Annotated in this window: 40 protein-coding genes and 1 pseudogene (2 of these 41 cut by a window edge); 16 read left to right on the forward strand and 25 right to left on the reverse strand. The window is 68.0% G+C overall.

The window, feature by feature from the left end; genetic code table 11:
• The 4 genes from LZC94_38675 to LZC94_38690 all read right to left on the reverse strand — a co-directional run.
• On the reverse strand, positions 1-2169 hold the 5' portion of the coding sequence (locus LZC94_38675; protein WXB13748.1) for a PD-(D/E)XK nuclease family protein. Its footprint begins 936 nt before the window's first position; the window shows 2169 of its 3105 coding nt (coding positions 1-2169); it begins with the start codon at positions 2167-2169; its stop codon lies beyond the left edge, outside the window.
• A complete protein-coding gene (locus LZC94_38680; protein WXB13749.1) occupies positions 2166-4562 on the reverse strand; it encodes a lytic transglycosylase domain-containing protein in 2397 nt (798 codons plus the stop codon). Before LZC94_38680 ends, LZC94_38675 begins: the two co-directional genes overlap by 4 nt.
• Complete coding sequence (locus LZC94_38685) at positions 4559-5032, reverse strand: hypothetical protein (protein ID WXB13750.1); 474 nt, start codon at positions 5030-5032, stop codon at positions 4559-4561. Before LZC94_38685 ends, LZC94_38680 begins: the two co-directional genes overlap by 4 nt.
• Before the next feature lie 115 nt (positions 5033-5147).
• Positions 5148-5903, reverse strand: coding sequence for an FHA domain-containing protein (locus LZC94_38690; GenBank protein WXB13751.1), 756 nt, complete (start codon positions 5901-5903; stop codon positions 5148-5150).
• Positions 5904-6121: 218 nt separating this feature from the next.
• On the opposite strand from LZC94_38690, the gene LZC94_38695 reads away from it, so the two are divergent.
• Positions 6122-7630 carry a hypothetical protein gene (locus LZC94_38695; GenBank protein WXB13752.1) on the forward strand — a complete coding sequence of 503 codons (1509 nt, stop codon included), beginning with the start codon at positions 6122-6124 and terminating at the stop codon, positions 7628-7630.
• On the opposite strand, the gene LZC94_38700 is transcribed toward LZC94_38695, so the two are convergent.
• Positions 7605-8681: a hypothetical protein gene (locus tag LZC94_38700; GenBank protein WXB13753.1), complete on the reverse strand. Its 1077-nt coding sequence runs from the start codon at positions 8679-8681 to the stop codon at positions 7605-7607. The genes LZC94_38695 and LZC94_38700 overlap by 26 nt on opposite strands.
• Positions 8682-8684: 3 nt before the next feature.
• On the reverse strand, positions 8685-10286 hold the full coding sequence (locus LZC94_38705; GenBank protein ID WXB13754.1) for a protein kinase: 1602 nt from the start codon (positions 10284-10286) through the stop codon (positions 8685-8687).
• A 156-nt stretch (positions 10287-10442) separates the two neighbouring features.
• Between LZC94_38705 and LZC94_38710 the strand changes: the two genes are divergently transcribed.
• Both LZC94_38710 and LZC94_38715 read left to right on the forward strand, forming a co-directional pair.
• Complete coding sequence (locus tag LZC94_38710) at positions 10443-11168, forward strand: hypothetical protein (protein WXB13755.1); 726 nt, start codon at positions 10443-10445, stop codon at positions 11166-11168.
• Between the two features lie 153 nt (positions 11169-11321).
• Positions 11322-11579 carry a hypothetical protein gene (locus LZC94_38715; GenBank protein WXB13756.1) on the forward strand — a complete coding sequence of 86 codons (258 nt, stop codon included), beginning with the start codon at positions 11322-11324 and terminating at the stop codon, positions 11577-11579.
• Here the strand turns inward: LZC94_38715 and LZC94_38720 are convergent, their stop codons facing one another.
• Complete coding sequence (locus LZC94_38720) at positions 11580-12023, reverse strand: hypothetical protein (protein WXB13757.1); 444 nt, start codon at positions 12021-12023, stop codon at positions 11580-11582.
• A gap of 280 nt (positions 12024-12303) precedes the next feature.
• Here LZC94_38720 and LZC94_38725 point away from each other — a divergent pair, with 280 nt between their 5' ends.
• From LZC94_38725 to LZC94_38735, 3 genes are read left to right on the forward strand one after another with little or no spacing between them, the layout of a single operon-like run.
• Positions 12304-18444 (forward strand): acyltransferase domain-containing protein, encoded by a 6141-nt coding sequence (locus LZC94_38725; protein ID WXB13758.1) that lies wholly within the window; start codon positions 12304-12306, stop codon positions 18442-18444.
• Between the two features lie 23 nt (positions 18445-18467).
• Entirely contained in the window at positions 18468-19097 is a 630-nt protein-coding gene (locus LZC94_38730; GenBank protein ID WXB13759.1) for an iron-containing redox enzyme family protein, read from the forward strand.
• Positions 19094-19774, forward strand: a complete 681-nt coding sequence (locus tag LZC94_38735) for a GNAT family N-acetyltransferase (protein ID WXB13760.1) — start codon at positions 19094-19096, stop codon at positions 19772-19774. The genes LZC94_38730 and LZC94_38735 overlap by 4 nt, the downstream gene beginning before the upstream one ends.
• Positions 19775-19889: 115 nt before the next feature.
• Here the strand turns inward: LZC94_38735 and carB are convergent, their stop codons facing one another.
• The 4 genes from carB to LZC94_38755 form a co-directional block, all read right to left on the reverse strand.
• Complete coding sequence (gene carB / locus LZC94_38740) at positions 19890-23228, reverse strand: carbamoyl-phosphate synthase large subunit (protein WXB13761.1); 3339 nt, start codon at positions 23226-23228, stop codon at positions 19890-19892.
• Between the two features lie 20 nt (positions 23229-23248).
• On the reverse strand, positions 23249-25987 hold the full coding sequence (locus LZC94_38745; protein ID WXB13762.1) for a protein kinase: 2739 nt from the start codon (positions 25985-25987) through the stop codon (positions 23249-23251).
• A gap of 87 nt (positions 25988-26074) precedes the next feature.
• Positions 26075-26947 carry a tetratricopeptide repeat protein gene (locus LZC94_38750; protein ID WXB13763.1) on the reverse strand — a complete coding sequence of 291 codons (873 nt, stop codon included), beginning with the start codon at positions 26945-26947 and terminating at the stop codon, positions 26075-26077.
• Entirely contained in the window at positions 26910-27626 is a 717-nt protein-coding gene (locus LZC94_38755) for an OmpA family protein (GenBank protein WXB13764.1), read from the reverse strand. Before LZC94_38755 ends, LZC94_38750 begins: the two co-directional genes overlap by 38 nt.
• 229 nt (positions 27627-27855) lie before the next feature.
• On the opposite strand from LZC94_38755, the gene LZC94_38760 reads away from it, so the two are divergent.
• Positions 27856-29277 carry an MATE family efflux transporter gene (locus LZC94_38760; protein WXB13765.1) on the forward strand — a complete coding sequence of 474 codons (1422 nt, stop codon included), beginning with the start codon at positions 27856-27858 and terminating at the stop codon, positions 29275-29277.
• 25 nt (positions 29278-29302) lie between these two features.
• Here LZC94_38760 and LZC94_38765 read toward each other — a convergent pair whose 3' ends face one another.
• Together LZC94_38765 and LZC94_38770 are read right to left on the reverse strand one after the other, a co-directional pair.
• Positions 29303-30175 (reverse strand): hypothetical protein, encoded by an 873-nt coding sequence (locus LZC94_38765; protein WXB13766.1) that lies wholly within the window; start codon positions 30173-30175, stop codon positions 29303-29305.
• An 87-nt stretch (positions 30176-30262) separates the two neighbouring features.
• Positions 30263-31855, reverse strand: coding sequence for a TRAP transporter large permease (locus LZC94_38770; GenBank protein WXB20302.1), 1593 nt, complete (start codon positions 31853-31855; stop codon positions 30263-30265).
• 41 nt (positions 31856-31896) lie between these two features.
• Here LZC94_38770 and LZC94_38775 point away from each other — a divergent pair.
• Positions 31897-31992, forward strand: a pseudogene (locus LZC94_38775) (polymer-forming cytoskeletal protein).
• A 24-nt stretch (positions 31993-32016) separates the two neighbouring features.
• Here LZC94_38775 and LZC94_38780 read toward each other — a convergent pair.
• The 4 genes from LZC94_38780 to LZC94_38795 form a co-directional block, all read right to left on the reverse strand.
• Entirely contained in the window at positions 32017-33357 is a 1341-nt protein-coding gene (locus tag LZC94_38780) for a TRAP transporter small permease (protein WXB13767.1), read from the reverse strand.
• Between the two features lie 100 nt (positions 33358-33457).
• Positions 33458-34489 carry a TRAP transporter substrate-binding protein DctP gene (gene dctP / locus LZC94_38785; protein WXB13768.1) on the reverse strand — a complete coding sequence of 344 codons (1032 nt, stop codon included), beginning with the start codon at positions 34487-34489 and terminating at the stop codon, positions 33458-33460.
• A gap of 114 nt (positions 34490-34603) precedes the next feature.
• Positions 34604-35611, reverse strand: coding sequence for a TRAP transporter TatT component family protein (locus tag LZC94_38790; protein ID WXB13769.1), 1008 nt, complete (start codon positions 35609-35611; stop codon positions 34604-34606).
• 31 nt (positions 35612-35642) lie between these two features.
• A complete protein-coding gene (locus LZC94_38795; protein ID WXB13770.1) occupies positions 35643-36980 on the reverse strand; it encodes a HEAT repeat domain-containing protein in 1338 nt (445 codons plus the stop codon).
• 81 nt (positions 36981-37061) lie between these two features.
• On the opposite strand from LZC94_38795, the gene LZC94_38800 reads away from it, so the two are divergent.
• Entirely contained in the window at positions 37062-38030 is a 969-nt protein-coding gene (locus LZC94_38800) for a hypothetical protein (GenBank protein WXB20303.1), read from the forward strand.
• Here the strand turns inward: LZC94_38800 and LZC94_38805 are convergent.
• Together LZC94_38805 and LZC94_38810 are read right to left on the reverse strand one after the other, a co-directional pair.
• Complete coding sequence (locus LZC94_38805) at positions 37987-39285, reverse strand: ABC transporter ATP-binding protein/permease (protein WXB13771.1); 1299 nt, start codon at positions 39283-39285, stop codon at positions 37987-37989. The two genes, LZC94_38800 and LZC94_38805, sit on opposite strands and share 44 nt — an antisense overlap.
• Before the next feature lie 1019 nt (positions 39286-40304).
• The gene (locus LZC94_38810; GenBank protein ID WXB13772.1) at positions 40305-40553 is read right to left on the reverse strand and encodes a hypothetical protein; all 249 of its coding nucleotides are present in this window, start codon (positions 40551-40553) and stop codon (positions 40305-40307) included.
• A 200-nt stretch (positions 40554-40753) separates the two neighbouring features.
• Between LZC94_38810 and LZC94_38815 the strand changes: the two genes are divergently transcribed.
• The gene (locus LZC94_38815) at positions 40754-42307 is read left to right on the forward strand and encodes a sigma-70 family RNA polymerase sigma factor (GenBank protein ID WXB13773.1); all 1554 of its coding nucleotides are present in this window, start codon (positions 40754-40756) and stop codon (positions 42305-42307) included.
• Between the two features lie 230 nt (positions 42308-42537).
• Here LZC94_38815 and dacB read toward each other — a convergent pair whose 3' ends face one another.
• Positions 42538-44064, reverse strand: a complete 1527-nt coding sequence (dacB, locus tag LZC94_38820) for a D-alanyl-D-alanine carboxypeptidase/D-alanyl-D-alanine-endopeptidase (GenBank protein WXB13774.1) — start codon at positions 44062-44064, stop codon at positions 42538-42540.
• Between dacB and LZC94_38825 the strand changes: the two genes are divergently transcribed.
• Positions 44059-45579, forward strand: coding sequence for an ABC transporter substrate-binding protein (locus LZC94_38825; protein ID WXB13775.1), 1521 nt, complete (start codon positions 44059-44061; stop codon positions 45577-45579). The two genes, dacB and LZC94_38825, sit on opposite strands and share 6 nt — an antisense overlap.
• Positions 45580-45591: 12 nt before the next feature.
• Here the strand turns inward: LZC94_38825 and LZC94_38830 are convergent, their stop codons facing one another.
• The 3 genes from LZC94_38830 to LZC94_38840 all read right to left on the reverse strand — a co-directional run bounded on the left by LZC94_38830 (position 45592) and on the right by LZC94_38840 (position 48773).
• Complete coding sequence (locus tag LZC94_38830) at positions 45592-46233, reverse strand: Uma2 family endonuclease (protein ID WXB13776.1); 642 nt, start codon at positions 46231-46233, stop codon at positions 45592-45594.
• A gap of 123 nt (positions 46234-46356) precedes the next feature.
• A complete protein-coding gene (locus tag LZC94_38835) occupies positions 46357-47532 on the reverse strand; it encodes a homogentisate 1,2-dioxygenase (protein WXB13777.1) in 1176 nt (391 codons plus the stop codon).
• The gene (locus LZC94_38840; protein ID WXB13778.1) at positions 47529-48773 is read right to left on the reverse strand and encodes a VOC family protein; all 1245 of its coding nucleotides are present in this window, start codon (positions 48771-48773) and stop codon (positions 47529-47531) included. Before LZC94_38840 ends, LZC94_38835 begins: the two co-directional genes overlap by 4 nt.
• A gap of 163 nt (positions 48774-48936) precedes the next feature.
• Between LZC94_38840 and LZC94_38845 the strand changes: the two genes are divergently transcribed.
• Positions 48937-50607 (forward strand): CTP synthase, encoded by a 1671-nt coding sequence (locus tag LZC94_38845; GenBank protein WXB13779.1) that lies wholly within the window; start codon positions 48937-48939, stop codon positions 50605-50607.
• Between the two features lie 40 nt (positions 50608-50647).
• Entirely contained in the window at positions 50648-51289 is a 642-nt protein-coding gene (locus LZC94_38850; GenBank protein WXB13780.1) for a YkgJ family cysteine cluster protein, read from the forward strand.
• Positions 51290-51327: 38 nt separating this feature from the next.
• Here LZC94_38850 and LZC94_38855 read toward each other — a convergent pair whose 3' ends face one another.
• On the reverse strand, positions 51328-53133 hold the full coding sequence (locus tag LZC94_38855) for a hypothetical protein (GenBank protein ID WXB13781.1): 1806 nt from the start codon (positions 53131-53133) through the stop codon (positions 51328-51330).
• 341 nt (positions 53134-53474) lie between these two features.
• Positions 53475-54305: a HEAT repeat domain-containing protein gene (locus LZC94_38860; GenBank protein WXB13782.1), complete on the reverse strand. Its 831-nt coding sequence runs from the start codon at positions 54303-54305 to the stop codon at positions 53475-53477.
• A 186-nt stretch (positions 54306-54491) separates the two neighbouring features.
• Here LZC94_38860 and LZC94_38865 point away from each other — a divergent pair, with 186 nt between their 5' ends.
• The 3 genes in view from LZC94_38865 to miaA are tightly spaced (each overlapping or abutting the next) and all read left to right on the forward strand, a layout consistent with a single transcriptional unit that may run on beyond the window.
• On the forward strand, positions 54492-55085 hold the full coding sequence (locus LZC94_38865) for a hypothetical protein (GenBank protein WXB13783.1): 594 nt from the start codon (positions 54492-54494) through the stop codon (positions 55083-55085).
• Positions 55082-57016, forward strand: coding sequence for a DNA mismatch repair endonuclease MutL (mutL, locus tag LZC94_38870; GenBank protein WXB13784.1), 1935 nt, complete (start codon positions 55082-55084; stop codon positions 57014-57016). The genes LZC94_38865 and mutL overlap by 4 nt, the downstream gene beginning before the upstream one ends.
• Positions 57006-57671, forward strand: partial view of a tRNA (adenosine(37)-N6)-dimethylallyltransferase MiaA gene (miaA, locus tag LZC94_38875; GenBank protein ID WXB13785.1) — the 5' portion only. 246 nt of this gene lie beyond the right edge of the window; 666 of the gene's 912 nt are visible here — the first part of the coding sequence; its start codon is at positions 57006-57008; the stop codon falls past the right edge of the window. The genes mutL and miaA overlap by 11 nt, the downstream gene beginning before the upstream one ends.

Raw genomic sequence — 57671 nt, forward strand, 5'->3', positions numbered from 1 at the left:
GATGGCGCGCGCGACGTTCGTGTCCAGCTCGAGGAACCCCGTGAGCGGCCCGCGGTAGTGCGCCGACTTGGTCCCGTGAAAGCTCTCGCGCGCGAGCTCGATCCGAGCGCGCCGCGCGGCGTCCGGGACCACGCTGACGCCGCGCGCGGGATCCCGGGCCAAGAGCCGGAGGCGCGCGTCGCGGGCCGTCAGCGGGCGAGCGCGAAGCGGCGTCACCGGCCAGCTCTTCTCCGCCGCGCCGCCGCGCGCGAGCCAGGCGACCAACGGGGCCGGCGAGAGCGCCGCGCCCTCGGCATCGCTTGTACAATACACAAATACGAGCTTCTTCGCGCCGGCGGCGGCGAGCGCCAGCTGCGCCATGCCGCGCGCGGCGATGGATGCCTGCGGCGCCGGGGAGCGGGCCGGATCGATCTCGCGGAGCCCCGCGACGAACGACTCGAACAGGAGCGCCGGGTGCGCGTTCAGCACCGGCAGGTTGCCTTCGTTGGCCGAGGCGATCACCAGGCACGCGAGCGACTCGTGGGCCAAGTCGGCCACCCGCGCGATACGGAGCGCGCCGATGCGCCGCGCCCCGGGCGGCGGATCGCCCGCCTCCAGCGCGCGCACGAGCTCGTGCCGAAACGCATCCATGCCGATGCTCACGCCGCCGTCGTTCAAGCGGTGCACGGCCGCCTCGTAGCGGTCGAGCGTTTCCATGAGCACCCGCCATGCGTGCGCGTCGCGCGCCAGCGCGTGCAGCTCGGCGCGCGCGAGGCCTGTGGGCACCTCGTCGCGCGCCAGGGTGGCGCGCGCGTCGAAGCCCACCCGCGCCGGGAAGCCGAGCGCGCTCCAGAGCTCGCGCGCCGCGCGAATGTGCTCGAGGCGGGTCTGCGCGCGCGACGCCTTCCAGAGGATCTCGCCGACCCTGCGGGCGAGCGGCCCGAGGGTGTCCGACGGCGCGCGGGCGTCGAACCGTGCCTTCGACGCGCCTGCGCGCGCGGTCGCCTCCAGCTCCTCCACCGGATCGGCGCCCCGGGCCGTGGGGGTCTGCTCGAGCACGGCCGCGAGCCGGAGGAGCTCTTGGCGCGCAGGTATGGGCTCGCCCTCGCCCGTCAGCGAGACGGCATCGACGTACCGCGAGCGGAGGAGCCGCGCCACGTCGTGGCGAGGCAGGCCGCGCGATGCCAGCGCGTGCGCGTCGAGCGCGCGCGCCACGATGGCCGACGCGGTGGGCGCCGGGCCGCGCGGATCGTGCACGGGGATGCCGAGATCGCCTACCGCGCGGCGCAGCGGCTCGAGGGCGTGCTCGTCGAGCTGGGGCAGCGCCACGGCCAGGGACTCGATGGGGGTCCCCGCCGCGAGCTCGCCGTCGATGGCGTCGGCCACCGCGCGCGCTTGCACCTCGACGTCGGCCGCTTGCCGGATGGAGATGCGCTCCGGCTGCGGAACGGGCCCCGAGAGGCGCAGATCGCCGAGCACGGGCTCGATGCGAAACGTCTCCGGCGGCGCATCGAACGCGCGCGCCATGTCATCGAAGAGGATCTCCAGCGGATCGCGATCGCGGGTCGCGTCGAGCGGCGACTCGAAGCTCGGCAGCTCGAGCTTCGCCGACCCGCCTGCGCGCTCAAGGGCCCGATCGAGCGCGCGCCACCACGCGAGATCGGAGGGCTCCCACACCACGATCCAGCGCGCCACCAGGTGCGCGCTCCCCACGAGGTCCACGAGCGCGCTCGGATCGGCCGCCCCCAGCGCCGCGGCGAGGGCGGCGCCCGCCGAGCGACCGTCGACCAACCCCATCGCGCCGAGCGCCCGATCCAGGGCGACCAGCGCCGAGCGGAGCATGCGGGCGCGCCGGCCCAAGGTGCCCCCTTTGGCCTCCATGCGCTCGAGCGCCTGCACTTGGGCATCGCACGCGCGCAAGGCGGCGATGGCTGCGTCGACCGAGTCCACCGTCTTGAGCCACACGTGCGATCCGCCGCGCGCGATGGGCCCGAGCAGCGGATCGTCGGGCGCGACCGCCGCTAGCGCATCGGCGAGCGCCAGGCGGGTCACCTCGGGCGACGCGAGGGTCACGTCCGGGGCGAGGGCCTCCAGCAGCCGGTGTTTCAGCGCGGTCCGTGTTTCGCTCGGCACCCCCTCCCGCGACAACCGCTCGACGTGGCGCTCGGTCGGCACGATGAGGCGCGTCATGGGACGACCCGCAACGGAACCGCGAATACCTCCTTCAGGGCCGGTCGGTCATAAAGGAAGGCATAGGCGGCATACGACGAGAGCACGCTCTTGATGTACCTGCGCGTCTCCTCGTACGGAATGTTCTCCACGAAGAGGTCGAAGTCGGTGACCGTGCGCTTCGCCAGCCAGCGGTTGACGGCGGTCGGGCCCGAGTTGTAGGCCGAGACGGCTAGCATCTTGTTTTGCGCGTACGACGTGCGCAGCTGGGCGAGGAGCTTGGTGCCGAACGCGATGTTCACGTCGGGTCGCTTGAGGGACATTTCATCCCAGGGCAACGTGCTCCCGCGGGCCAGGCCGCGCGCCGTGGGGACCACCAGCTGCATCAGCCCGATGGCGCTGGCGCCGCTGCGGGCGTCGGTCACGAAGGTGGACTCTTCGCGCATGATGCCCCACGTGAGCGAGAGCGGAATGCCATTGGCCTCGCTCTCCTTCTTCACGAGGGCGTCGAACGCCCGCGGATAGGCCGCTTCCCACGCATAGCGCCAGGTCCCCACCGGGTAGTGCGCGAGGTGCTCCGTCAGGCGCGAGCGGCTGAACATGTGCCCGAGATCGGGCGCGCCGCCGCGGTCGTACACGTCGGCGATGATCCATAGAAGCTCGTGATCGGCTTCGTCCCCCAGGAAGCCGGCGCGGGTGAGCTCCTTCTTCGCCGCCTCGGACTCGCCCACCTCGAGCAGGCGCACGGCGCGATCGAACGCAGGGGTGGCCAGCTCCGGATGGTCGCGCGTGATGAAGGGCCCCGTGGGCTCGCGGGCCGAGGCTGCTTCCAAGGTTCGCGCCGCCATGCCTTCGTCGAGGGCCGAGAGCCGCACATAGGCTTGCGTCATGTAGAACGTGAGCGGGAAGTCGTCGATGATCTTGGCGTAGCGGGTCTTCGCGTCCTCCGTGTCGCCCTTCATTTCGGAGACGCGGGCGCGGAAGTACGGGGCGCGCCCCGACGCTATCCACGAGCGCTCCAAGGGGTCGAGCACGATGGCGCGGTCGAGCGGATCCTTGGCGCCGCTCCAGTCGCCGCGGGTCATGCGGTGAAGGGCGACGCGAAAGAGCGCCTCCGTCCGCATGTCGCCCTCGGGGTAATCGTCGGGCAAGCCGAGCAGCATGCTCGTAAAGCGCGACTCGTCGCCCGACTCGCCCAAGAGCAGCCCCGCCAAGAGCCGCGCATCGTCGGCCAGCCGGTGCCTCGGAAATTGCTGCTCCACCTTGCCGAAGCGCTCCACCGCCTCCTGCGTGCGGTTCGCCGAGCGGCTCGACTTTCCGCCTTGGAAGAGCGCATTCACGAGCTGCTCGTCCCCCGTGCACATGCGGATGGCGTCGCCCCACGCGTCGGCCGCGGGCTGCTTGGTGCGCGCGATGGCCTGCGCGCGCAAGGTGCCGAGCTTACACGCCGTGCTGCCCGTCTTGCCCGCGGGCCACGAGGCGATGATGGCGTTGGCCGCCGTGAGCGCCTTCGTGGCCTCGCCGCCGTCGAGCCACCCTTGGACCTGGCGAACCTGATCGGCCTCGGAGAGCCCCTCCCGAAACTGCGGATCGGCCTTGCGCAGGGCCAGGGCCGCGCGCTTCTGCGAGGCTTGGGCGCCGGAGCTCTCGGCGATCTTTGGAATTTCGATCAGCACGCGCGTGCTCAGATCGAGCGCCTCGCGCGGGTTGGCATCGGGGCCGGCCGCGCCATCGAGGATGGCGTTGGCCAAGCGCACCGAGAGCTCGACCCAGCGCGGCGTGTGCCCGTTCTCCGCGAGGATCTCGCGCCAAAGCTTGGCCGCCGCGGGGCGCTCGCCGCGGGCGGAGAGCGCGTCGGCCAGCACGATCTTCGCCTCGTCGTAGGCCGGCAAGGTGGTGGGCACCGCGTGCGCGTGCTGAAACGCCTCTTCCCAGCGCGCGGTCTTGCCCAGGGCTTGGCCGGCGCGCAGCCTGGCGTACGGCGCCAGCGGGCACTCGTCCTTCACCGCGTCGAAGGCGTTCACCGCCTCGGGCTGCTCGCCGGCGAGCACGTGCAAGCGGCCCGACACATAGGACCACCCGCAAATGGACGCGATCTCCGCCGGGTAGGCGCGCCGCGCCTCGTCGACTTGGCGGGCGGCGTTCGCGTAGTCCTTGGCCCGCTCGAGATCGCGCACGCCCGCGAGCCGCGGATCGTCGTAGACGCTCTCCACCTTCGGCGGCTCCCGCGTGGAGCGCACGGCGGGCGGCGGAATTTTGGGCGCGCTCGCCTTGACCTCGCCGCCCCGGGCCAGCGGCTCCGGTTCTCGCCCGCTCGGGCGGCATCCCACGGCCGCGACGAGCGCGGCGATCCCCAAAAGCACGCCTGCGCGGCCGGGTACCCCGCCGCCTACCCTGCTTCTTTCACGCTTCATCGCTTTCGCCACGCTTCGCTCGCCGATTCCTCTTCGATGGCTACGATGCGCTTTCGCACCCGCTCGAGGTAGCGCGAGCGGTCCTTGTCGACGACGTCGGCGTCGGCCTTCCTCCCGGCCAGCGCATCGCGCGCACGCGCCTCGTGATTGGCCGCGCCTTGCTCGACGAGGGCGGCGCCTTCCACCTTTTGCTCGAGGGTGCGCTGCTCGTTCTGCACGAGCCGCTCCCACGCGCCCCCGCGTTGCAAATCGGCCACGCGCAGCTCCCCGCGCGCAAGCGCCTCGCGCTCGGCATCGCGAACGATGGTCGCCTCCGCCGCCGCCCGGGCGCGCAGGGTCTCGAGCTCCTGCCGCAACTCGGTGGCCACCTCCCGCTCGCGGATGGCCGAAGCAAGCTCCACCGTTGCTTCCTTGACGCGGCCTACCCGCAGACCCAGCAGAACCTCGAGTGGATACTTCTTGCGCCGCATCGGTCGACCGAGTCTAGCGCGCACGCGCACGAAGCGGAGGAGCTCTTTGCCTTTTTGCGGCACGAACGAGGAGCGATCGCGGAGAAAACCAACCGCGAACGTGGCAAGAACGAGGCTACAGCTCTCCGCGCGCGTGCCCCAAGGCAAGGCGCGATGCGCAGATGCGACCGGCGACCACCAGGAGACGGCGCAGCGAGTCGGTGACCTTGTCGGGTGAGCGCGTGATGAACGCGAGCCAAGGCGCCGAGGTGCCATGCATGGGCACCGCGATTTTGGTGCGCCCGTTGGGGAGCACGCTCTCGAGGACCATGGTGCCGCCAAAGGAGGCCGGCTTTTCGCCGCTTGCGGCGGCGGTCGCTAACGGGGTGACGTCGCACTTGGCGTACGTCTTGGCCCAACTTCCGAGCGCCGCCTCGATGGATGCCAGATCGGTCGCGGCACAAAGCGCTTCGTCGAGCGCAAAAACGGCGCCCAGCCCGCGCACATCGGCCGCGAGGCCCGTAAACAAGGTGTGCACACCGGTGGTGACCGAACCACGGTAGGCGGGGCTGTCGTCGATTTCATCGGCGTCGGCCGCGTCGGAGACCACCAGGTACGTGTCGCCCACCACGATGGAGTCGCCCACCTTGACGATGGCCTCCCGCACCTCGCGCCCCGCGTGCAAGAGCGGCGCGGCCCCGTGACAGACATGGATGCGCGCCCCCTGCTCGGTCGCGACCACATGGAAGTGATGCCGGGAGACCGATCGGTCGTCCAACGTGAGATTGGCATCGCGGGCGCGACCCACCATCTTCACGTCGTGGTTGATGATGAGTTGGGCGCCCACGTTCAAGCCGCGTGCAACGATGAGGCGCCTCGTGGGTTGGGCCATCGTAGAAGCAGCATAACAAATCGAGAAGGCAGGCAAGGGCAGGTGCGCTTTTTCCGCACCGATCGGGCATGCGGCGCAACGTTTTCGCCGGGGACGGAAGCTGCCACGTTTGCGCGAAGGCACCCTTGGCGGCCAACGATGTGCCGGAAGCTACTCGTTGGTCGGGCGAATGTGGATTAGGCTTGGCCGCGTGCGGGCGCCGCCGGGGATCGCGATCCATGCGTAAAATGGCCTTTCGGCTCGCCGCGCTCGTGACGCTGTCAGGCTTGGCCGGCTTGGGTGGCGCGATCGCTCCATTCGGCATGGTGGGCTGCGCATCCATCCTCGGGCTGGAAAATACGACGTTGGGCTCCGACCCCGATGTCTCCGGCGACGGCTTCGTGGTTCGTCAAACCACGGGCTGGATCGCGGCCGACGGCGGCTATGTGACGTGGCCGAGCAAGCTCGCGTCGCAAGACATCACGGTTTCGGTGCGGAACGGGACGGAGTTCGTGGCCAGCGAGCTGCGGTCGCAGCACATCGTCGACGGCACCACCGTCGGGCTGAACTTTGGCTCACCCGCGCCGGGCGAACGCTATGTGGCCGTGCAGGAGGGCGGGATCCGCACCATCTATGTGGTGAAGGGCAACCACCTCGACCTGGGCTTCGACGCGGTGGGGCGCCACGATGCCGTGCAGGCCGCGGCAGGGCTTCGTCTGACGGCCAAAGGCGTGTCGGCGACCGACGGAGGTGAGAACGAGCCGGAGAGTTTTCTCGGCGGGAGCCTGACCCTTCCCCTGGGGAAGCTCGCCGGCACACCGCCCGCGTGGACCATCGCCCAAGGCAGCAGCGCGGGTCCGCTGCGGCTCCTCGATCGGGCGAAGGGCGATGTGGCTTGGGTGAAGCGGGAAGGCCCCGTCGCGCCATCGTTCCTGGCCACGGTCGAAGGGTGCACCTTCCCCGAGCAGTTCCAAATGCTCCCGGGCTCCGAGGCCCACGTCGAGGTGACGTGCGGCACGGCGCCGAAACGAAGCGTGTCGCTCCGCACCTCGCTCGAGGCGTTCCGAAACCTGGTCGCCAGCGCCCCCGAGCCGGACAGCGCCGTGGTGACCTTGGTGCAGATCCCACCGGGGCATCGGGTCCTGCGCGAACAGCCCGCGACGCGCGTGATGGGCGATCTGGTCGGCCACGGCCCCGTGCCCCTCGATGCCGCGCCGCTCGATTTCGACTTCGTCGATCCCGCGCTCCCCGATTGGCCCTTGGTGGCCACCGCGCGGATCGAGTTCGAGTCCGGCGGCGCGGCGCCCTTCCAAACCTCCTTCAAGGTGTCGCGCGCGCTGCGCGATGGGCCGCTCGCGCCGCTCGTGGGGCCCGTGCGCGGGGTGAGCATTGGAACGTCCGATCTTCTGCAGCCCGGCGCCAAGATCGTGGGCGTCGGATACACCCCCACCATCGTCCTCGTGCCGCCCGACACCACGCCGCCGCTGCGCGCGCCGACCAGCTACCGTCTGGGCATCATGGCCTTCGATGATCGCGACGGCGGCCCCGCCGGCGGCTTCGAGTTCGTGACCGAGATCGTCACCCGCGGCACCGAGGTGGTCCTACCTCCGGGCGTGGTCCAAGCCGGGAAAACGCACCTGTTGACGGTGACCGCCCAGTACACCGAGTCCTATTCGGAGGAGGAGCCGCTTCGCGGGCGGCTCCCCTCGGGCGAGACCACCATCACCACGAATGTGTTCGCACCGTGATCCCCACCTCGCCCGTCCTCCCCACGTCGATGCGAGGCAGCACCTGCAGGGCCCCCACGGTCGATGTGCCCTTCGGCCGCCGCGGCGCCGTAAAGAACAGCACCGCCCCGGCCGCGGCCAGCACGGCGCCCGTGCCGAAGAGGATGGTCGCGGCGCGCGCTTGATCGTGCGCGCTCTCGGTATCCCGCTGACCGGCGGCGTTGCATATGTACGTCTGCGCGTTGCAATTCGAATCGAAGGCGCCGTCGTAGGTCGATTTGGCGGACAGTCCAAAGTAGCCGCCGATCAGCACCGTCACCAGCCCAACGCCGCCCGCCGCGATCCCCGCCGTGCGCTGCCATCCGAGCCCGCCGAGCCCTTCGCGCGACTGTGCGCCCTCGGCGGCCGGCGACGCGGGCGTTGCCTCGGGCGCATCCACCCCAGGAGCATGGGCGACCGCCGCCGGTGCAGATTCCGGCTCGAGGGGCGGCACCTCCACGCGCACGGTGCTCGACTCGGCGATGCGCGCGTGGGTGCTCCACGGCTTTCGGCCGGGCGCCAACGCCTCGACGAGGACCTCGCCCGAGTCGACGAGGCGCGCAGAGCCGATCTGCCCGCGGGGCATCACCTCACCGTCGACCTTGACGACCAGCGCCTCCGCGTTGGTCCCATTCGCGGCCGACACCGTGACGACCAGCCGCGAGAGCCTCGGCTCCAGCGCCGCGGCCCGTGACGATGCAACTTGCGCCCGTGTGCCCTGCCCCGCCAGCGCGAGGATCTCCTGGTACAAGCCCCACGCGCGGGCGATGCGCCCGATCTTCTCGTAGCACTCCGCGAGCTTCCCCCGCGTCCCCACGCCGGGAAAGAGCGCCAAGCTCGCCTCGAGCTTCGCGCACGCCGCCGCGTACTTCCCCTGATCCATGAGCTGCACGCCTTCGTAAAAGAGGCTGCGCCCCGCCGCTTGCGACTCCGACGCGGACCCTTGCGACTGCGCCCGCGCCTGCGGAACGTGCGCCGCCGCGCTCAACGCGCCGATGGCCCCCAGAACGAACATGCGCGCGCGCGGGTGCATGGCTCAATCCGGGGTGGCAAACACGTCGGGTTTCGCGGGGCGCGCGCTCGGAAGTGGGGTGGGCCCCGTCGGCTGCTTCCTCTTTGGGGGCCCCGAGGCGTCCAGCTCGTTGATGAAAAAGATCGCAGCCGGCATATCGCGCACCGTCGGCGATGGCGCGGCCGACGGCGGCGCGGATGATGATGATGAGGCGGATGCGGATGTCGACGCCGATGGCGCGGCCGGCGCAGGCTCGATGACCGGCCCCAAGCGCATTTCGGGCGCGGGCGCGACCGGCGACGCAGTCGAAGGCAACGCGGTCGAAGGCAACGCGGTCGAAGGCAACGCGGTCGCAGAGCCGCCCGACGGAGATACGCCCGATGGCGATACGGACGACGGCGATGCGGACGACGGCAAAACGCCCGCGGGTGCCCCCAACGACGGCGCCGCCGCGCCCGACTCTTTCGCCGCGGGCGCGGGCGTCTCCGGCGGCGACGGTTTGCGAACGAGGAGCCCGCCCACCAGCGCGATGCCCAACGCGCCTGCAATCGCAATGGCGCCGATGGGCACCGTGAACACCCAGTTGGACCGCCCCACCACACGGCGCGCCGACACGGAGGCGCGCCCGAGGGTCGAGTTGCCGGTGCGCGCGACCGAAGGGCCAGGTCCGAGCCCATCGAGCGACGTCGCGTTCACCCCCGTATCCATCGACGGATCGGGGGCGGGCGGCGGCATGGACTCCCACGCCGTGCCGACCAGGGTGACCTCCGCCGCGGAGCGAAGGCTGGCCATCAGCTCGCGAACATTGGCGAAGCGCGCCTTCGGATCCTTCTTCAAGCAGCGCGCGACGAGCCTCTCCAGCTCGACCGGAACGTGCGGCGCATGCTCCCGGATCGAGGGCGCCTCTTTGTACAGGACGGAGGCGTAAACCTCGCCCACCGACTCCCCGTCGAACGGATTGAGCCCGGTGATGAGCCGGAACGCGATGGCGCCGAGGGCATAGATATCGGCGCGGCCGTCGACGTGCTTCGCGCTCCGAACTTGCTCGGGCGCCATGAAGGCCGGCGAGCCCATGGCGTTGCCGGTCTCCGTGGTTTCGCCGGCGGGCGCGTCGTCCGGGTCGGCGAACTTGGATATTCCAAAGTCGAGCACCTTGATGAGCGCCGTCCCGTCGTGGCGGTGCGTGAGGAACAAGTTTCGCGGCTTCAGATCCCGATGCACGATGCCCGCGGCGTGCGCCTCGTCCATCGCCTTGCAAACGTCGAGCAGGTACGCAATCGCCTCGTGGGGCGGGATCCGCCCGCGCGCCTCGAGCACCGCGTCGAGATCCGCGCCCTCGAGGAACTCCATGACAATGTAGGCCACCCCGGTGTCGAGCACCCCAAAGTCGCTCACCCGCGCCACGTGCTCGCTGCGCAATCGCGCGGCCGCCCGCGCCTCGCGCACGAAACGAGCGGCCACCTCCGGATCGTGGCTCCATTGCGGGAGCAAAAACTTCAGCGCCACCAGCGATCCGAGCTGCACATGCCGGGCAGCCACGACGATTCCCATGCCGCCCTTGCCGAGCACACGCTCGACCCGATACTTCGACGCGAGTACCTGGCCGATCTCGACGGGCGATCTCACGGTCGTTCGATCATACATGACGAACGTTTCCGCATGAAACCTGGACACTGTGCGTTCCAGTGAACGGATGTGCTTTAGACCACGGACCTGGATTTGTTTTCACATCGGGCAGCCCGGCCCCCGGAACCAGGAACGCGAACGCACGTACCCCGGAAAGTGAGAGCCGCTGCATCCTTTCTCCTCGCAATTCTTGCGTCGTTCGTCCTCTTGCTGCCGCGAACCAGCCGCGCGTGCGGCCTCACCCCACCCATTGGCCCCAATGGCTTCCCCACCGTATGCCACGGTGAAGCCACCTCGATCCGCTTTCACGCCGGCCTCTCCGTCGGCGGAACGTCCACCACGATCGACTTCGGCGATCGCCGCGCCGACTTGCTGCAGGCCGCGAGCGTCGCCTCGCTCGACGTGATGCCGCTCGATGCGCTCACCCTCAGCGTGTCGGCCGGCGCATCGTTGGGTGGCAGGGTCGACTATCTCGGCGCGCGCTACGATCTGCGTCCGGGTTGGCTCGGGGGCGTCGGCATCTCCTATCGTCTCTTCGGGCGCGGCGGGTTGCCGTTCGTGCAGCCATCGCTCTCGTATTCCTTTGCGCGCGCCACCAGCGTGGCGCCCGGTGGGGCCGAGACGGACTTCACGGCCAACGACTGGCGCGCCGGGTTGGTGGTGGGAAAGGCCATTGGAGGCTTTGCCGCGCCTTATGTGCTCGCGCGTTATTTTGGCGCCGGCACGGATTGGTCCGTCGGCGGTGGACACGGCGGCGATCACTTCCGCTACCACGCGGGCATCGGCAGCGCCTTCGCGTTTTCCGAGCACGTCGATGCCATTGCGGAGCTCGCGGTCCTCGGCGAGCGCCGCGCGACCCTCGGCGTCGGCTACATGTTCTAGCGGCGCGCGCTCGTGCCGTGCGCGCTCGTGCCGTGCGCGCTTGTGTCCTGGGGACTGAGCGCGCACGAGCTCATGCGTCTCGGCAAAAGACGGCAGGTACAACCTTCTGATACTTTCGTGGGTTCATCGCTCGAGCAAGGAGGGAGCTCGCTCATGCAAAAACGAAATATGCTCGCCGTATCCGCGGTACTGGGGATCCTCGCCGCCTGTGCAAAACAGACACCCGAGGCCAATGCCCCCTCGGGCACCGAGTCGACGACCACCGCGGAAAAGGCATCGTGCGGCGGCCCGGATCACACCGACAAGAACCACTGCCAGGCCAAGGCAAAGTGCTCGGGCGCAGACCACACCGAAAAGGGCCACTGTGCCGCGGCCGCCCCCGCGCCGGGCACGTCCACGCCGGCCAAGTAATCATCCGAGCCTTCGATCGAGGCGCTCGAGCGCCATTCGGGTCACGTTCACCAGCTCCGAGTCCGGGAGACCGCCCAGCTTCTCCCGGGCTTTGAGCACATGAAACCGCGCGAGCTCGAGATCGCCCAGCTTCTCGTAATCGGCCGCGAGGTTCAGGTGCAGTTCGGGAAAGAAGCTCGCCAAGGTGACCCCCTCGAACGCGCGGGTCGATTGCGCTTCGGTCGCGAACGACGCGGCGTGCAGCGCGAGCTGATCCCAATGCAGCTCCTTTTCCACCTCGTCTTGTGCGTCTGCCATGTAGTGGCAAAGCACGCATCGATGAAACGCGTCGCCATGCTGTACGCGCAGCCATAGATCGGCGAAGCGAATGCGGGCGCCCGTTCGATCACCGCCCCGCAGCACGCCGACCACATCGATGATTTCGGCGGTTATGGGATCCATCATCGGCACACGCCGTGCGCATAGCACGCTCCCATGCGCGATGGAGTGGATTGTCCACTATTCCAATTTCGTTCCATGGCGCGCCATTCGCGTGAGCGACAATGGAGTTGCCCTGGCACATTGGCGCTGAAAAATTCGCCGTGCCGGATCGCGACCGATCCGCCGATCGGTTCGCTTTCTGCAGCGCGCGATTTGCACAACGACATAGGAAAACACGCGCCAAAAATGAGAATCGTCGCCGGACGATGTCGAAATCGGGACTGCTCGATCGTCCAGATATCGAATGAGCAACATCACGTTCGAGGGTGCGCGAAGCGCGCCAATCGCCATCGTTGGAATCGGGTGCCGATTGCCCGGCGGCATCGTGGACCCCACGTCCTTTCTACGTTTCCTTGCATCGCGCGGCGACGGCATCGTGCCGGTGCCCGCGGACCGCTGGAGCCTCGACCGCTACTGGGATCCCGATCCCAACGTGCCCGGCCGCACCTACGCATCGCGCGGAGGTTTTTTGCGGCAGAACGTCTTTGCGTTCGAGCCCGAGCCCTTTGGAATCTCGCCGCGCGAGGCGGCCTCGCTCGATCCGCAGCAGGCGCTGCTCCTCGAAACGGCGTGGGAGGCGCTGGAGGACGCGGGAATTCCCCTCGAGCGCATCACGGGCAGCGCGACGGGCGTTTATATCGGCTCCTTTGGAGTCGACAATCATCCGCACCGCTTGTGGGGCGCCGGGCGGCGCGGCATCGATCTGCACGTCAGCACCGCGGTCACCCCCACGATGTTGTCCGCGCGCTTGGCCTACACCTTCGATCTGCGCGGCCCTACGCTCACGCTCGACACAGCGTGCTCGTCGTCCTTGGTGGCCATTCACCTCGCTTGCCGCGCGCTCCGCGATGGCGATTGCGACGCGGCGCTGGCCGGCGGCGTGAACGTGATGGTCCTGCCCAGCATGATGATCGCCCTCGCCAAGAGCCGCTTTGCCGCGACCGACGGCCGCTCGAAATCCTTCGATGCCACGGGCGATGGCTATGGCCGCGGCGAGGGCGCGGCGGTGGTGGTCCTCAAGCGGCTGCACACCGCGCTGGCCGACGGCGATCGCATTTATGGGGTGGTGCTGGGTTCGGCCATCAATCAAGACGGGCGCACCGAGGGCATCACCGTACCGAGCGGCGCCGCGCAAGAAGAGCTGATTCGAAAGGCCTGCGCCGCCGCGGCCATTTCCCCCGCAGACGTGGGCTATGTCGAGGCCCATGGCACGGGCACCAAGGTGGGCGATCCCATCGAGGCGCGCGCGCTGGGCCGCGTTTATGGGCACGAAGGGCGCGCGGCGGCGCTCTGCTCGATCGGGTCGGTCAAGAGCAACATCGGGCACCTCGAGGCGGCGGCCGGGGTCGTCGGCATGGTGAAGGCGTGCCTGATGCAACGCGAAGGTCGGGTGCTGCCGCAGCTCGGCCCCAATGAGGTGAACCCCGACTTGGAGCTGGAGGCGAGCGGCTTGCGCATCGCGACCGACGAGCACGCATGGCCGGCGGATCGGCCCCTGGCCGCGGTCAACTCGTTCGGCTACGGCGGCACCAATGCTCACGTGATCCTTGCGCCTCCACCGGCCGATGCACGGCGAGCGCGACCAGAACATGGCGAACGCAGAGAAGAGGAGGTGCATGTGCGATCCTCGGGGTTGGCCGAGCAGACGCCGGTGCCGCTCTCCGCGTACTCCGAGGCGGCGCTCCGCGCGCGCGCCGGCGATCTGCACCGCTGGCTCGAGGAGCACGGGGACGGCGATTTGGGCGATCTGCTGCACACCCTCGCGCGCCGGCGATCGCATCTTCCAGCGCGCGCGTGCGTGCTCGCGGGATCGCGCGACGAGCTGCTCAGCGGGCTCGAAGCGCTGCGCGAGGGTCGCGCGGTGCCCGAGGTGGTTTTGGGCACCGCGGCGGGCGGTCCTGCCCCCAAGGTGGCGTGGGTGTTCACGGGCATGGGGCCCCAGCGGGCGGGTATGGCGCGCGAGCTCTTGGCCGAGGAGCCGGTCTTCCGGCGCGAGGTCGAGGCGTGCGATGCCTTGTTCCGCGAGCTCTCCGGCTGGTCGATCCTCGAGGCGCTGATCGACCCGGCGCAGGCGGAGCGGCTTCGTCGCAACGACGTGGCGCAAGTGGCCAACTTCGTGGTTCAAGCCGGGCTGACGGCGCTCTTGCGGAGCCTGGGCGCGGCGCCCGATGGGGTGATCGGGCACAGCGTGGGAGAGCTCGGCGCCGCGTACGCCGCCGGGATGCTGTCGCGGCGCGATGCGATCGTGCTGGTGCACCATCGCGCGCGGGCGTCGCAGTCGGCGGCGGGGCACGGCACCATGCTGGCGGCGGGCATCTCGGCCGAGGACGCGGCGGCGTTGATCGAGCCCGGCGACGACGCGTGCGTGGCGGCCATCAACGGCCCGCGCTCCGTGACCTTCGCGGGCGACCGGGCGGCGCTCGCGAAGATCGCGCGCGTGCTCGACGATTTGGGCGTCTTCCAGCGGTCGCTGTCCGTCGAGGTGGCCTACCACAGCGCGCACCTCGATCCGGTGCGCGAGGCGCTGTTGCAGTGCTGGAACGCCGTGCACCCCCAGCCGTCGCAGGTCGAGATCTATTCCACGGTCACGGGCGAGCGCGTCGGGGGCGAGCCGCACGGGGCCGCGTACTGGTGGCGCAACCTGCGGGAGCCGGTTCGATTCGCCCAGGCGGCGCGCGCGATGATCGCCGACGGCTACCGCGTTTTTCTGGAGGTGGGGCCGCACCCGGTGCTGGCCACGTATTTGCGCGAGCTCTTGGCGGAGGCAGACGCCCAGGGCCACACGTTGCACACCTTGGAGCGCGACATGCCGGAGCGGCTCTCGACCCGGCGCGCGATCGCGGCGCTTCATGGCACCGGGGCGCGCATCGATTGGTCCGCGATCGCGCATGAGGGGCACCCGATCGCGCTGCCCCCGTACCCGTGGCAGCGCGCGGTGCACTGGGCCGAGAGCGCGGCCATGCGCGCGGAGCGGCTGGGTTCGGACTACGCGCATCCCTTTTTGCAGACGCGCCTCGAGGCGCCCCACCCGACGTGGACGTCGTGGCTGGAGGGGTCCGCGGCGGCGTATCTGCAGGATCACCGCGTTCAAGGTGTGTCGATCGCGCCCGCGGCCTTCTATGTGGAGGCCGGCCTCGCGATGGCGCGCGCGCTCGAGCCCGAGGCCGCGGGGCTGGTGCTCGGGCGCCTGCGGTTTCACGAGCCGCTCTTGCTCGCGGGCGAGACGCAGGTGTCGGTGTGCGCGATGGATGGCGGGCGCTTCGAGGTGCACGGGCAGATCGGGGAGCGCGCCGCTTGGACGCGCCACGCCAGCGGAGAGTGGGCGACCACGCGCACATGGCCGGGCTACGAGGCCGAATCGCTCGACGCGGTGCGGGGGCGCCTCTCGGAACGGATCGAGATCGGCGCGGCCTACGATGCGATGGCGCGCCGGCAGCTCGACTACGGGCCTCGGTTTCGCAGCCTGCGCGATCTTCACCGAAACGCCGGCGAGGTGCTGGCGCGGCTCGAGCTGCCGGAGCTTCCGCCGCAAGCGCGCTTCGGCGCCATCCTCCTTCCGCCTTTGTTGGATGGCGTCTTTCAAAGCCTGGTGGAGTTCCTCGGGGGCGGCGCCATCGTGGTGCATGGCGTGGAGGAGCTATCGCTTCGCGTGCCGGGCGACGAGGGCGCATGGACGCGGCTCTGGTCGCACGCCACGATCGTCGCGCGCGACGAGCGCAGCTTGATCGCACGGGTCACGCTCTACGATGGCGATGGCGCCATCGTGGGTCGCCTGTCCGGCGTTCGATGCCAGATGGTCGATGCCGGCGCTTCGCGTGCGTCTCGCGCATCGTTTGCTGCGCCCGGTGCACCGGCGGCGCCGGAGAAGCGCTGGCTCTATGCGCAGCGGTGGGAGCTGCGGCCCTCCGGCGCAGACGAGCTGCCCGGCGGCAGTTGGGCGTTTTATGGCGGTTCGATGCTGGCGCGGCGCCTGGTCGAGCATTGGCGCCAGCGGGATCGCGACGCCTCGTCGCGCCCGGCGCCGGAGGGCGCAAACGCCTTGCCCGATCCGCGCGCAGCGCATCACGTCGTGGTCCTCGATACGCTCGAGGACATGTTCGGCACGCTCGCCGGCATCGGTGCGCTGGCGGGCCGTCTGGTCGCGGGCGGGTGGTCCGAGCTGACCGTGCTCACCACCGGCGCCGTGCAAGCCCGCGCGAACGACACCGTCTCCCCCGCGATGCACGCGTGCTGGGGCTATGCGCGGGCGCTCGAACGCGAGCTCGCCCCCTTGCGGCTGCGCCTCATCGACACGGCGCCCGGCGCCGATCCGGAGACGCTCGCCTCGGTGTTCAGCGCCGAGGGCGAAGACGAGGTCGCAATTCGCGGCACGAACCTCTATGTCGCCCGCCTCGAGCACCTGGACCTCGCATCCCTGCGCACCACGGTCGATCCCACGGCCGCGTGCGTGACCTGGTCGCCCGAACGAGGATGGACCGCACTCCCTCCTCCACGGCAAGAGGAGGGACCCGGCGAAGGGGGTGCACGAAAACGCCCTCCCCCCCGCAGCGTACGCATCCAGCGCTTCACGACATTTCCCATGGCCCACGTGACCGAATCGAGGTCGTCGATGCTCGCCATCTCGACCGCCCTCGATCCAACGACGAACGAACGTGGCGTCGTGGTAACGGATGGCCCACCCGCGACCGAGCTACGTCTCGCCCCCTCGGCGTTCTTCCGCACCGAAACGGCACCAAGCGCGAACCAGCTCGCAGCCGCCTTGGGCAGGTACGTCGCACACGCGCTGCTGCGCCTCCCGAACACGCCTGGCGCAGGCGTGGTCTGGGTCGCGCCGTCGCTACCATGGCTCGCGGCGTGGCTCGATCGCGCCGGCGTACCGCGCGTGCGCGACGTGACGTCGGACGACTCGCGCATCGCCGCCATCGCTCTGTCCACGCGCAGCGAGCTCGGACCCGAGGTGCTCCGGCGCGTCGCCGAGCAAGGCGTCGTGGGCGTCGTGTCGCCACCCGGCGAGAACGCCTCGTTGTGGGACGCGCTGCCAAATGGCTGGGCGCTGACCCGCCTCGACGTGCGCGAAAGCCTGGTGGACGCTCCGCACAAGCTCGCAGCGTGGCTCCCGGAGCCCGCGCACACGCGCACCGAAACGCCGTCGCTACCGCTGACCATGCTCGACCGCGCGACGACCTCCGAGCCGCAGACGTTCGACGTCTCCGCGCACCCGCACCTGGAGGCGCTCGACGCGCGCACCTTGCGTGTGACGGCAGACGACACATGGTGGATCACCGGAGGCACCCGCGGTTTAGGCCTGGTCATCGCCGAATGGCTGCTGGAGCAAGGCGCCAAACGCCTGATCCTGACGAGCCGCACCGGCCAAATCGACGACCTCGACCGCGCGCGCCTCGAAGCGCGCGCGGCACGAGCAACGGAAGCAGCACGAGCAACCCAAGCCGCAGGAGCCGCACCCGCTGCACCCCGCGAGGCGGCCGCCACCATCGAAATTGCCACCCTCGATATCGCCGACGGCAACGCCGTACACGCCTTCGTGTCCGCGTTGCAGAGGCGAAACCTCACGCCGACCGCCATCGTCCACGCCGCCGCCCGCTACGAGGACGCGCCCGTGGCGCACGTCGACCGAGACATGTTCGAGCGCGTCTTTCAGGCGAAGGCGCTGGGCGCTTGGCACCTTCACCAGGCCACGCGCGCGCTCCGCATCGACCATTTCATCCTCTGCTCCTCGGTGACGGCGCTCCTCGGCAACGCCCTTCAAACCGCCTACGCCGCCGCCAACGCGTACCTCGACGGGCTATCCGCCCTGCGGCAATCGCAAGGGCTCCCTGCGCGCAGCATCGCCTGGGGCGCGCTCCTCGACGCGGGCATCCTGGCCCGGGAAGAGGCCATCGCCCGCGACGTGGAGGCCTCCGGCCTGCGCCGGATGAAGGCCCGCGACGCGTGGGAGGTGCTCGCCGCCCTGCCCCCCAGCGCCCCCGCCCACGTGGCCATCTTCGACGGCGATTGGCCGAAGCTCTTTCGCGGGCTGCGCTTGCCGGCGCGGGCTCGTTGGGGCGCCCTCCAGCCCGCGGCCCGCGAAACGGCAGAAGGCGGGGTCGCCTCCATCTTGCGCGGCGTCGACCCCGGCCGGCACCTCGACGTGCTCGGCGCCGCCATCCGCGATCGCGCCGCCGCCGTGCTTCGAACGGCGGCCGATCGCATCGATCCGGACCGCCCGCTGCGCGACTATGGCTTCGACTCGCTGCTCGCCATCGAGCTGCGCATCGCGCTCGACGCACAGCTTGGCGCGGGCCTCACCACCATGGAAATCCTCACGGGCGCCAGCGCCCGCACCCTCGCGCGCGCCGTGTTGCGCGATCGCGCGCTCTCCCACTGACCCGCATCCAGCCCACGAGCATCATGACCCCCATCGAACCCTGGTACCTCGATCTGGCCGCCCCGCTGAACGCGGAGCTGCTCGCCTTTCCCATCCACCAACGCCGCGCCTACGGCGACTTCATGGCCCAAGCCTATTACTGGGTCTCCCACTCCACGCGCCTGCTCGCCCTGGCCGCCTCCCGGCTGGGTACCGGGAACGAGCCCCAGCACCGAAGGCTCCTCGAGCACGCGCGCGAGGAGAACGGCCATCACCTCTACGCCGAGCGCGATCTCCGCCACCTGGGTATGCGCGTCGAGGATTTTTCGGAGCTGGCCCCCACCGCCGCGCTCTATCAGACGCAATATTACCTGATCGAGCACGTCCACCCCACGGCGCTCTTCGGCTACATCATTTTGCTCGAGGGCGTCAGCGTACTATGCGGACGCGAAGGCCTGGAGCGCGCGAGCGCCGCCTTTGGCGAGCACGCCGTCTCCTTCCTCAAGATGCACTCGAACGCCGACGAGGATCACCTGCCCAAGGCCTTCGCCACCCTGGCCACCTTGCCCGCCGAGCTGCAAAGTCTGGTGCAAACCAATTGCAAAAACTCCGCCGAGCTGCTCCGCGCCACCTTGCGGGCCATCCTCGCGCGCTCCGCACAGGATCCATCGTGAACCTCGCCCTCGCCACGCAGGCGCCATCCTTCGTCACCCCCGAGGCGCTCACCATCCCCCGCACCGTCGGCACCTTCCACGTCCGCTGCGTGGTGGATCCGGCGGAACGAGACGCCCTCTTCCGCGTCCGCCACGACGTTTACCGCGTGGACATGGGCCTCGGCGCCGACTCCGACGACACCTTGCCGGTGGAGCAAGACAGCTACGATCTGCGCTCGGCGCACATCGCCTGCTTCCACGAATCCGGCCGGATCGCGGGCTATGTGCGCCTCATTTACGGCTCCCCGGACCTCCCGACCCTGCTCCTCTACGATCTCCGCCGCCGCTACCGCGAACCCTCCGCCGAGGTGTCCCGCCTCATCGTCGCGCCGGAGTTCCGGCGCAGCGAGCTCGTATCGCGGCTCGTGCGCGTCATGCTCTTCCACCATGTCCAGCAGCACGCCCTGGCCAACGGCATCGTCCATCTCTTCTCGTTCGGGCGACCGGCCGTGTTCACCTTGCTGCGGGAGCGCGCGACCTTCGAGCGCATCGAGGGCGCACGGCCCGTCAACCTGCACCTCTTCGGCAAGATGTACCGCGACTTCTTCGCCGCCGGTCCCGTGGTGCCCATGCGGGTGACCTTGGGAGCCTCGGCGGGCGGCCCTTATCCGACCGAATCGGCTCCCACGCCGAGCTGACGTTTGACGGCATCGATATCGCCCAGCACCTCGCGGATGCGCGCGCAGCAATGAGCCAAAGGTCGCCCTCGCGGGCGACCATTTGGGCCATCGCGTGCGTCCCGGCGCGGCCGCTCTAGCTCGTCCACTCCTGCAGCGACTTCACGCTCTGGCGCACCCCGTGGCTCGCCTCGATGGCGTCGCACGCCGCGAGGGCGGCGGCGATGGTCGTGAAGTACGGGATGTTCATGAGCAACGTTTGCCGCCGGAGGGAGAAGCTATCGCGCACTTCTTGAGCGCCCATCGTCGTGTTGATGACGATGGCGACATTGCCGCTGCGGATGGCGTCGACCACGTGGGGCGTGCCCTCGACCACCTTGTTCACGACTTGCGCGGGGATGCGCGCGCGCGAAAGGGCGGCGGCGGTGCCGCGGGTGGCGGAGATTTCGAAGCCCATCGCGCGCAGGCGGCGGGCGATGATGCAGGCGACCGGCTTGTCCTCGTCGCGCACGCTGATGAAGGCGCGCTGCTGCCCGCGCGGCTCGTCCTTCAAGAGAACCGCTTGCCCCACGGCCAGCATGCTCTTGCAGAACGCGCGCGCGAAGGTGTCGGCGATGCCCATCACCTCGCCGGTGGAGCGCATCTCCGGGCCGAGGATGGTGTCGACCCCGGGGAACTTGGTGAACGGGAAGACGCTCTCCTTCACCGAGACGTGCCGCGGCACGATCGCGTCCTCGACGCCCAGCTCGTCCAGGGTCTTGCCGACCATGACGCTGGCCGCGATGCGCGCCAGCGGACGGCCCGTGGCCTTGGAGACGAAGGGGACCGTGCGGCTCGCGCGCGGGTTCACCTCGAGCACGTACACCTCGCCGCCCTTGACGGCGAACTGCACGTTCATCAGGCCCACCACCCCGAGCTCCAGCGCCAGCATGCGCGTTTGCTCCTCGATGGAGAGCACGATCTCGGGGCTCAGCGAGTGCGGCGGGAGCACCGACGACGAGTCGCCGGAGTGAACCCCCGCCTCCTCGATGTGCTGCATCACGCCGCCGATGACGGCGCGCTTTCCGTCGGCCACGCAGTCGACGTCGACCTCGATGGCGTCCTTGAGGAACTCGTCGATCAAGAGGGTGCGCGTGCCCGCGTCCCGCGCGGCCTCGACGGCGCGGTGAACGTAATTTTCGAGCTCGCCGTGGGTGTACGCGATGAGCATGGCGCGGCCGCCGAGCACGTAGCTGGGTCGCACCAGCACCGGGTAGCCGATTTGGTCCGCGATGCGCAGCGCGTCCTCCGCGCCCTCCGCGATGCCGCTGCGGGGGCGCTTGAGGGCCAGCTTGGTCAAGAGCTCGTCGAAGCGCGCGCGGTCTTCGGCGCGGTCGATGGCGTCGGCGCTGGTGCCCAAGAGGCGGATGCCGGCGCGCTCGAGCGGCACCGCGAGCTTGAGCGGCGTCTGGCCGCCGAACTGCACGATGACCCCCTCGGGCTTCTCCTCGTCGCAGATCGCGAGCACGTCTTCCAAGGTGAGCGGCTCGAAGTAGAGGCGGTCCGACGTGTCGTAGTCGGTCGACACGGTTTCGGGGTTGCAGTTGACCATCACCGCCTCGTACCCGAGCGAGCGCACCGCTTGGACCGCGTGCACGCAGCAGTAGTCGAACTCGATGCCCTGCCCGATGCGATTGGGCCCGCCGCCCAGGATCACGACCTTGCGCTTCTTGGCCGAATCCGCGCCCGACTCGCTCTCCGTGTCGTACGTCGAGTAGAGGTAGGGCGTGTGGGCGACGAACTCCGCGGAGCAGGTGTCCACCCGCGAGAACACGGGGGTGACCTTCTCGCGCCCGCGCGCGGCGCGCACCGCCTGCTCGTCGCCGCCGATCTGCGAGGCGATCTGCCGGTCGGAGAAGCCGAGGCGCTTGAAGTGGCGCAGGGACTCGGGCTCGAGCGCCGCCTTGCCCAGCCGGGCGATCTCGCGCTCGGTGTCGATGATGCGCCGCATCTGCGCGAGGAACCAAGGGTCGATCTTGGTGATCGTGAAGAGCTCCTCGTTGCTCATGCCGAGGCGCATGGCGTCGCCCACATAGAAGAGGCGCTCGGGGCTCGGGACGCCGACCAGGCGCCGCAGCGCCTCGAGCTGCTCGGACGAGTTGGACGGCGGGAGCGCGCTCGGCCGCACGTCGATCTCGGGGGCGTCCATGATGAGATCGCGCGTCTTTTTCGGCTCGGCCAGCGCGCGGTAATCGACCTTGCCGATGAGCGACGAGAGCCCGTCTTTGCCCGTCTCGAGCGAGCGACCCGCCTTCTGCAGGGCCTCCGGGAAGGTGCGGCCGATGCTCATCACCTCGCCCACGCTCTTCATCTGCGTGCCCAAGGTGGTGTCGGCGCCCGGGAACTTCTCGAAGGCGAAGCGCGGCCACTTCACCACCACGTAGTCGATGACCGGCTCGAACGCCGCGCTGGTGCGCGTGATGTCGTTCGTGAGCTCGTCCAGCCGATAGCCGACGGCCAGCTTGGCGGCGACCTTGGCGATGGGGTAGCCGGTGGCCTTGGAGGCGAGCGCGCTGGAGCGCGACACGCGCGGGTTCATCTCGATGACGAGCACGCGCCCGTCGTACGGGCTCACGGCGAACTGCACGTTCGAGCCGCCGGTCTCCACGCCGATTTCGGTCATCACGGCGCGGGCCGCGTCGCGCAGGCGTTGGTACTCGCGATCGGTCAGGGTCATGGCCGGGGCGACGGTGATCGAGTCGCCGGTGTGCACGCCCATCGGGTCGATGTTCTCGATCGAGCAGACCACGATGAAGTTGTCGGCCACGTCGCGGATGACTTCGAGCTCGTACTCCTTCCAACCGAGCACGCTCTCCTCAATGAGCACCTCGGCCGTGGGCGACTGCGCGAGCGCCCAGGCGACCTTTTCATCGAGCTCGCTCGGATCGTACGCGATGCCGCCGCCCGTACCGCCGAGGGTGAACGAGGGGCGCAAGATGGCGGGGAAGCCCGTGCGCGTGACGATGTCGCGCGCCTGCTCGACCGATTTCGCGACCTCGGCGCGCGGGCAGCTGAGGCCAATCTTCTCCATCGCCTCTTTGAAGAGCGAGCGATCTTCCGCTTTGGCGATCGACGCGGGCTTGGCGCCGAGCATCTCGACGCCGAGCTCGCGCAAAATCCCCTCTTCGTGAAGCTGGAGGGCGAGGTTCAAGGCGGTCTGGCCGCCGAGGGTTGGCAAGATGGCGTCCGGCTTTTCGCGGGCCAGAATGGCCGCGACCGTGCGCAACTCGAGGGGCTCGATGTAGGTGCGCGAGGCGAGCTCGGGATCGGTCATGATGGTCGCGGGGTTGGAGTTGACGAGGACGACCTCGTACCCCTCTTCCACGAGCGCTTTGGCCCCCTGCGTCCCCGAATAATCGAATTCGCAGGCTTGGCCGATCACGATCGGTCCCGCGCCCAGGAGCAGGATCTTCTTTATATCCGTCCGGCGGGGCATGTTCCCGCCGCTATACCAGATCAGCGGCGGGCGATGGAGGTGCGCGACGAATTACCATCCGGACCGAGCGGCACGCCGAAGCGGGCGTGCAGGCGTCTAGCCTCGACGGAATCCGGATGATTTTCCAGCACCTCCTCGAGCACGGCAAGCGCATCGGCCCGGTGTCCCGTACCATCCAGCACCGTCGCCAGAAAAATGCGGGGTTCCGCGGTCCCATCCCGCAAGGCCCACGCTTCCGCGGCCCTCCGGGCGTCGCGAAGGTCGCCCGCGCGCATGGCGGCCGTCGCCCACGCTTTTAGCGCGGACGCATCGCCCATGTGCGTTTTGGCGTACGCGCGCGCCTCCAAAAGGCGGCGATCGGGGGTGCGGTCCAGTGTTCGCCGCGAATCCGTCTCCGGAACGTCATCTTTCGCGGCGACCACCGCGGCGGCCGGAGGAACGGGGACCGGCGCGGTGGATGCTCGGGGATCGGACGCGGCCAGCGCCGCGGGTACCTTGGCGTTCGCGGGCAATGCGGCGCCCGGCGTGACCGACGCGCCCGACGCGCCCGACGCGCCCAACGAGATTGGAGCGACCTCTGCGTAGGGCGATGGGACCAAGCGGCTCTCGGTCAACGCGCGACCCCCGACGATGGCCACCGCGGCAAACGCAACGGCGGCGAGCGCGCGCGAGGCGATGCGCCGCACATTGCGGCGCGGGGCCGGCACCACCAGGCTCGCCTCGAGGGCCTCGCGCATGGCCGCGGCGTTGGCGAACCGATTGTCGGCCGATTTCGCCAGCGCCGTCATGATGACGTTCTCCAGCGCCTCCGGGATGCCGCGATGGGGCGCGCGCACGCGCGGCGGCTCGGGGACCTCGCGCAGCTGCTTGCCCATCACGAGCACGCTCGATCGACCTTCGAACGGCGCGCTCCCCGTCACCAGCTCGTAGAGCACGCACCCGAGCGCATACAGATCGCAGCGCCCGTCGATCGGATCGCCGGCCACCTGCTCGGGCGACATGTACTCGGGCGTTCCGAAGATGGCGAAGCCTTGGCTGCGCTTTTCATCGTGCGCGTCCACGTCGCTGAGGGCCATGGCCACGCCGAAGTCGAGCAATTTCAGCCGCGCCGCTTGCCGCTCGGTGCGGGGGCTCGCGTGCACGGGGGTGAGCCCCGTGCGCTCGGTGTTGGCCGTGGGCGTGTCGAGGAGAAACAGGTTCGCCGGCTTGAGATCGCGGTGCACCAAGTTGGCGGTGTGCGCGGCCTCGAGGGCGCGTGTCACCTCGATGGCGAGCTCCACGGCCTCGCGCCAGTCCATGCCGCGCATGCGTGAGAGACGGCGCTCCAAGGTCTCGCCCTCGAGCAGCTCCATCGCGAGGAACACGCGACCATCGAGCGCGCGCCCGAAATCGTAGAGCAAGCACAGGTTCGGGTGCGAGAGCGCGGCCACCGCGCGCGCCTCGCGGCGGGAGCGCTCGATCGCATCTTTGGACGACGCATGCTCGGCGGCCAGCACCTTGATGGCGAGCTTGCGCCCGAGCTCCACGTGCTCCGCCTCGAACACGGTGCCGCTCGACCCTTCGCCGATCTTGCGCACCAGGCGGTACGGCGTGCCGGGCAAGCTGGAGGCGTCGTCGTTCATGTGCGCGCGCACCTGCTCGGCGACCACGCCGGCGGCGGGCGTCGTCGTCTCCTTCTGCATCGAGCGCGCGCCCTTGAGCAGCTTCGCGAACTCCGCGCGCGAGCGGGCCGGCTCGCTGGGCCAGAGCACCTTCATGAGCGCTTGCACACGCGCCCGCACGCCGCGCTCACCGAGCTTCGCCGCGGGGGCCATGGAGAGGATCTTTCCGAGATCGTGGGCGGCGAAGCCCGCGGAGGCGTAGCGATCGTCGGGATCGTTGGCCGTCAGCTTGGCGATGACGTCGTCGAGCTCCGCGGGCGCGCCGATCTCCTCGGCGATCTTGGGGACGACCACTTTGTTCGCGGCGGCGTCCTCCAAGTGCTTCTGCGGGTCCTGCGTGAGAAAACGGCGCCCGGCGCAGAGCTCCCAGAGCATGATGCCGAGCGCATAAACGTCGATGCGCCCGTCGCCGACCTGCTGCCGCGCCACCTCCGGCGCCACGTACCCCGGCTTGGCGAAGACGACGCCCGCCACAGTGTGGCAGCGCCGGTTGTGACCGCGCGCGGTGCCGAAGTCGATCAGCTTCACCTCGCCGGCGTAGCCGATCATCACGTTCTGCGGGCTCAGATCGCGGTGCACGATGCCGAGCGGCGTTCCGTCGCTGCCGGCGCGCTCGTGCACGTGGGCGAGGGCGTGCGCCATTTCGATGGCCATCGCCAGCGCCTCCGGCCAGCCGATGCGCGCGCCGAGCTGGATGGCGCGCTGCCGCACATCGGCCAAGGACCGCCCCTCGACGTACTCCACCAACGTGTACGGCTCGCCCGATTCATCCGTCGACGCCTCGAGGACCTGCGCCACGCCCGGGTGATTGAGCTGCGACTGCACGCGCGCCTCGTCGAGGAAGCGCGCCAAGAACGATCCATCGTGGATGTGATCGCGCCGCACCGTCTTGACCACGCAAGGCCGCTCGGCCCCTTCGATCCCGGTGGTCGCGGCCAGGTAGACGTCGCCCATGCCGCCGCGGGCGAGCAACTTCATCAGGAGCAGGCGTCCGAAAACGCGCGGCACCGCCATCGCCCCATCCGAGGGAGCGGCCGCAGAAAATCCGCTCGAAACGGGGGCCTTCGAGGGACGCTCGACCATGGGTTGCTCGGCCATGAGCCGGACGGTACGGAGCGCCGTCGATTCGGCCAAGTTTTCGGCGCCCCGCGGCCATGGGGTCCCGCGGGTGTGGCCGGCGCCGGACTACTGCGGCGCGCAGAGCCCCGCGGGCTTCTGCGCGATGCGCGCCAGCTGCTGCTTGGCGTCGATCCCGATCTTCTGCTTGGGGTAACGGTTCACGCACGACTGGAACGCGAGCTTCGCGTCCTCGCAGTCGTGGAGCGTGAGGTACGCCTGCCCCATCGCGTACAGCGTTTTATCGAGCACGTTCGACTTCGGGTTGAGCTTCAACACGCGATTGAACTCGCCCAACGCGGTCGCCGGCCGGCCCTCTTGCAGATCGGCGTCGCCCATCAAATAGAGGACATCGTCCGTCTTGTCGTCCGTGGGGTAGCGCGACACATACTCCCGCCCGAGGGTTCGGGTGAGCCCCCAGTCTTTCTGCGCATACGCCGCCTCGGTCGCCGCATGGTGCTGCGCCTTGTCGGCCGGGATGGTCACGGGCGGGGGCTTGGTGGGCTGCACTTCCTGGGCGCGCTTGAGCTCGTCCAACCGCGCATTCACCTCGTCGCGCACGGAGCCGACCTCCTTGCGCAAATCCTCCACGGCACGCGTGCGCTCGTCGAGCTGCCCCGCCAAGGTGTTCACCCGATTGCGCTGCGCGACGATGTCCTCCCCCTTGTCGGCGTACGCCCGGGTGGCATTGTCCAAGCGCTCGCGGGTGGCATCGAGATCGGCGCGCAAGGTGGCCATCTCCTGTTTCTGCTGCTCGATGGTCTTGTTGAGCGCATCGACCCGCGCCACCTCCGCGTCGTAATCCTTCTGACGCACGAACACGCCGCAGCCTGCGGTCAGGAGAACGACCGCCGCCACCCCCGTCCAAAGAACGGGGGTGAGCAAAGGGCGACGCTTGGTGCGCTCAGCGAATTTCGATGTCGACGCGACGGTCATTCTCATATCCCGCCTCGTCGGTGCCGACGGCGTCGAGCTTTCCACGCGACGACGTGGCAATGCGATCGGTCCCGACTCCAGCGGCGGAGAGGAAGCTCTTGATCACCTCGGCGCGCTCGGCGCCAAGGCTCATGTTGAACTCGTACTCGCCGCGGTTGTCACAATGACCCGTGAGCAGCACGCGCGAGCTCTTGAGCGTACCGGTGGTGAGGCAGCCCACCAGGCGTTGGAGGGTTTGCTTGCTGGCCTCGCGCAGGGTGGACTGCTCGAAGTCGAACTTGGGCGCGGGGAACTCGCTGCACCCGGGACCACCTTGGGGCGGCTTCACGCAGTGGCCATTTTCGCAACGCGAACCCTGCGGGCAGGGCTTGTCGTCGCTGCACTCGCGGACCTCGGAGGCAACCTTATCGCCGCAGCGATTTTTTACGCACGGCGCACCGCCGGGGCATGCCGTTTTCTCGTCGCAGTAGCCGACGACGGCGACGCACTGGCCGGATTCGCACTTCTGACCGGTGGAGCACGCTTTGTCATCGCGACAGTCGACGCATTTTCCATTGAGGCAGACACCCTTGTGCCCCTCGGCGTTGCAATGGTCATCGTTTTCGCAGTTGGGCCATTTGGGACCGGCGCACCCGACGAAGACGCAGACGACCACCAGCGAAGTCCACGCGAACATACGGAACATCGCAGAACGCGGTGTGCGCATCTTCTCGTGGGTGGATTGCGAGCGGGAAAGAGTCATACCTTGGGGGGTTAGCCCCGCCCCGCCCTGCTTGTCAACCTTACATCACCCCGGACGCCGCACATGATGGCGACGGCCCGAGGCCGTCCGGCAACGATCTCGGGACTATCTCGAGTAAGCGGAGCCGAATTCCGCGACTCGTGCCCGAGCGTGCTAAGAGCACCGGCGCAGCATGGCGACCGCCCCGATTTCGCAAGTCACGACCACCACGATCGACTTCGACGCGAATCGCTACAAGACGATCTTGTGGCTCGCGATGCCCACCGTCTTCGCGATGCTCTCCCAGAGCTTCGTCAACGAGATCGACGTCTTTTTCTTCGCGCACCTGCCGCACCCCGAGAGCTCCAACGGCCAAGCGGCGCTGTTTCCATCGCTCATCATCGTGTGGCTCTTTGGAGGCTCCCTGAGCGCGCTCAGCGTGGGAACGCAGGCCCTCGCCGCCCGCCGCTTCGCCGAGGGCGATCACCGCGGCGCGGGCGCCGTGCTCACCAACGCCACGTTCTTCTGCGTGGCCATGGGCGCGATTTTTACCGTCGCCGGCTACCTGGCCATCCCGCACATCCTTGGTTTTATGCTGAAAAATCAAGGAGTTCTAACGACCGCGACCGCGTATGCGCGCTGGCGGTTGCTCGGGGTCATCTCGATGGCGACCACCATGGCCGTCAAGTCGTTCTTCGACGGCATCGGCCGAACGTACGTTCACTTGGTGGCGGCGCTCGTCATGAACGTGTTCAACGTTCTTTTCTGCTGGATGTTCATCTTTGGCAAGCTCGGAGCCCCGCGCATGGGCGCCCCGGGCGCGGGGCTCGGCGCCTTCTTGGCGACGTGGATCGGGCTGTTCATCATGCTCTGGTTCACCCGCCAAATCCGAAACGATTTCAAGCCTTTCCACCGCTCGGATCTCTCGGCCAAGCTGAATTGGGACATCCTCAAGCTGTCCATCCCGGCCGCGCTGGCGAACATCATCATGATGGGCGGCTTCGCGCTCTTCTCGAAGGTGGTGGGCAAGCTCGATGAAACCGACGCCGGCGCCGCGGGCGCCATCACCGAAGCCGTCAACGGGGCAGCCACCACCGACATCGTGGCGATCCTGAAGCTGACCTTCACGGCCTGCATCGCGTTCGGCACCGCGACCGCCACCCTCGTCGGGCAATCCCTCGGCGCCCGCCGTCCCGACGACGCGTCGGCCTTTGGCTGGGCGAGCGTTCGTCTAGGGCTGGTCCTCTTCGGCCTCATCGGCCTCTGCGAGGGCGCCCTCTTCACGCCGCAGCTGCTCCACTTCCTCAGCCACTCCCCCGCCGTGCGCGAGGCGGCCATGCTCCCCATGCGGATGATGGGCATCATGACCCCGATCATCGCGGTGGCGATGATCCTGAGCGAAGCCCTCTTCGGCGCGGGCAACCCCAAATTCGTGGCCGTCGCTCAGTTCCTGCTCGTCTTCTTCTGCCTCCTACCCGTCTCCTACGTGCTCGGCATCGTTCTGCACCTGGGCCTCCTCGGCATCTGGATGGCCGCCTGCATCTACGCGGGCCTCGCAGCCGTCGTGATGACGCTCAAGTTCCGCGCGGGGGCGTGGAAGAAGATTCGGCTGTAGCTTCGCGAGCGCGCTCGTACGCAGACTACATCGACGCGCCGAACCACTTGCCCAGCGCGGCGCGATCCAGCTCGAGTATGGCGTCCTCGATGTAGGACCACCCAAACTGGTCCAAGCGTTCTCGTAAGGTGGCGAGTTCTTCCTCGGCCAGAGCGCGGCCAAGCTTCTTCGCAAACAACCGAGCTAACTCATCCAATCGGATCGCGTGCTCGTCCCCACTCGCGTCGATTCGTGCGCTCTCCACGTCACGCTTGCGCATCTCGTTGAACAGCTTCATCACATCCATCGCGACCTCACGTTCAATGGAAGTCTGGTCCTCGGGATCCATGGGCGTCAACCGGAATACGGTCAGGGCGGGCAGCGCCACCTCCCGTTCCCAAGCGTCCACAGGCAAAACGCGCAAGTCCGCGATGGCGTGCCGCAGGACATCGCCTGCGCCCATCAGACGGACCAACAGCGTCTCGCGCGTTCGAGGTAGCTCGCGAACCACGATCAACTGCAATCCCAGCGCCGGGGCCGCCGTGTAGCAGCCCGTTGGCCACCCCACCAACGCTCGAAGCTCGTACCCAGACAGTACGGCCTCCGGGCGACCCGTCGACACGACCCACAAGAGCGGAAACGACGGTTGCACCGTCTGCTCGCGCCGCGATTCCCGGCGTTGCCGCGCATGCAGTGCCAGTTGCTTCTGAAGGCAGTCGCGAATCGCCGCCACGCCCGGCGTGTCGTGGTAGGGCTCGAAAAGACACGGCACATCGGCCATCGCACCGAGCAGCCCCGCCTGGGCGCGAAGCGCCGAGCGCGAAGGATCCGGCTCGATCCACGCATCGATGGCCTGCACCTCCGCCGCGACCTCCACCTCCGTCTGCACGGCACACGACGGCGACAGCGCCGTCTGCACCAGCTCCTTCGCAAATTGATCGTAAAGATTGCGCATCACCCCACCCATGGGCCGGCGCCACGCGGCCCTCTCGTCTCCAGCTACCCGTCAGCCCCCGTCCGTTCCTCCCTGCATCTGCCGCAACAACTCTTCCTCGTTGATCTCCCCGCTCCCCGCCCCCTCCGCCGACGACGGAGGCGCCGCAGGTGCAGCCCCACTGCCACCATCACCGCCACCGCCCATCATCTGCCGAAGCAGCTCCGCATCCTCCGCATCTTCTCCGGCTTCGGCCGTAGGAGCCGGCGCCTGCGCCTCGGGCGTCGTTGCAACGGGCGCAGCGACCTGCCCGCCGGGCCACTTCCGGCGCTCTTCCTCGGTGCAAGGCAGCGGGTTCGTGCGGTCCTCTTGCACGCACTCCAAGAGCCACGCTTCGCGCGGCGGCGAGTTCACGCGGGCGGCGGTTTCGCGGGCGGCGCGGATGTCGCCGCGGATGGTGACGTCGCTGAGGACGGGGATGTAGCTCACCATCACGAGCGCCAGCGCCAGGATGCCGGCGAACGGCAGCACGATTTTGTACAGATCGACCACCGGTCGATTGAATCGAAAGCTCGAGATGAATAGATTGAGCCCGAGCGGCGGGCAGCAATAGGCGATCTCCAGATTGAGGAGAAAGATCATCGCCATGTGGAACGGCCCCAAGGTGAAGCGCGCCGCGAAGGGCAAAATCAGCGGAACGGCCACCAGGATGGCGCTGAAGCCGTCCATCAGCATGCCCAGCACCAACAAGAACACGTTCAGCACGATCAGGAACTGCCACGTCTGCGTCAGCCCCAAATGCACCATGAACTCGAGCACCTGATTCGGAATGTGCTCTTGAATCACGTAATTGATCAGCGCATTGGCCATCGCCAAAATCAAAATCACCGCCCCGGCCAGCGCCATCGATGATTTCGCGATCCGCGGAAGGTCCTTCTTCAGCGAAAGGTCCTTGTAGATGTAAACTTCGATCCCGAGCGTGTACAGCGCGGCTAGCCCCGCGCTCTCGTCGAGCGACGTGAGGCCGGTCGCCAGACCACCCAGGATGATCACCGGGATGAGGAGCTCCCATTTGAGCAGCCAAAGCGCCGCGAGCATCTCGCGCCCGTCCAGCTTCGAGAGCTTCACCTTTTCGCGAAGACCCACGTAGGCCGCGTAGACGCCCAGCATGATCATCACGAGCACGCCGGGCAAAAGCCCCGCTTTGAACGTCTTGTTGAAGTCGATGCCCGCCACCAGCGAGTACACCAAGATCGGCAGCGACGGCGGCAACAAGAGCCCCAAGGAGCCGCCGGTGGTCACCAGCCCCAGCGCGAAGGCGTCCGAATAGCCTTGCTTGCGCAGCGCCGGGTACAGGAGCCCGCCGATGGCCACGATGGTCACACCGCTGCCGCCCGTCAATGTCGTGAAGAACGCGCTGGCGACGATGCACACGATGGCCAGACCGCCGGGCATCCACCCGAAGAACGCGCTCGACGCGCGAACGATGCGGTCCGGGGTCTTCGACTCGGCCATCACGTAGCCGACGAAGGTGAAGAGCGGGATCGTCACCAAGATCGGCGAGCCCGCGAAGCGCTCGTCGAGCACCGTGGGTGCGATGTAGCGGAGGTGATGGTAGGCCGCGTCGCGGTGCAGGAGCCACGCGATCTCGCTCGCGCCGCCCATGATGGCGAACAGCGGTGTGCCGAGGAGGGCGAGCGCCACCACCAACGCGGCCACCACTCCGCCCGCCCATCCCACCACCAGGACGAACGCCGCCACCAGCGAGAGACCGACCTTCGCCCCCGTCGCGGCCTTGGGCTGCATCTGCGGGCTCACCTGCGCGCTCATGACGACAGCTCCTTACCCGCGCTCGCGCTGGCAGGAGCCAAACCGTGCTTCTCGAGCTGCACGCCCTCGACCTCTTCCTCCCCGTGCGCGGCGTCGGGATCGACCCGCACATGACCGCTCAGCGCCAAGAGCGCGCGCAAAATGAAGCGCAGCCCGATCATCGCCAGACCGAATGGGAAAATGAAGTTGATGTCCTTCACCAAAAGATCCTGCGCGCTGTCGGCCGCGCCCGGAATGCCGATGATGGGCGCCCGCGTCCCCTCGGTCATGCGCATCGCGTCGACCGCCTCGGGTGGATAATGCTCTTTCCACGAGGAGCCCGCGAGCCACGTATTCCACTCCTCCGCGCCGAGGTACGCGTTGTAGCTCGTCCCGCCCAGCACCTTGGGGAGGCTCTTGACGTCGAGCGTGATCTGCCGACCCAAGAGGAAGAAGTCGTGGCCGATCTCATGCTCCACGTGCGCGATCCGCTCGCCCGCGGGCACCTCGCAGTCTTTGTGCGGATCGCTTTCGCACGGCTTGTCGACCGGAGCGTGGAAGTCGACGATGGCGATGTTGTCGAAGAACCCCCACACGCCCGCGAAGCACATGAGCGCGGCCGCGAGCCACCCCAGAACGGCGACCGGCACCCGCAGCTTGGGGGTGAGAAAGCGCATCACCACATCGACATTGATGTGCTTTCCTTGCGCCGTCGCCAAGGATGCGCCGAGCAGCGCGAGCCACAACGTCAAGCGGGTCGCCACCCCGCGCAAGCCCCCGATGAGGGTCAAGGTGGACGCCGATTGCATCCAATTGAGCAGATTCGAACAGTAGCCCGCGCCCCAGTTGGCCCAGGCGCGCGAGAGCACCAACCCTGCGACCACCGCGGCCGTGGTGCCAATCGAATAGCGGCGCTGCGCGGCGGTGTCCGAGTCGCTTTTGGGCTTCAGCGCTTTGTGGGCGATGGTCCCCAGCACCACCGCCCCCACCAGAGCGCGCAGCACCAGACCGGATTTGTCTTCGCCGCCCGCGTATCCGGCGGCCATTCCCTTCAGGAAGATCCAGATACAGAGCGCCACGATCTCACTGACGAGCACCCACGCGCAGAGCCGCGACTCGAATCGCGTCCACACCTTGTCGAGCTTCGCCAGCGGAGCGCCCCAGCCCTGGCGAGATACCGCCGGTGGCGGTGCGGGGTGAGCCACATTTGCGGGAACGAGTTCGGCCGAATCGCTCGCGATGGCTCCGTCGCCGAGGTGCGCGCGGGCGCCGCCGTGGCGAGGCGCATCGCCTTCGGACGGGGTCTCGGATTTCTCCTCGGGCAGCGCCCCATCTCTCTTTTCGTTCTTCTCGTCCATCGAACGAAGCGTAACGGCTTATCGCGTTCGAGAACACAAAACGAAAGAGCCCCACACCAGATGGCATAGGGCTCTTTCGACGGCCGGAGACCTTGTGGGATTATTTGCCCGCCGCTTCGACCTGCGCCATGAGGCTCGCGTCGAAGGGATTGCCTTTCAACTTGTTCTTGGTCTCGTTCGCCAGCTTGTTCCACTCGGCCTTTTCGGCTTCCGTGGGCGAATAGGGCGTCATGCGCGGGGGGACCGGAGGATTGGCCTTCGGATTGCCCACGGCGAGCCGCTCGTATGCGGCCTTGTCGGCCGCGCGGATGCTGTTGGTAAGCGCCTTGCCGGTGATGGCGCCGGTCTCTTGCAATGCGGTTTGAACGTCGGCCGGCAGCGATTTGACCTTGGCCGAGGAGAAGACGAGCGCACCAATGGCATAGCTCGACGTGAGCGTATTGATGTGGGTCAATTGCGGTGACCACTGGAGCTGCTCGGCTGCAAGCGAGGGGCTGATGACGACGTTGACGGCTCCAGACGTCAAATTGCCGGTGACCTCTGGAATTTGCACCGCGCGCGGGGTGACCTCACCAATTAAGGAGAAGAGCGTGGGGACGATGGGGTCGCCCTGGAAGTAACAGGTTCCGCGCTTCTTCAGATCGGCCGGCACACGAACGGGGAAGCCCTTCGACATGATGTGCACGACCCCGACGTCGCCCTCGCCCAGGTTCTTGAAGCCGGCCTTCTCGAACTCGGCGTCGATGGTGGGCTTGAGTTTGGTGCGCGCCGCGTCCAGCTTCTCCCACGAGGAGAAGAGCCCGGGGACCTGCAAGATCAACACTTGCTTGTAAATCTGCCCGAGGCCGATGGCGGTGACCGCGGCCCCATCGAGCTGCCCGGTCCGAATTTTTCCGACCATTGCAGCCTCGTCGCCTTGGGTGCCGTTGAAGAAGAACTGGATCTCGGCCGCACCGCCGGTGCGCTCCTTGAACCCCTTCTGCCAAACGGTAAAGACCTTGCCCCACGGGGACTCTTTGGGGGCCAAAGTCCCAATTTTGAGGGTTACTTCCGCTCGCGCCGTCGTCGTTGCCCCCAGGGCACACGTCACGACGGTGATGACCGCGAGCATTACGACCAATCTTCGAAGCATCCACTACCTCCTTCGGGTCGGCACGTTTCCTATGGACGGGGACCACGGCCCTTCCATTCATACACGCCCGCGCGCACGCCGCCGAGGAAGAGAGCGCAACGCAGGCAAACGACCTTAGGTCTTGGACGGAGGATTCGCCTTCGGGGCGGCCGGCGTCGACATATCGAAGCCACAATCCGTCATATGCGCCTTGCCCAGGTATCGCTTGGCGCGGCGTTTCGCCACGGTGTTGGCCAATCGCTGTCCCGGATCCGGATCCTCCGCCGTCAGAACCTCGTTCAGGAGCTTTTCATACAGTGGACGGTCGCCTTTGAGGCAGGCGTAACGCGACGCGTAATTGAGCTGGACCACCAGTGATTTGCGCTGCGTTTTGGCCAGCACGTCCTCGAACATGGTCTTGGACTGATCGAGCTCGGCGACGGCCGAGCGCGCGTGGTACGAGGCAATGGCCGTCTCTGCGCCATGGTGCATGACGTTGGGGTCGAGTTTGCGGCTTCGATCGAGCAGCGCCACGGCCACGAAGAGATCGGCGACCACGGCCGGATCGTCTTTGGCGATGTTGGTGCGGCCGAGCCACCCGTAGCCGAGCCAAAACAGGATTTCGGCGTCTTCCTTGGAGCTGAAGCTTTTATCGAGCCAGGAGCGGAGGGCGGCGTCGTTCTTCTTGGCGTCGTCGAAGCCGCTCTCCCTCTCCTTGAGGAGCTCCACCCCATAAAAGATGGCGCGCTCGTAGGCCATGCGGGTGCGCTTCTTGTGGTACTCGGCCAAATCGTCGTCGCCGGCATCACTGGCGGCTTCGTAGTCGTCTTCGGGGAAGGCGAAGGCATAGCCGACCCAGCCCTTCAAAAGGAGAAAGAGCGCGTCCTCGTTGCTGGGGGCGAGGACGTGCATCCCTTCGAATTGGACCAAACCGGCCGACGCCGCGCTCTTCGCCAGTTCGTAATCGCCAATCGTGTTGAAGGCGTCCGACGCCTCACGGGTCGCCGAAATCTGGGTCTTGGTCGCGATCGCCCGGAAGCAGCCGGTACCAAAAACACCGCTGACGATCGAGAGCACGGCCAACGGCGCGAGCTTTTGGACGAGCGCGCGCGCGCACCCCGCAGAAGTTCGAATCGAGCTCATGTGCAAGGCATACGAGGCACTTCGTAGTTCGTCAACGAATAGACGACTTGAGGCGAGAGGCCATGATCAGCGTACACGCGGCCCGGGTGCGCACCTCGGGATCGGCATCGGCGAGGAGCGGTGCCCCTCGCGCTGCGCGGCCCAAGGCCCCGAGGGCCGCCGCCGCCGATAGGCGCATCGATGGATCCGGCGACTGCAAATCGCGCTCGATCCACGCCTGAACGCGCACGTGCCCGACCATCGCCAGCGCCGAGCGGGCGCGTCCGCCCAGCCGCTGGCGTTGGACGTCGACCGGTGCGCCGTCTTGCGCGGGCAGCGCGCGGAGCTCGAGGGCTTTGATGGCGACCTCGCGGTCGGGGGCGCTCTCCAGCAATCGTGCGTTTGCCGCTATCTCCATTTCGGGATCATCGCCTTTGGCCGATTGGCGAAACGCATCCAGGATATCCGGTTCGGAGGTGGGCGCCATGGCCATCGCGTGAAGTCGATCGCGGCGGGAGCCCTTGGCGATGGTGCGCGCCAGAAGCGCGACCGACGAAGCGCGGATCGGCGGCTCCACGTCTTTGCGTCGGGCGGCTGCGGCCGCCGCCTCCAGGGCACCGGGACCGTGCTCGGCGGCAACCAAGAGACGCAACGGCGCCGCGCCGCCATGCGAATAGACGTTCGGCAGGCTCCAAGCGACCGCGATTTCCTCGCGCACCCCATCGTCCCCGTTGGTCCAGAGATCGCGCAGCTTGGCGACCACCTTTTCGCCGCCGATCCGAGCGAGGGCGCGCACGGCCTCCGAGCGCACGATGCCCTGCGGATCGACGCGGGCCGCGGTCGCGAGCTGCTCCACCTCGCGATCGACGTTGGCGATGTCGCCGTCCGATGCCGCCTCGGCGGAGGCCTGCATGGCCGAGCGGCGCACGCGCGGGCTGCCGTCGAGCATGGCGGCGATCCTTGCGTCTGCATCTTTTTTCCGCGTGAGCCCGCGCACGCCGACGGCGCGCCATGCGTCGCTCGCGTCCGAGGTGAACGAGCGCATGCCGCCGGCGCCGAGCTCCCCCGCGTCGATTCGGGACAGCGCGGCCTCGGCCCCGGCGTCGTCGTGCACGTCCATGCGCGAAGAGAGGACCCCGTCGAGCTCCCGGGCGCAGCCGCTCACGTCGTGGACCCGGGCCACCGCTTGGCTCGGCGGCGCCGAGGCGATCTCCCGCTTGGCCACCCTGCGCGCCAGATCGGTCGCGTCGGCGTTGGAGAGCTTTCCCGCCCGATGCGCCTCGGCAATTCGGGCCCGCAGCGCCGCCCAATCGCCGCGATCGGCCGCCCGCATCGCGGGAGACGCTCCGCAGCCGGTCAGCCCGAGCAGCATCAGCGCGCCTGCCCACATCGCTCTACTCGTCTTTCTCGCGTCTCGGTCGCTCATCTTTTCTTTTTTTATCCGCGCCATGCTAACGGCGAGGGCGCTTTGGTGCACGTCATCGTCAACCGGCTCGCGCGGCACCTTCGCTCCTCCGAGTCCGACCTTTATCGCACGCTCACCCGCCCGCGTGCTCGGGCCGGTGCGCCTTTCACCATCCACGAAACCCGCTCATTCGACGAGCTCGACCGCGTTGTCCGCGTCATCGCGCAAAACACGCGGAACGAGCAAGGCGGTACGACCTGCGTGGTCCTGGCCGGGGGCGATGGCTCGTACATGTCCGGGATCAGCGCCTTGGAGCGGGCGTTCGGCGATCGCCCCCTGCCGCGCATCGCCCTGGCGCCTGGGGGCACGGTGGCCACGGTGGCCCGAAACTGGGGACTGCGCGGCCCCACCGAGCCCTACGCGGCGCGCTTGCTCGACGCGATCGCGGCCGGATCCGTGGACACCACACAGCGCCCCACCCTTCGCGTGCGCGATGAGCGAGGCGGCGACCGAATTGGCTTCATCTTCGGCACCGGGCTCGTTTCCCGCTTCTTCGACGAGTACTACGCCTCGCCGCACCAAGGCTACGCGGGGGCCGCCCGCATCGTGGCGCGCATCTTTGCGGGCTCGCTCGCGGGTGGAAAGCTCGCGCGAAAGGTGCTCTCGCCCGTCCCGTGCACCCTCACGGTCGATGGGGAGCCGCAGAAGGCGACCGCGTACAGCCTGGTCGTGGCCAGCGTGGTGCGCAATTTGGGGCTGTCGATGCGCGTCCTCTACCGCGCCGGCGACGATCCTTCGCGCGTTCACCTGGTCGCGAGCCCCTTGGGCGCCGGGCAGCTCGGGCCGCAGATGCCGCTGGTGCTCGCGGGCAAGCCCCTGCGGGGCCGCGATCACGTCGATACGTTGGCCGGCTCGTTTCGCGTGACCTTCACCGGAGACCACGACGCTTACGTGCTCGACGGCGATATGCTGCGCGGGCGCTGGGTCGAGGTCACGGCGGGGCCGTCGCTGAATCTGCTGACCGCGCGCGCGTAGCCCGCGCCGCCGAGGTGCCCGCGCGCTCCAGGCGAACGACGATGTCGGCGATCGCCAGCGGCTCGGTGCGGTGGGTCACCAGGATGACCGTGCGCTGCCCCCGCAGGCCGGAGATGGCCTCGAGCACGCGCCGCTGCGAGCCCGTATCGAGCCCGCTGGTCGGTTCGTCCAAAAGAAGCACCGGCATTTGGGTGGCCATGGCCCGCGCCAGCGCGATCCACTGACGCTCGCCGCCCGAAACGGGACGCTCCCCCGGACCAAGCCGCTGCGATCCGAGCTGCGCCATCAGGTGTCCCGCGCCCAGCGCATCGAGGCTGGCGCCGGCCGGATCGGCGTCGGGTGCGACGCGGACATTTGCCTCGAGGGTGTCGAGAAGCAACGGCGAGTCCTGCGGTACCCACGCAAAGGGCCGCGCTCCGGGTCCGATCGGGGCGTCTTCCAACCCTTGCGCACCGTACCGCACCCGTCCATGCCGCCCGCGCTCGAGGCCGAGCAGGGTGCGCAAGAACGTGGTCTTGCCGACGCCGGTGCGTCCGATCACGACGACGATCTGCCCAGCCTCGGCCCGAAACGAAATGGGCCCTGCCTCGCCCCGTCCGAGCACGAGCGATTCGACGTCGAGCGCCTCGTTGGTCCATCCGCGCCGCGCGCGCTCCGGAGCCGACGGTGGCGCATCGATTCCGCCCATCGCCCGCAGCGCATCCACCGCCGTGCGCGCCCGAGCAAACGCAAGACGCGCCTCGGTGAGCTCGCGCAGCGGTCGATATGCGAGGAAAAATGCGATGGCGAACGGCAACAAGGTCGCGCCGCCCGCGCCCCCGCCGAGCCAGCCGGCGCGCGCCGCAAAGAGCGCGAGCACCAACGCCAGCGCACCCAGCACCTCGTTGGCGCCGGAGAGGGTGGCGGCCGAGGCCTCCATCCGCGCCGCATGCTGGGCCATGATGCGGCCGAGCCGCGCGATATGCGCATGAACCCGCGGCCCCGCGCCGTATGTCGCCCAGAGATCGGCGTGGCGCACGGCTTCGTCTGCCGCCTCGAGCAGCGCCTCGCCTTGGGCAGCGCGCACGGCCAGACCGCGTTTGTACCTTTTGCGCACGTGGCCCAAGAGCGCGCCAAACGGCACGAAAACCAGGGCCGAAGCGAGGGCCAGCCGCGGCGAGAGCACGACCAAAACCACGGCCAATGGGACGAGCTGTGCCACCGCGCGCAGACCACCGAGCACGCCCACCTCGAGCCCGCGTTCGAGCTCGTGCACGCGCTCCGTCAGGGCCGCGACATGTTGAGCCCATGGACTACTGCTCCCCACAGAACCCTGGCCGGCCTTATCTTCAACGCCATGATCGCGCTGTCCTACCGACCGTAACCGATGGTCACTCAGCCACGCATCGAGCACGCGCTGCCGCACCCAAACGCCGACCTCACCGGCCAGCCGTGCCTGTAGATACACGGACCATGTTTGGCCGGCGACCTTGAGCAACATCGCACCGAGTCCGACCACAGCCACCACGACAGCCGGATCAGACGGCAACAACGCGACGCCTGGCGCACCCAGCGTGACAATTTGCCGTCCACTGGATCCCCCAACCTCCGGGAAATTTCCCCCACTTGGGGTGAGGAGGGCCCGTGCCAAAACCCCGGCCATCAGCGCAACGCTGGCATGGCCGGCGGCGTGCACGAGTGAAGCGATGACAAAAAGACAGAGCTGCCCCGGACGCCTGAAAAGGACGAGCGCCATACGGCCATAGAATGAAGAAGGGGCAGTCACGACGGGGTGACTCTCGCTTATCGCAACAGCCGACACTATTCCTAGTGGGAGCCCTACGAGTGACACCTTTCCGCGGGCGGAGGCGAGACCAATCGCTGACGTGCACGTAGACCACGACAGCCGCACAAACGGGTCTTACGTTCCTGCCATCGTCCCTTTAACCGTGATGCCCAAGAAGACGCACGCCGCCAGATCCGAAACCCGCTCGGAGCGTGAAAAAAATCACGCGACGGATGCACCCAAGATCCTGGTCCCCCGTAGATCCGTCGGGCCAAGGACCGTTGGGGCCGGGTCCGACGAGAGGGCTCCGACATCCCGGGCGTCCCGAGCAGAGTCCAAAGGAACAAAATTTGCAACTACTATGACTGGGACAGCGACCGAGAATCTACCTACCGAGAATCTATCTGGAGCGGGACGGCGCTCATCCGCCTCACCTGCTCCATCTGTTCCGGCTGCATCTGTTCCCGATCCGTCCGTTCCCGTTCCGTCTGTTCCGTCCTCGGCTCGATCTAGCCCATCGGCGCCGTCTTCGTCTTCTTCTCTGTCTCGTTCTTCTGGAGCTTCTCGAGCTTTGCCTGCGGCTTCTCGAGCGTCCCGTTCGACCCAATCAATTTCTCAGGTTTCTCAGGCTTCTGGAGCTTCAACCCCGGCGGATAGCGCACCGGACCGCCGTTCTCGTGATTCCCGTAAGTTTCGTGACCCTCGTGAACCACAGATTGCCGCGTCAGCCAAGCAAAAATCGAAATCGGCATCCGCATCGGTACGACAGCGGCATGCTTCGCGTTCCTCGCAGGTTCTGACTCCCAGCACGTCACTTGTCAAAGACTCTCGTTCGAATCTGCAGCATCCGTTCAGGTCTGGCGTCAGCAAAAACGCCTCGTCTTCTTCGCATCCCGGCGTCGCCAAGGGCGAGCCAGAGATCCTCAACCCCGCCGTTTTTCGCAGCAAGGAAGCGAGCATGAGCAAAAGCAGCCGCGCCGCCGCAGTTGCCACCACCGAAGAGTCGCCCCCGAGCTCCAGCCCCGAGCCGTATGGCCGAGCTGCAAGCAAGGATCGTTCGACGGTCCGTAGTGTGCCACCTCCTGGCTACGGGGGTGGTGACTACGAAGCGGACGAGAACGACACCGCCGCGGAGAGCCCGGTCAACGGCGCCAACCTCGATGTCGTCGGCGAAGAAGAGTTCGAGGCCGACGCGGAGGCCGTCGTCGCCGAAATCGACTCCATGGATCCGGTCATCAAGCCGCGCACGCCGAAGGACTTCGAAGACGGCGGCGGCGACTCGATGCTGGCCCGCTATTTCCGCGAGATGGCCACCCATCATGTGATGGGCCCGGAAGAAGAGCTCGCGACGGCCGTCGAGGTCGAGGAGGCCGAGGTCGATCACTGGGTTGCGATTTTCTCGTACGTTCCGGCGGCCGAGTACACGCTCGACTCGCTCGAGAAAGATCTGCCCACGGCCGAGGACGAGAAGCTCGATCTTCCGCAGATTGCGGAGCTCCGTAAGCTCATCAAAACGTTCAAGAAACAGCGAAACAAGCTCACGCGGGAGCAAGAGCGCAAGTGGACCGGGTTCACCACCGCGCTGGGCCGCGCCATCCGTCTACCCGACAGCGACCGCCTCTGGATTGCGCACGCGGAGGACGTGGGGCGCAAGCTCGGCATCGAGCCCGATCCGGACGATGACAGCATGCTCGGCGCTCCTGCGGAGGCGGAGCCCGAATCGAGCGTGCAGCTGCGTGCGCCCGTCTTGCCGCTCACCGCGCAATACAAGCGTTACTGTGACCGGATGACGCACGCCGCCCTTCACAGCAAGGCGGTGAAGAACAAGTTCGTCAAAGCCAACCTACGCCTGGTGGTGTCGATCGCGCGCCGCTACAACCGGGGGCGGCTGCCGCTGATCGACCTCATTCAAGAGGGAAACATCGGGCTGATGAAGGCGGTCGAGCGCTTCGATCACACGCGCGGCTACCGCTTCTCGACCTACGCGTCGTGGTGGATCCGTCACGCCATCAGCCGCGCCCTGGCTGACAAGGGCCGCGCCGTGCGCATCCCGGTGCACATGCTCGACACGCACAACCGAGTCGCCCGCGCCACACAAGCGGTCATTGCGCGAACGGGGCGGGATCCCACGTTGGCCGAGCTCGAAAAAGAGACGGGCATTCCGCAGGAGAAGCTCGACAAGGTGAAGGGCTCGTGGGCCGAAACGCCCTTCTCCCTCGATCGCCCGGTGGGCGACGAGGACGGGCGCAAGTTCATCGATTTTCTACAGGACGAGAACCTGCTCTCTCCTTACGAGAGCCTGGTCTCTCAAAAATGGGGCGAGGAAGTGCGGCGCTTGCTCGGCACCCTCACGCCCATCGAGTCGCGCATCATCCGGTGGCGCTTTGGTCTGGACGACGAAGACGAGCTGACCCTCAAGGAAATCGGCGACAAGTACAATCTGTCACGCGAGCGCATTCGTCAGCTGCAGGAGCAGGCCCTCGGCAAGATCCGCAAGCACATGCGGGATTGATCCCGCTCCTCACTGAGCCTCCAAGGGAAGAAAACGTCGAGCTCACTCGCCCATTGGCGGCGAAGTAGGATCTCGACCAGCTTGTCGGAGGCCGTACGGGCGACGTCGGCTTTGCCGGCGAAAAATTACGTCGAGCTCACTCGCCCCATTGGCGGCGAAGTAGGATCTCGACCAGCTTGTCGGAGGCGGAGCGGGCGACGTCGGCTTTGCCGGCGAAAATTACGTCGAGCTCACTCGCCCCATTGGCGGCGGAGTAGGATCTCGACCAGCTTGTCGGAAGCGGAGCGGGCGACGTCGGCTTTGCCGGCGACTTGGTTGAAGAGGATGGAGAAGGCCAACGGCGAGCGGCCGGGAGGGCCGAGCACATAGCCCGATAGGGCTATCGCATCTTGAAGGGTCCCGGTCTTTGCGCGAATGGCGCCGTGATGGCGCGTCGCGCGAAAGCGCTTGTGCAAGGTGCCGTCGACGCCGCCCACCGCGAACTGGGCGAGAAACTCGGGCTGCACGGTGGGATCGCGCCACATGGCGCGTAGAAAGAGGACGAGGCTGGTGGCCGTGGTGCGGTTGGCGTCGAAGAGGCCCGAGCCGTTCTTGATGGCAACCCCGGTGTCGCCGGCGCCAATCTTGTTGATCCAGCGGCCGACCAGATCGGCGGCGTCCGCGCTCTTGCCGGGGCGGCCTTTGACCTCGGTGGCCAATGTCTTGAAAACCATCTCCGCGTAAAAATTGTCGCTCTGTTTGCCGAGGGATGAGAGGAGCTGCGCGAGCGGCTCGGACTCGTGGCGCGCCAAGAGGTTGCCCTTGGTCGACGTTCCCACTTTGACCTCGCCCGCGACCTTGATGCCGACCTTGTCGAAGACCGAACGAAGCGCATAGCCCGCCAAGAGCGACGGATCTTCCACCCGGCGCGTGTAGCGCACCACCCGCGCGTCGCTCCCCACCGAGCCGGAGACCTTGGCCGCGAGGCGTTTGCCGTTTCCCGAGAGCGCGAGGATGACCGTGTCGCGCCCTTCGCCGGTGGCGACCGTGCCGTCGACGTCGACGAAACCGGGGGGATCGAAGGTGACGAGCGCCGGGGAGCCGGCTTGGGTCGGACGAACGGAGAGGGTGACGGTGTTCTCGTTGACCGCCACCGCGCTGATGGGCGCGCGAAAGGCGGACCACTCGTTGGGCTGCTGCTCGAACGCCGGCGGCGTGGTCTGATCGTCCCAGAGGTGCTGATCGACCAGCAAATCGCCCGAGACCCGGCGCACGCCTTGCGCGTGCAGCTCCTCGGCCAAGGCGAACAAGTCGGCGGTGGTGAGCGAAGGATCGCCGTGACCGCGGAGCACCAGCGGACCTTGGACTTCGCCGTCCTTGGCGGTGCCGAAGAGGGCCGTTTCGTAGCGGTGCTCCGCGCCGAGCATCGCCAGCGCGGCGCCGGCCGTGTACACCTTGGCGTTGGACGCCGGATTGAGCGCACCGTGCTCGTTCGAGGTGGCAAGATAGTGCCCCGTGTCGCAATCGAGAATGGCCACCCCAATCTGCGCGTCCTTGAACTTGGCGTCGCCGGCCATGGCTCGAACGGCCGCCTCCAGCTCGGGGACGTGGTCATGAACGGGCCCCGGCGCGATCGCGGGCCGCGCAGCGGGTGCGGGGGGTGGTTCCACCGCGGCGCCGCCAGCACCGGCGGTCTGCGGGACGGCATCGCGGGCCAAGAACAGGCCGGCCAGCGCGATGGGCAGAACGGCGGCCATGGCCGAGAGACGGGAGTGCATGCACTCGCTTTTATCGTGATGATGGCCGCCGCGGCGAGCGGCCTTTGCTGCCAGCGCAGCGGCAACGCGTCGGCGGCCCCCGAACGCGACAAATCCGCTGGCCCCGAGGCGGAGCGCCCGATCGAGCTCATCGTCTCCAACGACGCCGACACCCTCGATCCGCGCTACGCCGTCGACCTCGTGGGCCTGCGCACGACCCGCCTCCTTCACGCGGGCTTGATGCGGCTCGATCCCGACACCTTGGCGCCGATCCCCTACCTCGCCGAAGGTGTGGAGTGGCTCGGGGAGCGCGCCGTGAGGGTCACGTTGAAGCGCGATCTGCGCTTTCACTCGGGCGCGCCGCTCACATCGCGCGACGTGGTCGCCACCTTGCGCGCATTTGGTTCTCCGGCGGTGGGCGCGCGCCATGCCCGTGCGGTGGAGGCCATCGCCGAGGCGCGCGAAGACGGCGACGGCGCGGTGCTCATCACCTTGAAGCGCCCGCACGGCACCTTGCTGACGGATCTCGAGCTCCCCATTTTGCGCGCCGACGAGGCGAGCTCGCCCCCGCGGCCCGACGGCCAGCTCGATGGGCTCGGACCGTATGCCGTCGCCGAGCGCGCGCGGGGCGCGATCACCTTGGAGCCGCGCGCGAGCGTCCTCGGGCGCGCGGCGCATCGGGTGGTCATCCGCGCGGTACACGACGAAAATGCGCGCGCGCTGCGGTTGACGGCGGGGCGCTCGGACATCGCGCTCAATGTGCTCGCCCACGGCATTCTGCCGGCCCTCGCGCGCGAGCCTGGGCTCACCGTGACCTCGCGCGCCGGCGCCAACTTGACGTACTTGCTCGCGCGCGTCGATCGGGGTCCGCTCGCCAAGGTGGAGGTGCGCCGTGCGCTGGCGCAGGCCATCGATCGCGAGACCATCGCGCGCACCTTGCTCGGGGGCTACGCCAAGCCGGCGAACACGCTCATCCCACCGATGCACTGGGCGCACCACGAGCTCCCGCCGCTCCCGTACGCGCCGGTGGATGCGCGCGCGGTGCTCGCCGGCGCGGGGCTTCATGTGTCGTTGCTGACGTCGACGGATCGAAGCCGCTTCACCTTGGGTCGCTTCGTCGCGCAGCAATGGGCGGACGCGGGGGCCTTTGCCGATGTGCAGCCCTTGGAGCTGGGGACCTTGATCGCGCGCTTGAACGCGGGCGATTTCGACCTCGCCATTCTGCAGATCCCGGAGCTGGCCGAGCCCAATGTGCTGCGCGTCTTTCTGCACGGGGGATCCATTCCGCCCGCGGGCTCGAACCGCGGGAGGGTGCGCGATCCCGAGGTCGATGCGCTGCTCGATGAAGGCCAGCGGCTCACGGATCGCGATGCGCGGCGCGCCGTGTACGCGAAGCTGGAGGTGCGGCTGCGCGAGCGGCTCTATGTGGTGCCGCTCTGGCACGAGGATCAAATCGCCGTCGTCGGGACCCGGGCGCAGGCGTTCGCGCCGAGCGCCGAGGGGCGGTGGCTCTCGCTCGCGGCCCTACCGCCGTGAGGGCGCGCTCCTCTAGAGGTTCGTGATCTCGAATCGATAGGTCCAATGACCAATGCGATTTTTGCTGCGCAGAAGAACGAACTGACGCCCTAGGACGAGGCTCGGTTGCGGCACATCGGCGGGCGCGGACGACACGTACCGTCCGCCTTCGAGGCGCAGGATCTCGAATTGAATCGCCTTTTTTCGCGCGTCGATGATCCAGTACTCGGAGATTCCGGCGCGCGCATACTTCTGGTGCAGCTCGCGTCGATCCTTTTTGACCGAGGATTTGCTCACGACTTCGACGACCAAATCGGGAACCCCAATCAACTCCACGGAATCATCCGGCGCGCCTTCTCGAGGAAGCTTGCGCAGCTTGCCGCTCTCCAACGTCTTCCACGTGGCGAAGCACATATCCGGCTCGGTCGAGATGCCCGCTTCCTCGTTCGTCAGAAGCGCGCCATCCGCGTAGGCCTCGCCCAAGCTCTCGTCGTCCGCGATGGTCACCAGGACCGCCGTCAGCTTCTGTTTCACCTTGAGATGGGTTTCGAGTGATTCTGGGCTCATCTCGAAGAAGACCTCCCCGTCGATGAAGCTCGCCTTCACCCCCTCGGGAAAATCATCCGACAGGACCCAAGCCCGAAACCCGTCGAGCGTGAACGCCGACTTCGGCATGAAGATCCCCGCCCCCTCGATACTCACAGCGTACGCCGGCTCGCCCATACCGCCTAATTTACGACTTTGGCGACCGCAAGCAACGCTTCACCGTGAGCACGAGGATCACTCATCAACGGTCTACTAACCCGCCCAACTCGAGTGGTACCCCGGTTCCTCGATGTTGGCCGCCTGCGACGTGGGTTGCAGCGGCAAGTATGTATCGACCATCACCGCCAGCTCGTCTGTGCGCTTCGAGCCGATGCTGGCTTCGTAAGCACCCGGATGCGGGCCGTGGGCGATGCCCGCGGGATGGAGAGAGAGAGCGCCCGGACCCACGCCGCGGCGGCTCGTGAAGTTTCCGCGCAGGTAGAGGATCACCTCGTCGCAGTCCACGCTCGAGTGCGGATAGGGGCAGGGGATCGCCTCCGGGTGCGTGTCGGTGACGCGCGGTACGAAGGAGCAGACCACGAAGCCCTTGCCGGCAAAGGTGGTGTGGATGGTGGGCGGGAGATGAATCAACCCGGTCTTCGCCTGGTACTTCTCGATGTGGAACGCCCAGGGGTAGACGAAGCCGTCCCACCCCACCACGTCCATCGGCGGGTGCTCGAGCACGTAGTGCGTGTAGCGCCCGTGCTTCTTCACGTAGAGCTCACGGGGGCCATCTTGGATGCGCTCGGGCGTCGAGATGGGACCGGTGGGACGTACGAAGTCACGATGCGTGAAGGGCGCATCGAGCTTGAACTGACCCAGCGGGTTGCGGAACTGCTCGGGGATGTGCACGCCGCCGTGGGCTTCGAAGCAGAGCAGCCGCATCGACTTCGAGAGCACGTGCCAGCGGTGGATCATCGAGCGCGGGACCCACACGTAGTCTCCCGTGCGGACATCGAGCCAGCCACACGGGGATTCGAGCCGCGCGCTCCCCTCTTGCACGAACCACAGCTCGTCGCCGTCGCCGTTGGCGAAGTAGGCCTCGTCGGTCTCCGTGGGGCGCGCGAGCAGGATCGTGAGGTCGCGACTGAACAGAATCGGAAAGCGCCGCTCGAAGAGCTGGCCACCTTGCGGGATCTTGTCGCTCAGGTACAGGCGTCGCTTGAGGGGGCTCATGGCCCGCTCGTCGGCGACCGGGGGTGCGTAGCCGCGGTGGGTCGAGGAGACCTCGCGGTGCGGTGTGATGGGGTACCGATGGTAGAAATACGTGAAGCCGCCGCTGAAGCCGTCGCGGGTGAACATCTCTTCGTAGAAAAGTCCCCCATTCGCATCGCGCAGCGCCGTGTGCGGCTTATCGGGAAGAATGCCGGCGTGCTCGCGATCGATCACCGGGACTCTCCGCCGGATTTCGCGACCGCGGCGGCGGCGGCCTCCGCCTTTTGTGCGCGCTCGATGCTCTCGAACAGAGCGCGGAAGTTGCCAAAGCCGAAGCCGGCGTCGCCCGCGCGCTGGATGATCTCGTAGAAGAAGGGGCCCGCGCGCGACTCGTCGTAGAGGGCGGCCGCCTCCTGCATGAAGATCTGGAGCATGTAACGCTCGTGCGAGCCGTCGACCAGGATGCCGAGGCGCTCGAGCTCCGCGAGCTCCTCTTTGACATTGTGGATGCCGAGCTTGGCGAGACGGCCGGGCAGATCGCGGTAGTACGCGGGGTGCGTGCCCATGAACTGCACGCCGCGGCGTTTCAGCTCTTCGACGCTCGAGATGATGTTGGTGACCGCGAAGGCGACGTGCTGCACGCCGTTGCCCGCGTTGTCCTCGACGAACTTGGTGATCTGCGAGTCGCGGAAGAAGGGGCGGAGCGGCTCGTTGGTCGCGAACTTTACGCCGCTGGCGGGGTCCCACATGACGATGGAGCGAAGACCCGAGCCGGAGGCGCGGCCTTCGGCGACGTCGTTCGTGTGGAAGCTGATCTCCCAGAACGGGACGAAGCCGAGCACGTCGCGGTACCAGGCGATGATGGGCTGCATGGTGAGCCCGTTCGAGGTGACGTGGTCGATTCCAGCGATGCCGAACATGTTGTCCGGGCGAACCGCGTTACCCTTGCCGCTGTCGGTGAAACCGGGGGCGAAGGCCTTGAAATCATTGCGCTCGATAAAGCGAAACGCCACGTCGCCCAGCGGGGTGGCGATCTCGAAGGCGCGGTAGGTGCCGCCGCGCTCGTCCTTGGCCTCCAGCGGATCGCTGAGGAAGGTGCCGCCGCGCTCCTCGAGGAACTTCGCCGCAGCATCGAGATTCTGCACGCGGAAGCTCAGGCTCATCACCCCCGCGGGGTGACGGCGAAGGTAACGAGCTGCCTTGGATTTTTGAGCCAGGGGCGTGGAGACGCACACGCGCGCGTCGCCCGCGCCAAAGACGATGGACTGTTGCCCGCTGCGAGCGACCAGATCATCGCCGGCGCGCGCCACCTCCTTGAAGTCGAGCACCTCCGTGTAAAAATGTCGGGAACGCTCCAGGTTCTCGACCACGAAGTGGAACGAGTCGAAACCGATGAGGCCGAGGCCCGAACTCGTACCCGTGGAGGGCGAACCCGATGATCCCGAGCCTTGCAAAACGTTGGATTCCTTTTCCATAGTGCGTGACGTTAGCATCAGAGATCGTATGTGGAGCGGCGACGTGAGTGACTTCGTGACGGCCGAAGTAGAAACGGCAACTCGCTTGTGCTATCGCCACGCTGCGTAAAGGAACCCGGAGGTGCGTGGTCAACGCGCCCCACGTGCAAAAGGAGGCGGGACGATGAGCCGAAAGCCGACGAAGTACGTTTTTGTTACCGGCGGTGTCGTCTCCTCGATTGGTAAGGGGCTGACGAGCGCATCGGTCGGAGCATTGCTGGAAGCGCGCGGTTTGCGCGTCACCCACGTTAAACTGGACCCCTATATCAACGTCGACCCGGGCACGATGAGCCCGTACCAGCACGGAGAGGTCTTCGTCACGGACGATGGCGCCGAGACCGACCTCGACTTGGGGCACTACGAGCGCTTCACCAGCGTTCGAATGACACGTCAGAACAATTTTACGACCGGTCGCATTTACGAGGCGGTCATCTCCAAGGAGCGGCGCGGGGAGTACTTGGGCGCGACGGTCCAAGTCATCCCGCACATCACCGACGAGATCAAAGCGCGCGTGCGCGACGCCACCGACGGCGTCGACGTGGCCATCATCGAGATAGGCGGCACGGTCGGCGATATCGAGTCGCTCCCATTTCTCGAAGCAATTCGCCAGCTTAAGATTGAGGCGGGCCCGCAAAACGCGCTCAGCATGCACGTCACCTTGGTGCCGTACATCGCCACGGCCGGGGAACTGAAGACCAAGCCGACGCAGCACTCGGTCAAGGAGATGCGCGAGATCGGCATCCAGCCGGACATCCTCATTTGCCGCACCGCGCAACCGCTCTCGCGGAGCACCAAGGAGAAGATCGCGCTCTTCTCCAATGTGGCGGTCGATGCGGTGGTCTCCGCCGTCGATGTGAGCTGCATCTACGAGATGCCCGTTTGGTTCCACAAGGAGGGGGTCGACGAGCTCATTTGTGAGAGGCTCAACATTTGGAGCCGCCAGCCGGACCTCTCGACGTGGCAGCGGGTCACCGAGCGATTCACCAAGCCGACCAAGGGCAGCGTGAAGATTGGCGTGGTGGGCAAGTACGTTCACTTGCGCGACGCGTACAAATCGCTGCACGAGGCGCTCGTTCACGCGGGGATGCAGAACGATTGCCGGGTCGAGCTGGAGTACATCGACTCGGAGGAGCTCGAGGGCTCGGCGGTGGAGGGGCGCCTGACGCAGCTGGATGCCATCCTGGTGCCCGGCGGCTTCGGCGATCGCGGCACCGAGGGGAAGATCGCGAGCATCGGCTATGCGCGCGAGAACAAGATCCCCTTCTTCGGTATTTGCCTGGGGATGCAGCTTGCCGTGGTCGAGTTCGCCCGCAATGTCGCCCACCTCACGGGCGCCAACTCGGCCGAGTTCGACAAGGACGCGCCCCACTCGGTCATCGACTTGATGGGCGATCAAAAGAACGTGCGCAACAAGGGCGGCACCATGCGCCTGGGCGCGTTCCCCTGTTCGCTCAAGGCGGGCACCGTGGCGGCGGAGGCCTACGGCACCACGGAGATCTCCGAGCGGCACCGCCATCGCTATGAGTTCGCCAACGACTACCGCGATCGGCTCACGGACGCGGGCCTCATTTTGTCCGGGGTCTCGCCGGACAAGCGCCTGGTGGAGATGATCGAGCTCGCGGACCACCCGTATTTCGTCGGGTGTCAGTTCCATCCGGAGTTCAAGAGCCGCCCGGCCGCGCCGCACCCGCTCTTCGCCCGCTTCGTCCGCGCAGCCCTCGAGCGCCAGATGCAGCGCACGCGCACGAGCAGCGAGCCGCGCAAGGCCGCCGCGCCGCACCGCGAGATCAACTAGAGCCACGCCAAGAAGCCCAAGAAGCAAAAGAGAACGCTCGATGGCCCCCGTCGCAACGGTTCGCCCCGTGGTCCGGCAGTACAAGGAAGCGTTCGCGCGCGAGGCCGCCCGCCATGCGCGCGCCGGAGGCCACGCCATCGTCTGGGAAAAAGGCGGGCGCGCGCGCCTGGTGATGCCGCTCCCCAAGGCGGGCGATCCGATGGATCTGCACTACTGGTCGCTGCTCGATCTCGGCAAGAGCCGCTGGAAGAAGATGCCCAGCGGCCCGTACCGCGGGCTCGCCACCGCCATGATCCCGCGCGACTGCCACGACATCGTACGGAGGCGCGCCCAACGCGACGCCGTATGGCCCGATCCGCAGCGCGCGATCACCTTCGACTGCCTCGACTGCGGCGCGTGCTGCCGCGACAACTACGTGGAGCTCGACAAGGACGACATCGCGCGCTTCCGCCATGCCGGCCGCGCCGACCTTTTGCGCGCGCCGTACACGCGCAAGAAGGACGGGAAGTTCGTGCTGCGGCTTTTGCGTTCGAAGCGCTGCCGGCACCTGGAGGAGGACAACCGCTGCGCCATCTACCAGCTCCGTCCCTCCTCGTGCTCGGTGTTTCCGGTGGGCAGCGAGTGCTGCCTGCACTCGCGCGAGGCGGAGTTCGAGCTGTACGACGGCGATCCGCCGAACTGACGGGACGGACCGGGCTGCGGGCCTGGGCTCGGCGGCGCTCAGCGAAGCGCGCGTAGGCGGGCGCGAAGATCGGGCGCGGTCATCTGGCTGGCGATGGCGCGCTCGACGATCGCGCGGCCGTCTTTGCCGCCTTGTTCGACGAGGATTTGCGCGGCGCTGAGCACGGCGCTCTGGATGGGCGGGGTGGCGGCCGACGCGTAGTTCAGGCTGAAGAACTGCGCGAGCGCCGGGGCTTCGCTCGGGCGTGCGAGGGTGGTGAGGGCGAGGGCGGCTTCCTGCACGTCGTTCTCGGGGGTCGCGGGATCGAGCAGATGCGCCGTGAGGAGAGGCGCGGCGCTCGCATCGTTCATGGCGGCGAAGGCGCGGGCGATGGGGCCGACGGGGGGCGGCTTGACGGCGTCCTTGAGGAAGTCGTAGTGCGCTCGGAGGGCGGAAAGCATGTAGCTTGCACCTTTGCGGCGCGAGGCGAGGGCCGCGCGCACGTCGGCGACGACGAAGGGGTCGAGGGTGGGATCCACGCTGGCGTCGATGAGCGCCTTGGTGGCGATGTCGTCGTCGAGGGAGGCGATCTCGCGGATGAGCGGGCGCTTGCCGGCGGCCAGCTCGGGATCGGAGATGCGCAGGGCTTCGGCGAGATCGCTCGCCAGGGACGGGGCGCTTCGGTCGCGTTCGGCGGGCAGCGCGAGGCGATCGATCTGGACGACGCAGCTCTTGACGGGTTCGCCCAGCTCGCGGGCGCCGAGGGTGCTGCCTTGGCGGGCGCCGAGGAAGGTCACCTGGCCTTGCTCGTCGCACGTGAGAAAGCCGCCCTCCGCGGCGGCGGCGCCGATGATGTCGCTCGCGTGCGTGTGAACCCACGCGAGGCGGCCGCGCAAGGCGTCGAAGCCCATGATGATGCGAAAATACGTGGCGTAGTAGCGCGAGCTGGCGACGGTGAGGACGCCCTCGTCGGGAGCGGCGCCCGGCTTCGAGGATCCGGGCCGCACATAGGTGCGCACGCGATCGCGGACGGTGGCGACGAGCTTCGGGCGCTCTTCCGCCGGCGGTAGGAGCACCGGTGCGCCGGGGAGCTCGCGCGGCGGCAGCATCAGGTGCGAGGCGCGTTCGCGCGTGGCGTCCATCACGTTGGGCGCGTGTTGAATGTGCTCGTCGAAGCGGTAGACGCCGGCGTCGCCGAAGTAGATGCTCCCGCCTTGCGTCCACGCGTGGCTCACGCGCTCGCCGAAGACGATCCGCGCCGGCTCGTTGCCCGCGACGATGTCGAAGACGCTGATGTACTTCCGGCCCCACGGGATGAACGCGAGGCCGCCGACGACCGCGGGCACGCCCACCGATTCGTCGGTTTCGATTTGACGGTTCACGTCGCCGAAGCGATCCACCGCGAGCAAGGTGGATCCGCGCGCCGTGCCGCTGCGACCGAGCGTAACCACCGTGTAGCGGCCATCGTCGCCGGCGCCCACGAGGGGGAGGCCTCCGGTGGGCCGCACCCAGAGCTTGTTCCCGGTGCGCGCGTCCAGGCAGAAGATCTCGCCGCCGCCGGAGCCGACGATCACCTGGCCCGCGATGGCCGGTCGCGCATCGAGCGGGTGCGCGTACGTCCATTTATGACCATCGTCGAGGAGCACCGCGACGATCCTGTCGCCATTGCCGGCCACGCCCACGGCGATGTCCACCCCGGTGGCCGGGCGTGTCCTTGCGATGCGGCGCCGCACGGCCTCGATGGCCTCGGCATCCTCGGTGGACGACTCGCTCGAAAAAAGATCCGCCCGGGTCAGCGCGCCACCGCACGCGAGCGGCCCGAGGAGCAAGAAAAACACGACGACCACGGCAACCGCGGCCGACATCGCCAACGCTACGGACGCCCGGAGCGCAGACGACGTCGCCAACGAACCCGACCCGCCGAGCGCACACGACGTCGCCAACGATCCCGACACGCCGAACGCACACGGCGTCGCCAACGAGCCCGACACGCCGAACGCACACGGCATCGCCAGCGAACCCGACACGCCGAGCGCGCACGGCATCGCCAACGAACCCGACACGCCGAACGCACACGACGTCGCCAACGAACCCGACACGCCGAACGCACACGGCGTCGCCAACGAGCCCGACACGCCGAGCGCACACGACGTCGCCAACGAGCCCGATGCGCCGCACTTGGACACGGGAGGGCGAAATGACTTGGTCATGGCTCACTCGGACGGGCGGTGGCTTTGACGGCTTGATCGATGAGCGCCTTCAGGCGCGGCGATGTTCCTTCCGGCCAGCGTTTTTGAAGGCGCTCGAGGAAGTCGTGCACCTCGGGCGTCTGCAGCTCCCGAACCCGGCCGATGACGTTGGCCTTCATGTCCTCGCTCACCTCGGAGGTTTGGCGAAACAGCATCGCGTCGAGACCGCCGGCGAGGAGCTCGAACGGAAGCCGGCCGAGCCGGCCGAGAAAATCGTGGCACTCGTCGGGGTTGCAGAGCTGCCCGATGGGCGCCGAGGCCTCGATGACGTGATGGTCGAGCGCCGCGCCGAGATCGGCCATGGCCACCCGCGCCCGGAGCATGCCGAGGCCCGTGGCGGCGCCACCTCGAACGCCGCCATCGGGGTCGGAGAGAGCGCGTCGCAGCGCGGGGATGGCGGCCGGGCCCTTCGTGCGCGCGAGGGCGCGGACCGCGGTCCTTCGAACCTTGGGATCGCGGTGCTGCAGGTAGACGGCGATGCTCGGGGTCGTTGCCGGCATTTCGAGCTCGCCCAAGGTGGCGAGCGCGGACTCGGCCAAGGGAGCGCTCAGCCCGCGATCGAGGAGCGCAGCGATCTCGGTGGCCAGGGAGGCGGCGCTTTTTCCGGCGAGGCGCGCGTCCTCGAGGCCCTCGCGGATCCGTTCGGGATCGCCGGATTTCAGCTTTTCGGCGGCGCCCGGAGGCGGCCGGGAAGGCTGCGCTGCCTGCCCGAGCACCGCGGCAAAAAAGACGGTCGCGGCACAGGCCGCCGCGGCAAAGGCGCCCGTCCGCCGTCCTCGCGTCCTCACCAAGCCGGGAATATCACGCGGCATTCGAGCTCTACAACCTATGGCCTCGTTCGGCACATGTCGCATTGCGCATCTCGTGCTATTGCGGGCATGAGTATGGGCCCAACGCCTCCGAGTCGACCCCCGAGTGTACGTCCCAGCGACGGAACGCCCAGCACCCGCGGCCCGCGGCGGCCATGGTACCTGATGCTCGCGCTCATCGTCGCCTGGATCTTCGGCGCGACGGCGTTCGTCGATGGCTGCAGCGTCGTGCTTTATTATCATGGCGACAACGTCGACGCGCACGACACCGTGCGCGCGATCCAGAGCGACGATCGGCGCGCGGAGGCGGCCAAGGCCGCGGAAGATTTTTTCACCACGATGAGCACGGCGCGCCATCGCTTTTTCCCGCTCTCGGTGGCGGGCATGCTCCTCGGCGCGGTCATGGTGGCCTTTGCGGCGCGGGCCATGTCGGGCCGGGTGGAGGCGCGCGCGCCGTTGATCCAGGTGGTATGCGTGCACGCGGGGCTGGTGATCCTGGCGTATTTCCTAGCCGAGGACGTGCGCTTGGCCGAGGTCCATATGGAGACCACCTTCGTCGCCGCCCGCATGCGCGAGTCCTCGCAAAATCCGGAGTTCGTCGAGAAGGTCATCGCGCTCATGCCCAAGGTCCGCCCGCTGCGCGACAATGCATGGCTGGTGGCGCGAACCCTCTTGAGCGGCTTCATCATCATCGCCCTGACGCGAAGCCGCGCGCGCGAGTTCTTCGAGGCGGCCAGCGGGCGCTATCTGGAGCGATGAGCCGAATCCGCCAGCTCTCCGCCGATCTGGCGAACCAAATCGCAGCCGGCGAGGTCGTGGAGCGGCCGGCCAGCGTGGTGAAGGAGCTCGTCGAAAACGCGCTCGACGCCGGCGCCACCAAGGTGCGCGTGGAGATCGAGCAAGGTGGCCTCCAGCGCATTCGCGTGAGCGACGACGGCAGCGGCATGGATACGGAGGACGCGACCCTTTGCCTGCTCCGCCACGCGACCAGCAAGATCGACCGGGTCGAGGATCTCTCGCATTTGCGCACCTTCGGTTTCCGCGGTGAGGCGCTGCCGAGCGTGGCGTCGGTGTCGAAGCTGCTCCTGGTGACGCGGACGCAGGATCACCCCGAGGGGACCGAGGTTCGCATCGATGGCGGGGGAACGCCGCGGGTGCAACCTGCGGGCTGCGCGGTGGGGACGAGCATCGATGTGCGGGACCTGTTCTTCAATGTTCCCGCGCGAAAGAAGTTCCTGAAGTCGACGGCCACCGAGAGCGCGCACGTGGGGGACGTGGTGACCACGGCGGCCCTGGCGCGGCCCGATGTGTCCTTCACGTTGACGCGCGATGGGCGCGCGGCGCGCGAGTTTCTGCGGGTGGCCTCGCGGACCGAGCGCGTGGCGCAGGTCATGGGGATCGGCGACGGGCGGCTGGCGCGGGGTGAGGGGGAGCGCGGGCCTTTGCACGTGGAGGCTTATCTGGCGCCGCCGGAGAAGGCGCGGGCGGGGGCCACGGGGCTGCACTTGTTCGTCAACGGACGGCCGGTGCGCGATCGCATGCTGGCGCGGGCGGTGGGGCAGGCGTACGGGTCGGTGCTGGAGGCGGGGCGATTTCCGGTGGGCGTCGTCTATTTGGAGCTTCCTCCGGAGCTGGTCGACGTGAACGTGCATCCGCAAAAAGCGGAGGTGCGCTTCGCCGATGCGCGCGCGCTTTGCGATGCGCTGACGCGCGAGCTTTACGGGATGACGTCGCAGGCGTTCGCCATCCCGGCGATGGGTCCGCCCACGCGACCTTGGCTGCCGCCTCCGCGCAGGGATGGCGCCATGCCGTTGCGGGAGAATGTGCCGCCCGAACATGGGCGCTATGAGGCGACTTCGTCGTTGCCGTTTGGCGGTGGGGGAGCGGCGGGCTTCGGCGCTTCGCTCGATTTTTCAGAGCTCCCCCACCCGAGCCCTCCCCTGGCACGGGAGGGAACGGAAAGGCTCGGGGCGGCGGCGGGCGAGGGACTCGAACGGCTCTTGGCGGGGGTGCCGGCCTCGTACGAAGGGGGCGCGTCACCGGCCGGATCCTTCGACGCACCTCCCTCCGGGAGCGCACCAGCAAGTGCTCCCGCGCGCGACCCCCTCTTCGGCAACCGCCCTCCCCTGCGATTCCTCGCCCAGGTTCGGAAAACGTTCTTGCTCTGCGAGGGCATCGACGGCATCTACGTCGTCGATCAACACGCCGCGGCGGAGCGGGTCACCTTCGACCGGCTTCGCAAAGCCTTCGTCGCGCGCGCGGTCGCCATGCAACGCCTGCTCGTGCCGGAGGTGGTCGAGCTCTCGCCGGTGGAGGTGGCCGCCCTCGAGGAGCGCCCGGAGGATGTCACCGCCGTGGGGCTCGAGGTTCGGGCCGTGGGAACGAGTGCGGTGGCCGTGCACGCCGTGCCCAAATTGCTCTTGCGCGCCAACCCCGAGCGCCTCGTACGCGATCTCGTCGCGGAGCTCACGCGGCAGGCGAATCGCCCCTTCGGCGGCGCAGCCGATTTGGTCCTGGCCACCATGGCGTGCCATGCATCCGTGCGCGCCGGCGATTCGCTCTCGCACGAAGAGGCCACCGCCCTCTTGGCGTCGCTGGAAGGCATCGACTTTTCGGGGCATTGCCCGCACGGACGTCCGGTGGTGATGCACCTCTCCTTCGCCGAATTGGAGCGTCGGGTTGGCCGCTGAAGCTTCGATCGACCTCCCCATCGCCGCCGCGCGCACCGACCCGGAGGCCCTCATCGTCGTCGTCGGGCCGACGGCGAGCGGCAAAACGGCGCTGGCCATTCGCCTGGCCGAGGAGCTCGACGGCGAGGTGGTCAGCGCCGACAGCGTCCAGATTTACCGCGAGTTCGATATTGGCTCGGGCAAACCCACCGCCGAGGAACGCGCCCGCGCGCGCCATCACCTCATCGACGTTCAAGACCCGCTGGACCCCATCGACGCCGCCCGCTTCGTCGAGATGGCCGATGCGGTCATCGCCGACATCCGGGCCCGCGGAAAGCGCCCCATCGTGTGCGGCGGCACGTACCTCTGGGTGCGCGCGCTTCTCCACGGCCTGGCGCCGAGCCCCGGCAAGAACGACGACGTGCGCGAGCGCCATCGGACCCTCGTGATGGAACAGGGGCGAACGGCCCTTCATGACCGCCTTCGGGAGGTGGATCCGGCCAGCGCCGAGCGCCTTCATCCCAACGATGTCGTGCGTGTGAGCCGGGCGCTCGAGGTCTTCGAGCTCACGGGACAAAGCCTCCGCGCCCAGCAGGAGACGCACGGCTTTCTCCCCGAGCGATACCGCGCCCACTTGTTTGCCATCGACTGCACCCCGGACGATTTGACCCGGCGC

Source organism: Sorangiineae bacterium MSr11954, assembly GCA_037157815.1.
Classification (GTDB): Bacteria; Myxococcota_A; Polyangia; order Polyangiales; family Polyangiaceae; genus Pendulispora; species Pendulispora albinea.

What these genes read in the sequence shown, in the direction of transcription:
- LZC94_38810 (WXB13772.1), bottom strand. Translation starts at nt 40,553, where the DNA reads ATGCGGATGCCGATTTCGATTTTTGCTTGGCTGACGCGGCAATCTGTG.
- LZC94_38815 (WXB13773.1), top strand. Translation starts at nt 40,754, where the DNA reads ATGAGCAAAAGCAGCCGCGCCGCCGCAGTTGCCACCACCGAAGAGTCG.
- LZC94_38715 (WXB13756.1), top strand. Translation starts at nt 11,322, where the DNA reads ATGCAAAAACGAAATATGCTCGCCGTATCCGCGGTACTGGGGATCCTC.
- LZC94_38695 (WXB13752.1), top strand. Translation starts at nt 6,122, where the DNA reads ATGCGTAAAATGGCCTTTCGGCTCGCCGCGCTCGTGACGCTGTCAGGC.
- LZC94_38700 (WXB13753.1), bottom strand. Translation starts at nt 8,681, where the DNA reads ATGCACCCGCGCGCGCGCATGTTCGTTCTGGGGGCCATCGGCGCGTTG.
- LZC94_38780 (WXB13767.1), bottom strand. Translation starts at nt 33,357, where the DNA reads ATGGACGAGAAGAACGAAAAGAGAGATGGGGCGCTGCCCGAGGAGAAA.
- LZC94_38845 (WXB13779.1), top strand. Translation starts at nt 48,937, where the DNA reads ATGAGCCGAAAGCCGACGAAGTACGTTTTTGTTACCGGCGGTGTCGTC.
- LZC94_38755 (WXB13764.1), bottom strand. Translation starts at nt 27,626, where the DNA reads ATGTTCCGTATGTTCGCGTGGACTTCGCTGGTGGTCGTCTGCGTCTTC.
- carB (WXB13761.1), bottom strand. Translation starts at nt 23,228, where the DNA reads ATGCCCCGCCGGACGGATATAAAGAAGATCCTGCTCCTGGGCGCGGGA.
- dctP (WXB13768.1), bottom strand. Translation starts at nt 34,489, where the DNA reads ATGCTTCGAAGATTGGTCGTAATGCTCGCGGTCATCACCGTCGTGACG.
- LZC94_38865 (WXB13783.1), top strand. Translation starts at nt 54,492, where the DNA reads ATGCTCGCGCTCATCGTCGCCTGGATCTTCGGCGCGACGGCGTTCGTC.
- LZC94_38685 (WXB13750.1), bottom strand. Translation starts at nt 5,032, where the DNA reads ATGCGGCGCAAGAAGTATCCACTCGAGGTTCTGCTGGGTCTGCGGGTA.
- LZC94_38680 (WXB13749.1), bottom strand. Translation starts at nt 4,562, where the DNA reads ATGAAGCGTGAAAGAAGCAGGGTAGGCGGCGGGGTACCCGGCCGCGCA.
- LZC94_38720 (WXB13757.1), bottom strand. Translation starts at nt 12,023, where the DNA reads ATGATGGATCCCATAACCGCCGAAATCATCGATGTGGTCGGCGTGCTG.
- LZC94_38750 (WXB13763.1), bottom strand. Translation starts at nt 26,947, where the DNA reads ATGAGAATGACCGTCGCGTCGACATCGAAATTCGCTGAGCGCACCAAG.
- mutL (WXB13784.1), top strand. Translation starts at nt 55,082, where the DNA reads ATGAGCCGAATCCGCCAGCTCTCCGCCGATCTGGCGAACCAAATCGCA.
- dacB (WXB13774.1), bottom strand. Translation starts at nt 44,064, where the DNA reads ATGCACTCCCGTCTCTCGGCCATGGCCGCCGTTCTGCCCATCGCGCTG.
- LZC94_38840 (WXB13778.1), bottom strand. Translation starts at nt 48,773, where the DNA reads ATGGAAAAGGAATCCAACGTTTTGCAAGGCTCGGGATCATCGGGTTCG.
- LZC94_38770 (WXB20302.1), bottom strand. Translation starts at nt 31,855, where the DNA reads ATGGGCGGCGCGAGCGAGATCGCGTGGCTCCTGCACCGCGACGCGGCC.
- LZC94_38850 (WXB13780.1), top strand. Translation starts at nt 50,648, where the DNA reads ATGGCCCCCGTCGCAACGGTTCGCCCCGTGGTCCGGCAGTACAAGGAA.
- LZC94_38730 (WXB13759.1), top strand. Translation starts at nt 18,468, where the DNA reads ATGACCCCCATCGAACCCTGGTACCTCGATCTGGCCGCCCCGCTGAAC.
- LZC94_38690 (WXB13751.1), bottom strand. Translation starts at nt 5,903, where the DNA reads ATGGCCCAACCCACGAGGCGCCTCATCGTTGCACGCGGCTTGAACGTG.
- LZC94_38795 (WXB13770.1), bottom strand. Translation starts at nt 36,980, where the DNA reads ATGTGGGCAGGCGCGCTGATGCTGCTCGGGCTGACCGGCTGCGGAGCG.
- LZC94_38790 (WXB13769.1), bottom strand. Translation starts at nt 35,611, where the DNA reads ATGAGCTCGATTCGAACTTCTGCGGGGTGCGCGCGCGCGCTCGTCCAA.
- LZC94_38855 (WXB13781.1), bottom strand. Translation starts at nt 53,133, where the DNA reads ATGTCGGCCGCGGTTGCCGTGGTCGTCGTGTTTTTCTTGCTCCTCGGG.
- LZC94_38745 (WXB13762.1), bottom strand. Translation starts at nt 25,987, where the DNA reads ATGGCCGAGCAACCCATGGTCGAGCGTCCCTCGAAGGCCCCCGTTTCG.
- LZC94_38760 (WXB13765.1), top strand. Translation starts at nt 27,856, where the DNA reads ATGGCGACCGCCCCGATTTCGCAAGTCACGACCACCACGATCGACTTC.
- LZC94_38725 (WXB13758.1), top strand. Translation starts at nt 12,304, where the DNA reads ATGAGCAACATCACGTTCGAGGGTGCGCGAAGCGCGCCAATCGCCATC.
- LZC94_38830 (WXB13776.1), bottom strand. Translation starts at nt 46,233, where the DNA reads ATGCCGAAGTCGGCGTTCACGCTCGACGGGTTTCGGGCTTGGGTCCTG.